The organism is Pseudomonas sp. ERMR1:02, from assembly GCF_002277815.1.
Classification (GTDB): Bacteria; Pseudomonadota; Gammaproteobacteria; order Pseudomonadales; family Pseudomonadaceae; genus Aquipseudomonas.
Map to the genome: position 1 here is coordinate 57,350 of NZ_NKJI01000011.1, position 57,003 is coordinate 114,352.

At 56.3% G+C, this 57,003-nt stretch carries 53 protein-coding genes and 6 pseudogenes (2 of these 59 only partly in view); 28 read left to right on the forward strand and 31 right to left on the reverse strand.

Annotated features, from left to right (window positions below; translation table 11 throughout):
• From mqo to CES87_RS19540, 3 genes are all read left to right on the forward strand, one after another.
• Positions 1–1,409, forward strand: the 3' portion of a protein-coding gene (gene mqo / locus CES87_RS19530) for a malate dehydrogenase (quinone) (protein ID WP_128607404.1). It extends 235 nt beyond the left edge of the window; only the last 1,409 of its 1,644 coding nucleotides appear in the window; the start codon falls outside the window, past its left edge; the stop codon is at positions 1,407–1,409.
• A gap of 945 nt (positions 1,410–2,354) precedes the next feature.
• A complete protein-coding gene (locus CES87_RS19535) occupies positions 2,355–2,666 on the forward strand; it encodes a DUF6124 family protein (RefSeq protein ID WP_128607405.1) in 312 nt (103 codons plus the stop codon).
• Between the two features lie 530 nt (positions 2,667–3,196).
• A complete protein-coding gene (locus tag CES87_RS19540) occupies positions 3,197–4,456 on the forward strand; it encodes an IS256 family transposase (protein WP_128606128.1) in 1,260 nt (419 codons plus the stop codon).
• Positions 4,457–4,548: 92 nt separating this feature from the next.
• On the opposite strand, the pseudogene CES87_RS19545 reads toward CES87_RS19540, so the two are convergent.
• Both CES87_RS19545 and CES87_RS19550 read right to left on the reverse strand, forming a co-directional pair.
• Positions 4,549–4,656 (reverse strand): annotated as a pseudogene (locus CES87_RS19545) (VOC family protein); the annotation flags it as partial.
• A 322-nt stretch (positions 4,657–4,978) separates the two neighbouring features.
• Positions 4,979–5,764: a CHAD domain-containing protein gene (locus CES87_RS19550; protein ID WP_178081453.1), complete on the reverse strand. Its 786-nt coding sequence runs from the start codon at positions 5,762–5,764 to the stop codon at positions 4,979–4,981.
• 156 nt (positions 5,765–5,920) lie between these two features.
• Here CES87_RS19550 and CES87_RS19555 point away from each other — a divergent pair, with 156 nt between their 5' ends.
• Positions 5,921–6,694: a ParA family protein gene (locus CES87_RS19555; RefSeq protein ID WP_128607407.1), complete on the forward strand. Its 774-nt coding sequence runs from the start codon at positions 5,921–5,923 to the stop codon at positions 6,692–6,694.
• 149 nt (positions 6,695–6,843) lie between these two features.
• Here the strand turns inward: CES87_RS19555 and CES87_RS19560 are convergent, their stop codons facing one another.
• Together CES87_RS19560 and CES87_RS32665 are read right to left on the reverse strand one after the other, a co-directional pair.
• On the reverse strand, positions 6,844–7,266 hold the full coding sequence (locus CES87_RS19560; protein ID WP_128607408.1) for a tautomerase family protein: 423 nt from the start codon (positions 7,264–7,266) through the stop codon (positions 6,844–6,846).
• 301 nt (positions 7,267–7,567) lie between these two features.
• A complete protein-coding gene (locus tag CES87_RS32665) occupies positions 7,568–8,011 on the reverse strand; it encodes an SDR family oxidoreductase (RefSeq protein WP_218196345.1) in 444 nt (147 codons plus the stop codon).
• 278 nt (positions 8,012–8,289) lie between these two features.
• Between CES87_RS32665 and CES87_RS19570 the strand changes: the two genes are divergently transcribed.
• Entirely contained in the window at positions 8,290–8,802 is a 513-nt protein-coding gene (locus CES87_RS19570) for a helix-turn-helix domain-containing protein (protein ID WP_128607409.1), read from the forward strand.
• Positions 8,803–8,945: 143 nt separating this feature from the next.
• On the opposite strand, the gene CES87_RS19575 is transcribed toward CES87_RS19570, so the two are convergent.
• Positions 8,946–9,788, reverse strand: coding sequence for a LysR family transcriptional regulator (locus tag CES87_RS19575; protein ID WP_256590997.1), 843 nt, complete (start codon positions 9,786–9,788; stop codon positions 8,946–8,948).
• 108 nt (positions 9,789–9,896) lie between these two features.
• Between CES87_RS19575 and CES87_RS19580 the strand changes: the two genes are divergently transcribed.
• A complete protein-coding gene (locus tag CES87_RS19580) occupies positions 9,897–10,805 on the forward strand; it encodes a DMT family transporter (protein WP_128607410.1) in 909 nt (302 codons plus the stop codon).
• A 73-nt stretch (positions 10,806–10,878) separates the two neighbouring features.
• Positions 10,879–11,271: a tautomerase family protein gene (locus CES87_RS19585; protein WP_128607503.1), complete on the forward strand. Its 393-nt coding sequence runs from the start codon at positions 10,879–10,881 to the stop codon at positions 11,269–11,271.
• Between the two features lie 69 nt (positions 11,272–11,340).
• On the opposite strand, the gene CES87_RS19590 is transcribed toward CES87_RS19585, so the two are convergent.
• Complete coding sequence (locus CES87_RS19590; RefSeq protein ID WP_256591017.1) at positions 11,341–12,156, reverse strand: sulfite exporter TauE/SafE family protein; 816 nt, start codon at positions 12,154–12,156, stop codon at positions 11,341–11,343.
• Positions 12,157–12,195: 39 nt separating this feature from the next.
• Here CES87_RS19590 and CES87_RS19595 point away from each other — a divergent pair, with 39 nt between their 5' ends.
• Positions 12,196–13,686 (forward strand): PLP-dependent aminotransferase family protein, encoded by a 1,491-nt coding sequence (locus CES87_RS19595; RefSeq protein WP_128607411.1) that lies wholly within the window; start codon positions 12,196–12,198, stop codon positions 13,684–13,686.
• A gap of 104 nt (positions 13,687–13,790) precedes the next feature.
• On the opposite strand, the gene CES87_RS19600 is transcribed toward CES87_RS19595, so the two are convergent.
• Positions 13,791–14,081 (reverse strand): hypothetical protein, encoded by a 291-nt coding sequence (locus CES87_RS19600; protein ID WP_128607412.1) that lies wholly within the window; start codon positions 14,079–14,081, stop codon positions 13,791–13,793.
• A gap of 333 nt (positions 14,082–14,414) precedes the next feature.
• On the opposite strand from CES87_RS19600, the gene CES87_RS19605 reads away from it, so the two are divergent.
• On the forward strand, positions 14,415–14,960 hold the full coding sequence (locus CES87_RS19605) for a DinB family protein (RefSeq protein ID WP_128607413.1): 546 nt from the start codon (positions 14,415–14,417) through the stop codon (positions 14,958–14,960).
• A 286-nt stretch (positions 14,961–15,246) separates the two neighbouring features.
• On the opposite strand, the gene CES87_RS19610 is transcribed toward CES87_RS19605, so the two are convergent.
• The 3 genes and pseudogenes from CES87_RS19610 to CES87_RS19615 form a co-directional block, all read right to left on the reverse strand.
• Positions 15,247–16,533 (reverse strand): methyl-accepting chemotaxis protein, encoded by a 1,287-nt coding sequence (locus CES87_RS19610; protein WP_371858234.1) that lies wholly within the window; start codon positions 16,531–16,533, stop codon positions 15,247–15,249.
• Positions 16,507–16,836, reverse strand: a pseudogene (locus tag CES87_RS34435) (PAS domain-containing protein); the annotation flags it as partial. The pseudogene CES87_RS34435 and the gene CES87_RS19610, both read right to left, overlap by 27 nt.
• Complete coding sequence (locus tag CES87_RS19615; RefSeq protein WP_256590998.1) at positions 16,833–17,336, reverse strand: EAL domain-containing protein; 504 nt, start codon at positions 17,334–17,336, stop codon at positions 16,833–16,835. The gene CES87_RS19615 and the pseudogene CES87_RS34435, both read right to left, overlap by 4 nt.
• Positions 17,337–17,451: 115 nt before the next feature.
• Here CES87_RS19615 and CES87_RS19620 point away from each other — a divergent pair, with 115 nt between their 5' ends.
• The 3 genes from CES87_RS19620 (at position 17,452) to CES87_RS19635 (ending at position 20,452) form a co-directional block, all read left to right on the forward strand.
• Positions 17,452–18,108 carry a TetR/AcrR family transcriptional regulator gene (locus tag CES87_RS19620; protein ID WP_128607415.1) on the forward strand — a complete coding sequence of 219 codons (657 nt, stop codon included), beginning with the start codon at positions 17,452–17,454 and terminating at the stop codon, positions 18,106–18,108.
• 334 nt (positions 18,109–18,442) lie between these two features.
• Positions 18,443–18,847 (forward strand): DUF6632 domain-containing protein, encoded by a 405-nt coding sequence (locus CES87_RS19630; protein ID WP_128607416.1) that lies wholly within the window; start codon positions 18,443–18,445, stop codon positions 18,845–18,847.
• A gap of 387 nt (positions 18,848–19,234) precedes the next feature.
• Positions 19,235–20,452 carry a patatin-like phospholipase family protein gene (locus CES87_RS19635; protein WP_128607417.1) on the forward strand — a complete coding sequence of 406 codons (1,218 nt, stop codon included), beginning with the start codon at positions 19,235–19,237 and terminating at the stop codon, positions 20,450–20,452.
• A gap of 29 nt (positions 20,453–20,481) precedes the next feature.
• Here CES87_RS19635 and CES87_RS19640 read toward each other — a convergent pair whose 3' ends face one another.
• Positions 20,482–20,877: a GFA family protein gene (locus CES87_RS19640; RefSeq protein ID WP_128607418.1), complete on the reverse strand. Its 396-nt coding sequence runs from the start codon at positions 20,875–20,877 to the stop codon at positions 20,482–20,484.
• 231 nt (positions 20,878–21,108) lie between these two features.
• Here CES87_RS19640 and CES87_RS19645 point away from each other — a divergent pair, with 231 nt between their 5' ends.
• Positions 21,109–21,762: a hydrolase gene (locus CES87_RS19645; RefSeq protein ID WP_128607419.1), complete on the forward strand. Its 654-nt coding sequence runs from the start codon at positions 21,109–21,111 to the stop codon at positions 21,760–21,762.
• A gap of 108 nt (positions 21,763–21,870) precedes the next feature.
• Positions 21,871–22,302, forward strand: a complete 432-nt coding sequence (locus CES87_RS19650) for a DoxX family protein (protein WP_128607420.1) — start codon at positions 21,871–21,873, stop codon at positions 22,300–22,302.
• Between the two features lie 288 nt (positions 22,303–22,590).
• Here CES87_RS19650 and CES87_RS19655 read toward each other — a convergent pair whose 3' ends face one another.
• The 8 genes from CES87_RS19655 to CES87_RS19685 all read right to left on the reverse strand — a co-directional run bounded on the left by CES87_RS19655 (position 22,591) and on the right by CES87_RS19685 (position 30,052).
• On the reverse strand, positions 22,591–22,902 hold the full coding sequence (locus CES87_RS19655) for a hypothetical protein (protein WP_128607421.1): 312 nt from the start codon (positions 22,900–22,902) through the stop codon (positions 22,591–22,593).
• 547 nt (positions 22,903–23,449) lie between these two features.
• Positions 23,450–24,496 carry a UbiD family decarboxylase domain-containing protein gene (locus CES87_RS19660; RefSeq protein WP_371858232.1) on the reverse strand — a complete coding sequence of 349 codons (1,047 nt, stop codon included), beginning with the start codon at positions 24,494–24,496 and terminating at the stop codon, positions 23,450–23,452.
• Between the two features lie 384 nt (positions 24,497–24,880).
• Entirely contained in the window at positions 24,881–25,396 is a 516-nt protein-coding gene (locus CES87_RS32670; RefSeq protein WP_218196347.1) for an MFS transporter, read from the reverse strand.
• Positions 25,354–26,130: an MFS transporter gene (locus tag CES87_RS32675; RefSeq protein ID WP_218196349.1), complete on the reverse strand. Its 777-nt coding sequence runs from the start codon at positions 26,128–26,130 to the stop codon at positions 25,354–25,356. Before CES87_RS32675 ends, CES87_RS32670 begins: the two co-directional genes overlap by 43 nt.
• A 92-nt stretch (positions 26,131–26,222) precedes the next feature.
• Complete coding sequence (locus CES87_RS32680) at positions 26,223–27,443, reverse strand: phosphoribosylanthranilate isomerase (RefSeq protein WP_128607423.1); 1,221 nt, start codon at positions 27,441–27,443, stop codon at positions 26,223–26,225.
• Complete coding sequence (gene trpD, locus CES87_RS19675) at positions 27,440–28,495, reverse strand: anthranilate phosphoribosyltransferase (RefSeq protein ID WP_128607424.1); 1,056 nt, start codon at positions 28,493–28,495, stop codon at positions 27,440–27,442. The genes CES87_RS32680 and trpD overlap by 4 nt, the downstream gene beginning before the upstream one ends.
• Positions 28,413–29,120: a cysteine hydrolase family protein gene (locus CES87_RS19680; RefSeq protein WP_218196351.1), complete on the reverse strand. Its 708-nt coding sequence runs from the start codon at positions 29,118–29,120 to the stop codon at positions 28,413–28,415. The genes trpD and CES87_RS19680 overlap by 83 nt, the downstream gene beginning before the upstream one ends.
• A 29-nt stretch (positions 29,121–29,149) precedes the next feature.
• Complete coding sequence (locus CES87_RS19685; protein WP_128607425.1) at positions 29,150–30,052, reverse strand: LLM class flavin-dependent oxidoreductase; 903 nt, start codon at positions 30,050–30,052, stop codon at positions 29,150–29,152.
• 729 nt (positions 30,053–30,781) lie between these two features.
• On the opposite strand from CES87_RS19685, the gene CES87_RS19690 reads away from it, so the two are divergent.
• Both CES87_RS19690 and CES87_RS19695 read left to right on the forward strand, forming a co-directional pair.
• Positions 30,782–31,378, forward strand: a complete 597-nt coding sequence (locus tag CES87_RS19690; RefSeq protein ID WP_256591000.1) for a nitroreductase — start codon at positions 30,782–30,784, stop codon at positions 31,376–31,378.
• Between the two features lie 110 nt (positions 31,379–31,488).
• Positions 31,489–32,048 (forward strand): annotated as a pseudogene (locus tag CES87_RS19695) (NADPH-dependent FMN reductase).
• Positions 32,049–32,087: 39 nt separating this feature from the next.
• Here the strand turns inward: CES87_RS19695 and CES87_RS19700 are convergent.
• Complete coding sequence (locus CES87_RS19700; RefSeq protein ID WP_128607426.1) at positions 32,088–33,077, reverse strand: LysR substrate-binding domain-containing protein; 990 nt, start codon at positions 33,075–33,077, stop codon at positions 32,088–32,090.
• A 187-nt stretch (positions 33,078–33,264) separates the two neighbouring features.
• Here CES87_RS19700 and CES87_RS19705 point away from each other — a divergent pair, with 187 nt between their 5' ends.
• The 5 genes from CES87_RS19705 to CES87_RS19725 all read left to right on the forward strand — a co-directional run bounded on the left by CES87_RS19705 (position 33,265) and on the right by CES87_RS19725 (position 37,567).
• A complete protein-coding gene (locus CES87_RS19705; RefSeq protein ID WP_128607427.1) occupies positions 33,265–33,795 on the forward strand; it encodes a DUF4863 family protein in 531 nt (176 codons plus the stop codon).
• Between the two features lie 4 nt (positions 33,796–33,799).
• Complete coding sequence (locus tag CES87_RS19710; RefSeq protein ID WP_128607428.1) at positions 33,800–34,348, forward strand: chorismate lyase; 549 nt, start codon at positions 33,800–33,802, stop codon at positions 34,346–34,348.
• A 54-nt stretch (positions 34,349–34,402) separates the two neighbouring features.
• Positions 34,403–35,305, forward strand: a complete 903-nt coding sequence (locus CES87_RS19715; RefSeq protein ID WP_128607429.1) for a transporter — start codon at positions 34,403–34,405, stop codon at positions 35,303–35,305.
• 108 nt (positions 35,306–35,413) lie between these two features.
• A complete protein-coding gene (locus tag CES87_RS19720; RefSeq protein WP_128607507.1) occupies positions 35,414–36,745 on the forward strand; it encodes an aromatic acid/H+ symport family MFS transporter in 1,332 nt (443 codons plus the stop codon).
• A 285-nt stretch (positions 36,746–37,030) separates the two neighbouring features.
• Positions 37,031–37,567 carry a dihydrofolate reductase family protein gene (locus CES87_RS19725; RefSeq protein WP_128607430.1) on the forward strand — a complete coding sequence of 179 codons (537 nt, stop codon included), beginning with the start codon at positions 37,031–37,033 and terminating at the stop codon, positions 37,565–37,567.
• A gap of 128 nt (positions 37,568–37,695) precedes the next feature.
• On the opposite strand, the gene CES87_RS19730 is transcribed toward CES87_RS19725, so the two are convergent.
• The 5 genes and pseudogenes from CES87_RS19730 to CES87_RS19750 form a co-directional block, all read right to left on the reverse strand.
• Positions 37,696–38,484, reverse strand: a complete 789-nt coding sequence (locus tag CES87_RS19730) for an SDR family oxidoreductase (protein ID WP_128607431.1) — start codon at positions 38,482–38,484, stop codon at positions 37,696–37,698.
• A 46-nt stretch (positions 38,485–38,530) separates the two neighbouring features.
• Positions 38,531–40,078: an amino acid ABC transporter permease/ATP-binding protein gene (locus CES87_RS19735; RefSeq protein ID WP_128607432.1), complete on the reverse strand. Its 1,548-nt coding sequence runs from the start codon at positions 40,076–40,078 to the stop codon at positions 38,531–38,533.
• Between the two features lie 63 nt (positions 40,079–40,141).
• Positions 40,142–40,936, reverse strand: a complete 795-nt coding sequence (locus CES87_RS19740) for an ABC transporter substrate-binding protein (RefSeq protein ID WP_128607508.1) — start codon at positions 40,934–40,936, stop codon at positions 40,142–40,144.
• Positions 40,937–40,982: 46 nt separating this feature from the next.
• Positions 40,983–42,053: an isopenicillin N synthase family oxygenase gene (locus tag CES87_RS19745; protein ID WP_128607433.1), complete on the reverse strand. Its 1,071-nt coding sequence runs from the start codon at positions 42,051–42,053 to the stop codon at positions 40,983–40,985.
• Positions 42,054–42,066: 13 nt separating this feature from the next.
• Positions 42,067–42,917: pseudogene (locus CES87_RS19750) on the reverse strand (sugar phosphate isomerase/epimerase family protein).
• Positions 42,918–43,347: 430 nt separating this feature from the next.
• Here CES87_RS19750 and CES87_RS19755 point away from each other — a divergent pair.
• A pseudogene (locus tag CES87_RS19755) lies at positions 43,348–46,242 on the forward strand (EAL domain-containing protein).
• 28 nt (positions 46,243–46,270) lie between these two features.
• Here CES87_RS19755 and CES87_RS19760 read toward each other — a convergent pair.
• Positions 46,271–47,107: a helix-turn-helix transcriptional regulator gene (locus CES87_RS19760; protein WP_128607434.1), complete on the reverse strand. Its 837-nt coding sequence runs from the start codon at positions 47,105–47,107 to the stop codon at positions 46,271–46,273.
• A 96-nt stretch (positions 47,108–47,203) separates the two neighbouring features.
• Here CES87_RS19760 and CES87_RS19765 point away from each other — a divergent pair, with 96 nt between their 5' ends.
• A complete protein-coding gene (locus tag CES87_RS19765) occupies positions 47,204–48,160 on the forward strand; it encodes a threonine dehydratase (RefSeq protein ID WP_128607435.1) in 957 nt (318 codons plus the stop codon).
• Between the two features lie 387 nt (positions 48,161–48,547).
• On the opposite strand, the gene CES87_RS19770 is transcribed toward CES87_RS19765, so the two are convergent.
• The 4 genes from CES87_RS19770 to CES87_RS34440 all read right to left on the reverse strand — a co-directional run bounded on the left by CES87_RS19770 (position 48,548) and on the right by CES87_RS34440 (position 50,916).
• Positions 48,548–49,018, reverse strand: coding sequence for a hypothetical protein (locus CES87_RS19770; RefSeq protein WP_128607436.1), 471 nt, complete (start codon positions 49,016–49,018; stop codon positions 48,548–48,550).
• A 731-nt stretch (positions 49,019–49,749) separates the two neighbouring features.
• On the reverse strand, positions 49,750–50,049 hold the full coding sequence (locus tag CES87_RS19780) for a hypothetical protein (protein ID WP_128607438.1): 300 nt from the start codon (positions 50,047–50,049) through the stop codon (positions 49,750–49,752).
• 10 nt (positions 50,050–50,059) lie between these two features.
• Positions 50,060–50,590 (reverse strand): hypothetical protein, encoded by a 531-nt coding sequence (locus CES87_RS19785; RefSeq protein WP_128607439.1) that lies wholly within the window; start codon positions 50,588–50,590, stop codon positions 50,060–50,062.
• Complete coding sequence (locus CES87_RS34440) at positions 50,572–50,916, reverse strand: AAA family ATPase (RefSeq protein ID WP_128607509.1); 345 nt, start codon at positions 50,914–50,916, stop codon at positions 50,572–50,574. The genes CES87_RS19785 and CES87_RS34440 overlap by 19 nt, the downstream gene beginning before the upstream one ends.
• A 1,117-nt stretch (positions 50,917–52,033) precedes the next feature.
• Here CES87_RS34440 and CES87_RS19795 point away from each other — a divergent pair.
• A pseudogene (locus tag CES87_RS19795) lies at positions 52,034–53,405 on the forward strand (transposase).
• A gap of 30 nt (positions 53,406–53,435) precedes the next feature.
• On the opposite strand, the gene CES87_RS19800 reads toward CES87_RS19795, so the two are convergent.
• Positions 53,436–53,789, reverse strand: a complete 354-nt coding sequence (locus tag CES87_RS19800; RefSeq protein WP_128607440.1) for a hypothetical protein — start codon at positions 53,787–53,789, stop codon at positions 53,436–53,438.
• Between the two features lie 75 nt (positions 53,790–53,864).
• On the opposite strand from CES87_RS19800, the gene CES87_RS19805 reads away from it, so the two are divergent.
• From CES87_RS19805 to CES87_RS19820, 4 genes are all read left to right on the forward strand, one after another.
• The gene (locus tag CES87_RS19805; RefSeq protein WP_128607441.1) at positions 53,865–54,641 is read left to right on the forward strand and encodes a transporter substrate-binding domain-containing protein; all 777 of its coding nucleotides are present in this window, start codon (positions 53,865–53,867) and stop codon (positions 54,639–54,641) included.
• 63 nt (positions 54,642–54,704) lie between these two features.
• Complete coding sequence (locus tag CES87_RS19810) at positions 54,705–55,382, forward strand: amino acid ABC transporter permease (protein ID WP_128607442.1); 678 nt, start codon at positions 54,705–54,707, stop codon at positions 55,380–55,382.
• Positions 55,379–56,113: an amino acid ABC transporter ATP-binding protein gene (locus CES87_RS19815; protein ID WP_128607443.1), complete on the forward strand. Its 735-nt coding sequence runs from the start codon at positions 55,379–55,381 to the stop codon at positions 56,111–56,113. Before CES87_RS19810 ends, CES87_RS19815 begins: the two co-directional genes overlap by 4 nt.
• Before the next feature lie 20 nt (positions 56,114–56,133).
• On the forward strand, positions 56,134–57,003 hold the 5' portion of the coding sequence (locus CES87_RS19820; RefSeq protein ID WP_128607444.1) for a cysteine desulfurase-like protein. The gene runs 366 nt beyond the window's last position; the window shows 870 of its 1,236 coding nt (coding positions 1–870); its start codon is at positions 56,134–56,136; its stop codon lies off the right edge, out of view.

A 57,003-nucleotide genomic window follows, 5' to 3' on the forward strand; every position in this document is an offset into this window, starting at 1 on the left:
GTCACTCCGCCCTCGCTGAGCTGAACTACACGCCGGAAGACGAGAACGGCAAGGTCTCGATCCCCAAAGCCGTTGAAATCAACGAAGCCTTCCAGGTCTCCCGCCAGTTCTGGGCGTGGCAGGTTCAGCAAGGCGTGCTGAAAAACCCGCGTTCGTTCATCAATTCCACTCCGCACATGAGCTTTGTGTGGGGCGATGACAACATCAAGTTCCTGAAAAAGCGCTACGAAGCCCTGCAAGCGAGCCCGCTGTTCGCCGGCATGCAGTACTCCGAAGACCCGGCTGTGATCAAGAAGTGGGTTCCGCTGATGATGGAAGGGCGTGACCCGAACCAGAAAATCGCGGCCACCTGGAGCCCGCTGGGCACCGACATGAACTTTGGCGAAATCACCCGCCAGTTCGTCGCGCACCTGCAAACCACACCGAAATTCGACTTGAAATTGTCCAGTGAAGTACAGGACATCACCAAGAACAAAGACGGCAGCTGGCGCGTCAGCTACAAAAATCTGAAAGACGGCAGCAAAACCGAGACCGACGCCAAGTTCGTGTTCATCGGCGCCGGCGGCGGTGCCCTGCATCTGCTGCAAAAATCGGGCATTCCTGAAGCGCAGGAATACGCAGGCTTCCCGGTAGGCGGCTCGTTCCTGGTGACCGATAACCCGGCCATCGCCGAGCAACACCTGGCCAAGGCCTACGGCAAAGCCTCCGTTGGTGCACCGCCAATGTCGGTTCCGCACCTGGACACCCGCGTGCTGGATGGCAAGCGCGTAATCCTGTTTGGCCCATTCGCGACCTTCAGCACCAAGTTCCTCAAGGAAGGCTCGTACTTGGACCTGCTGACCACCACCACCACGCACAACGTGTGGCCGATGACCCGAGTTGGCGTCAAGGAATACCCGCTGGTCGAGTACCTTGCCGGTCAGCTGATGCTGTCTGACGAAGACCGCCTCAACGCCCTGAAAGAATACTTCCCGAACGCCAAAGCCGAAGACTGGCGCCTGTGGCAAGCGGGCCAGCGCGTGCAGATCATCAAGCGTGATGAAGCTGCCGGTGGCGTGCTGAAACTTGGCACCGAAATCGTCGCTTCTGCGGACGGCACCATCGCCGGCCTGCTGGGCGCATCGCCTGGTGCTTCGACCGCGGCACCGATCATGCTTTCCGTGATCCAGAAGGTGTTCAAGGACAAGGTTGCAACGCCTGCCTGGCAAGAGAAGCTGCACCAGATCGTGCCGAGCTACGGCACCCAGCTGAACAATGATCCGGTGAAAGTGGCTGAAGAGTGGGCCTACACCGCCAAGGTGCTGGAACTGCCTGCGCCGCCGGTGATTGGTCAGGTTGTGGCTCCGGCTGCTCCGGCTGAAAAAGCCAAGCCTGTGAAAGAGAATGCTGCGGCTGATATGGCGTTGTGATTTGGGTGTCTCACCGTTGAGGTGAGGTGCTCGGGTTAGCTGATCCGCAGAAAAGAAAGCCCGCTGAACCGGTGACGGTTGAGTGGGCTTTTTCGTTGGTGGGGTATATGAATTTCATGAGATCACCGGCGCCTGTAGGAGCTGGCTTGCCAGCGAAGGCGGCCTCATAGCCGACCTGAATTCTTTTGACCGAGTACATATCCATTCCTGCGGTAACGGCCACTGGCGGTTTCGCCCTTACGGCGACTCACTTTTTTTCAAACGCCAAAAAAAAGTAAGCAAAAAAGGCTCGCCCCGAGCGTCCGGCCCCTCGCCAAGGCTCGGCGTTCCTTCGCTCCGGTATCCATCCGGGGGCATCGCCCTCCGGTTGGCTTCGCTGGCACCTACATGCGATGTGTTCGACTGCGTCGAACGGCGCTGCGCGCCAGTCCCCGGATGAACACCTCCACTCAGCCTACCGAAGGGGCGGGTGGATCAAAATCAAAAGCGGCAGGCGAGCTAACGCTCGGCCTGTTGAGTGGTGAGGAGCGGGTGTACACCATCCTCTGTAAGGTCGCTTACCTGTGGGAGCGGGCTTGCTCGCGAAGGCGGCCTCATAGCCGACCAATTTCTTACTGATGTACCTCAATCCAATTGTAGGAGCGAGCCTGCTCGCGATGGACGTCAACGATAACGCGCACCCTCCGGGCTTGCGCTTGGCGGGCCCTCTCGCTAACCTTCCCGCCGTCGCTGCCAATTCAGCGATCGGGTGTGGTAGCCCGGCTTTTTCACAGACCCAGAACGCCGCAGGGCGTTTTTTTGCTGGCTGCTTTGTGGCGGCTGTGCATGGGAGGCTTCGGCCTGCCGGGTTGTTCTGTGACCGGTCTACCACCCCGTGTACAGTCGTCTCCCTATTTTGCGTGGTAGCGAAAAGGGAGATGCTCACTTCACAGACGGAGCTTCACAATGTTCAAGGTCACTCCGAATCCCCCGGACGCAGACGGCAATACCGATAACGATCCAATATCCCCACCTCCGAAACCGGCCACAGCCGAACGCCGCCCCAACCCCATCTTCACCATCGCCCCCGACGTCAACAACGAAACCCTCCTGGTCCACGCCTGTGAAACCCTAGCCTCGGCCAGTGTCATGGCCAGTGAGCTGGCGTTTATTCTCGAAGGTCCGAAATGCAATCTGGCCTTGGGTATTCAGCAGATGATTGCGCTCGCGGAGTTGTCGGTGAATCGCGTGCTGGATCACGTAGATCCACAGGAATAGGCGAGGGCGTTGATTCAACGTCCTGCGTAACAAGAGGCCCGCTGAACCGTTATCGGTCAGCGGGCTTTTTCATGCTCAGTTTTTCATCTGATCCGTATTTTTCATCGCTTTCTGCCTCTGTAATGCACTCAGTTTGCGCCGCACAATAACGGCAAGTTCCGCGGCCATGGCAGCGGTGCACCGCAAACTCAATATGCAGGGGGCCTTATGGGCAAGATGGCGATTTTTCTGGGTGGCTTTCTGGTGCTGACTATTTTGATTGGTGTGCTGGCGACGATTTCGCCGGTGTGAGGTGAAGGGGCAGAGGCAGTGGGTTGAAAGCCTTCCTTCGTGCAGCGGGATCTTTGGGGCAGTTTATTAACGATGCGGTCTGATCCGGATTTTTTGTTGACTGGTAGGGCCTCTTCGCGGGCAAGCCTCGCTCCTACAGATCCGCGTCGTTTCACCTACCCTGTAGGAGCGAGGCTTGCCCGCGAAGGAGACTGTCAGAAATTTTGTGTTCGGGCATAACATGTTGAAAAGGAGCATGTATGCCGACCAAGAAGAAAACGGCCTCGGAGGCCAAACCCGAGCTTCCTTCGATCCCGAAGGAGCTGATTGATCAGTTCGTCAAAGGTCCAATGAGCGCCGAGGCGATTCAGGACGCCGCGATGGCGTTCAAAAAGGCGCTGATTGAACGAGCCCTTGGCGCCGAACTGGGTCACCACCTTGGCTATCTTCAGGGCGCACAGCGCCCTGAAGAGACGAGTAACCAGCGCAACGGCACAAGCGGCAAGACCGTGTTGACCGACGATGGCCCGCTGCGGCTGGACATCCCGAGGGATCGCGACGGCAGCTTTGCGCCGATCCTGATTCCCAAACACGAGCGTCGTTTTACGGGTTTCGATGACAAGATCATTGCCATGTACGCCCGTGGCATGACCGTTCGCGAGATCCGGGCATTCCTTTCGGAGCAGTACGGGACTGACGTTTCCCATGATTTCATCAGCTCGGTCACCGACGCGGTCTTAGAGGAAGTTGCTGCCTGGCAGCAACGCCCACTTGAGCCGATGTATCCGGTGATTTTCTTCGATGCTCTGCGGGTCAAAATCCGTGAGGAAGGGCTGGTTCGCAACAAGGCCATTTACCTGGCGTTAGGGGTACTGCCAGACGGCACCCGAGATATCTTGGGCATTTGGATTGAGAACACTGAGGGGGCCAAGTTCTGGATGAAGGTCTTCAACGACCTCAAAACCCGAGGCGTCGAAGATGTGCTAATCGCGGTGACCGATGGCCTCAAAGGCATGCCAGAAGCCTTGAGCGCGGTGTATCCGACAGCGACCTTGCAGACCTGCATTGTGCATCTGATCCGCAACAGTCTTGATTACGCCGCCTGGGACAAGCGCCGTGAATTGGCCAAAGCCCTCAAGCCGATTTACCAAGCGCTTAATGTAGAAGCTGCCGAGCAAGCGCTGGACGCATTCGAAACCGGGCCTTGGGGCAAGCAGTACCCCACAGTCGTAGCCGCTTGGAGACGCGCCTGGGATCGAGTCATCCCGTTTTTCGTCTTCCCGCCTGGCATCAGAAAAGTGATCTACACCACCAATGCCATCGAGAGCATCAATGCTCAGCTGCGCAAGATCATCAAGACAAGAGGCCACTTCCCGACTGACGATGCGGCAACAAAGCTGATTTGGCTGGCACTGCAAAACATCACTGCCAATTGGGGCAGCGCGGCGCACGACTGGAAGACAGCCATGAATCAATTTGCGATTCTTTATGGAGATCGATTTACCAGGTCAAACTGGTGAAATGAGGGCTTGCCTGACGGCAGGCCGTTACCGGCCCGCACACAAAATATCTGACACTCCCCCGCGAAGGCGACCTTCCAGCCGCCACAGTTTCAATGCTTTTGAGCAATCTGGATCAGATTGCCGCAGGAGTCGTCGAATACCGCCGTGGTGACTCGACCCATGGATGTCGGCGGCTGGGTGAAGCACTCGCCGGGGGCCTAAGCAGACTGACCTCAAGGGCTACCTCTGAACGAGCAGCCTATCTAACCTGCGAATTGCCAGCTTCCTCGGCAAATGTATGCGAGGCCGCCTCTATCCGCTCTTCGAGCTGGGCAATGTAGGCTTTAGCGTCGTCCAGGTTAGGGAACGAAATAGCAGTTTCGCCAAGCCAGACCTTGCAACCGTTTCCTTGCTCATTTGCTTCAATTTGATCTTCATCTGCAAACCCTTTGCTCTTGATGCGGCGGAGGGTATCGCACTTTTCAGTTGATTTAAAATGTATCGGAGGCTCTAAAACAGGCCTTTCAAGGCTATTTAATGTCAGCCTTTAAACTTCGCCATGTCCTTCTCCAGGTGATATAGCAGCGATGCCAATTTCAGCTCGGCGTCGGCCAGCGCCTGCTCCGACGCGACTTGCCAGTAGGGTGCGATTTCGAGCAGATCACGTTCAGACTCGACCCGCAGGCACCATTGATGATGATCGTGCCATGAGCCGAGAGAGGCCTGTACCGACTTCAGTTCAGCTCTGGATTTATTCTTGAGTGGTGACGAGGCTGGAAAAGCATCGGTGAGATATCGCGCATTTTTCACGCTGATCCTCAGCTCGTGCCGGTCAAAATGCTTGTCCCGAAGCCCGGCAATCAGTTGATTGATTCTTTTCTTCAGGGCTTTCTGAATCTGTCTTTTGACATCAGTCAGCTCGCCGGCTCTCTCGGCAGTCCTGAACAACTCTGGCCATCGATCCAGTTCGCCAAACAGTTTGTCGAGCACTGGGCTAACGGCGATCTTCCGATACTGTTCTGTCAGGGTTGCGTTTCGGCTCATCGCCTGGCGCGGATAGCCCGTTTTCTGCAGTTCATCAATGATGACCTCCAGATCTCTCGTTGGGGTAGTCAGTCTGCCGACTTCAGATGCTGCCTGATTCAACGCTGCAACCTCAGGCATGTTGCGCAGCGGACGCAAAAGGCTTCGAATTTTGCGAACCGCGATCCCCAGATCATGCAGGGCTTCGCTGTCGCTATTGGCTTGAAGCCGAGCGCGGGAGTGATAGAGGGAGACTTCCAGGGAGATGATCTTGGCCACGAAATCGTCGACAAAAGACATCATCGTCCTCGCTTGTGAGTGGGGTTTGCAGAGGGTAGCAGAGCTTTTGTTCGCTGTAGCCATTGCACACGGGTAGTGCAATATAAAATCATCAAGTTGCCGCAATGGATTCGCAGGAAATCGATACACTGAAATCTTTTGCCACAGGAAGGGCATTGAATGCGTCGTGTTGTTTTCAATCAAAAAGGTGGAGTAGGCAAGTCGAGCATTGTGTGCAATCTGGCTGCTGTAAGCGCGATGGAAGGCTACCGGACGCTCGTTGTCGATCTGGATGCCCAAGCCAATTCCACTTACTACCTCACAGGCCTGACCGGGGATAATATCCCGGTGGGCATTGCGGATTTTTTCAAGCAGACGCTGTCTTCAGGGCCGGCCGCCAAAAAAAGCCGCGCTCAGATCGTTGAGACCCCCTACGACAATCTTCACCTCATCACTGCCAGCGGCGAGCTTGCCGACCTGCAGCCCAAGCTGGAAGCGAAGTTCAAGATAAACAAGCTGCGTAGGCTGCTGGACGACATTTCCCAGGACTACGACCGGATTTACATCGATACGCCTCCGGCAATGAATTTCTATGCGTTCAGTGCGCTGATTGCCGCCGACGCGGTTTTGATTCCATTTGATTGCGACACTTTCGCTCGGCAGGCGTTGTACCAGGTTCTGGCACAGGTGGCAGAGCTTCAGGCTGACCATAATGAGTCATTGGTCGTTGAAGGGATCGTCATCAATCAGTACTTGAGCACCACTGGCTTCCACCGCAATCTGGTCGAGGAACTTATCGAGGAAGGATTGCCGATCCTTCCGGTGTATCTCGGCAGCTCGGTCAAGATGCGTGAATCTCATGAGCGCTGCCAACCTTTGATTCACCTCGACAGGCATCACAAGCTGACAGGCCAGTTCGTTGATCTTTTGCACGTGCTTGAGCAAGCATGCTGAATGCCGTGAACAGACCAATGCCGCGGCTTGTGCTCAGCCAGATCTGCGAGCAAGCCTTGAGCGGCGGCAGCCGTTGTTCGGACTGCTAGCGGGGCATGGTCGGTAATGCCACCGACCCACGGATTTTCTGTGTGGGTCGGTGGCATGGCTCAGGACTGCAAGGGTGATGGCCGATTCTCGCTGCGCCAGCGGATCTCATCAGGAGTCCCCGGCAGCGGCGGGCGATACCCTCCAACCGTCCACAGACTGAACGGCGTTTCGTCTACGTGCATCTCCCACCGCAGTCCACGTTCAGCGATGAAGGGTGCCAGCAGTTTTGCAACCGCATTGAGGAATCGTTGCTTGATCTCTTCGTCGTTGAACTGGCGAGCGATGTGGTCCACCGAGATTCGGACAAAATCGTCAGCGGGTTCGCCGCCGATGTAGAACGACGACTTCGGTATTGCCTCGAAGACGACCCCGACATAAAACGGCGGCAGCATATGATAGATGCTTGTGATGCGCTGAGAGATGGCTTGTTTGTCCTCGGACGAGAACGCTTCCTCAGGGTGATAGACCTTCCAGAGCGGCATGATTCTTCTCCTTTTTTATTTTCTGAATCCCGACGCGAAACGCCAGGTGGTTCATGCGGTTGATTATCTGGTGTAACGCTCGGCAGGTGTGCCGTGCTGGCTGAGCGCTTTGACGAGACCGCCCCGAGCCATCTCAGCGTTCTGCCAGACAGAGATATCGTGGAGCGTCGGGAAGCACACGACTTCCCTTGGTCGAGCGCGTTCAAAGCGGCATCAACCAGCGCTTGCGCAGAGATAAACAGTTGCTCCGGGAACGGTGCTGGCTTGTCACCGAAGAACTCGGATCGCACGGGGCCAGGCATCACCACCTGAACTGTGACATTGCTCTGAGCGAGTTCTGCCTGGAGTGACCTGGAGAAGTTGAGAACATAGGCTTCGAACCGCTATATCCGCCCGCACCCGGGACAGGCATGAAGGCGACGACCGATCCGATGTTAATGATTGTTCCTTCTTTCGCTGGAGCGAAACGCCGTGCGGCTGCCAGCGAAAGGCGAGTCAGCGCCACGACGTTGACCTTGAGCATGTTGTCCACCATCGCTGGATCAATGCTGGTGGTCATGCCCAGTGCACCCAGGCCTGCGCAATTGACCAGTACGCGCAGATCAGTGGCGCTGCCGACCAGGGCTTCGACTTGAGACACGTCCTGCTCGTTTGCGAGGTCGGCAGTGACGACCTGAACAGTTCGGCCGTAGTCGTTGCGCAGTTGCACGGCCAGCTCTTCGAGACGCTCAAGCCGGCGGGCCACGAGGATCAGATCGTGGCCACGCTCGGCAAGTCGAGCGGCATAAACAGCCCAATACCTGACGATGCGCCGGTCACCAGCGCAGTCCCCTTCGATGTGCTCATGCGGAATTCCTCTTGTTGTGGGTGACTATCCAGCTAACTCTGATAACTGGAGTCACAACCGTAACTCTAGTAATTAGAGTAAGCAAGGCCTATTATTTGCCCCAGGCTTGTCCCTTGGTCAGGCACTGTCCGCAGGGTTATTCTGCGCACAAACGTTTTCGAAATAGGCTGATTTCAATGCGATCCAAAGGCTTTGACGGCATGGCGTGTTCAATCGCCAGCGTGCTGGGTGCCATCGGCGACCGCTGGGGGGCACTGATTTTGCGGGACGTGCTCTTGGGGCTCAGGCGCTACGATGATCTGCGCCACTCCACGGGCATTACCAACGCTACGCTGTCAGATCGATTGAAGGCGCTGGAGCAAAATGAGCTGATCGAGCGGCGGCAGTACCAATCGCGCCCGGATCGCTATGAATACGTGTTGACATCGCGGGGGACAGACACGGCTCTGGTACTTATGGCTCTGGCACAAGTCGGCGACAAATGGGATCTGGGAGATCTGGGGGGACCACCGCTGAGATTTATCAATGCGAACACAGGTCATGGGGTCAAACTCGCTCTGATCGACGAAGCGACGGGCGAGAAGGTTGGCTTGCGAGACGTTCGGATGGAAGAGGGCCCGGCAGCAGATGAACTGGTTCGCTGGCGATTGGCAAAACGTGAGGAACACGCAGACACGCGGGAAGGGTGATGACCCAGTGAGAAACGAGGTACATGAATGAGGCATTGAGCGACAGCGCCACCGGCGCGGTCGCCACACCCGTCATACCAAGCTGTTTGCTCAGCTCGATTGGCCGAATTCCTCCTTGCCAGCCCTGTCAATCAACCACTCCTTCAAAGCCGCAGCTGCCGGACGTAACCCGGTATGACGATGGTGTACAAGGTAGTACCCCTCGACACCGGCAGGCGCATCTCAAAGGGTTCGCACAGCGAGCCATTTTGCACCTCGACCTGCGTCAGGATGGCGCTGCTCAGTACAACGCCTTGTCCATGTCGTGCTGTTTCTATCGCAAGAATGGACTGATCGAAATGTTGGCAGGGGATTGCAGCCACCTGTGTATCAGTCAGTTGGCTGAACCGTTTGAACCAAGGCGTCCAATGGGGAAGCAGCGTGGTGTGAAGGAGGGTGGCCCGCACCAGGTCCTCGGGACGCTTCAACTTGAGTTTTCTGGCATACCCCGGCGAACAATAAAGACGAGCCTCATCGCGATACAGCAGCGTCGAGTCCAACAACGGATCATCACCGTCAAAGTAGCGAATCGCGAGATCGACGCGGTCACGCTCGAAGTCGATCAGTGCCGTCGATGCACTCAGGTGCAAGGTGATGTCTGGCCTGAAGCTCAAAAAATCGGACATCCGTGAAGCAAACCATTTCGCGGCCAGGGTCGGCGGCATGGACAACCAGACTTCGCTCACATGGCTCAGGCGTAACTCGTTGCTGGCCTGCTGGATTCGTAGAAGCGCGGGCTGTACTGCCGCCCAGTAGTTCAACGCTGCCTGAGTCGGGCGGACCTGCCGCACTGACCTGATGAATAGCGGCGTGCCCAACCACTCTTCCAGCTTTTGAATCTGCTGTCCTACGGCACCTGGAGTGACATGAAGCTCAACTGCCGCCGCGGTAAAGCTGCTGTGTTTCATCGCAGCATCGAACGCTAGCAGGGCCTTGATGGGGGGCATGCGATTCATACTGAAGTTTTTCTACTCCATGCGGGTTTTTTAATCGTTTGTCCCGCTCAGTCTTTACCAAGTAATTTCGAGCATCAACCCCCCGTGCAGAGACTCATCATGAACAAACTGGTCTATCCGGCTTTTGCCTTGCTCGGGCTGATATGGGGCAGCAATTTCATTTTCATGAAGTGGGCTGCCGAGGTGATTTCTCCCCTGCAGATCGTTCTGTTGCGAGTGCTCTTGGGCTTCGTTCCTGTTCTTGTCCTGGCGCTGTCGTGCCGTGCGTTGCGATGGGCTCACTTGCGGTACATCCACCATTTCCTGGTCATGTCGTTGCTGGCCACGACACTGTATTACCTTGCCTTTGCCAAGGGGGCAGCGCTGCTTCCTTCCGGGATTGCCGGGATGCTCAGCGGGGCGATTCCACTCTTCGCCTTTTTGACGGCTTTTGCTTTTTTACGGCAGGAGCCGATCAATCGCTTGACGGTGATGGGCTTGATGCTCGGATTCGCGGGCGTACTGTTGATTGCCCGCCCGTGGAGCAGCACTGGCGACGGCATTGAAATCAATGGCGTGCTTTACATGGTAGGGGGATCACTGAGCCTGGGCTGTTCATTCGTCTACGCCAGACGCTTTCTTGTGAACAAGGATCTATCGCCTCTGGCCTTGTCGACGTACCAGCTCGGACTTGCGCTGTTGGTGCTTTTATTGACCACTGACCTTGACGGGATCGAGCGGATTGCAAATGAACCTGTTGCCTTGAGTGGGCTGGTGTTCGGGCTCGGGATCCTGGGAACCGGGGTGGCGTACGTCTTGTACTACTTTCTGGTGCAGCATCTCGGGGCGCTCAAGGCTGCGGGTGTCACTTACATTCCGCCTGTCGTGGCACTGGGCATCGGAGCATTACTGATTCACGAACCCTTGCATGCTCAGGATCTGTTGGCACTGATGTGCATCATCGTCGGAGTCTATGTATTGCAGCTTGGTAAGGCTGCGCCGCGACCTGTTTCCACCGCGTCGTCTTGAAGTCGATGCCCCTATGCAAAGCCCCTATGAAAAATCTTGCCCAATCAGCAATCAACCCCAGCAGGAACCCGTCATGCCTTTAGCCAGAATCGATGTCGCCGCTGATACCTCCGAAGAAACCGTCGCTGCAATCAGTGATGTGGTTTACGACGCCATGATCACTACGGCCAATGTTCCCGAACATGACAAGTTTCAGATCATCAATCGCCACAGCAAGGATGAGCTTGTCTACCCGGCCGCCGGATACCTGGGTATTTCCTACACCCCGAAAATCGTGTTCATTCAAGTGACCTGGAATGCGGGTCGAACCGTTGAAGTCAAGAAGGCCTTTTACAAGGCTATTGCAGAGGGCATTCATGCAAGAACAGGTCTGCGCAGAGAGGATGTCTGGATCAGCCTGCTTGATGTGAAGCGAGAGGACTGGTCATTCGGGAACGGAGAGATGCAATACGCCCCGACAGAGTGATGCAGCGCTGGTACGGGGTTTCCGTTCCCCCGCACATTGTCGATGTGCGGGGGAAGGGCGACCACGTTCTCAGGCGATATAACCGCAGACCCCGTCCCAAAGTAGCTTCAAAGCCGTAACAACCAGCAAACCGTAACAGGCGCGGTACATCTGGCGCTGGTCCAGTTTTGCGTGCAACCGCCAGCCAAGCCAGACACCGCTGGGAACGGCGAGCAGACAGATGGCCGTCAGGCTTAGCACGTTGCCTGTCGGTTTGGCCAGGAGCAGCCAAGGCGCAGCCTTGAGCAGATTGCCCACGGTGAAAAACATGCTGGTCGTTCCGGCATAGACCTGTTTGCTCAGGCCCAGCGGCAGCAGGTAGATCGCCAGCGGTGGACCGCCGGAGTGCGCCACCATCGTCGTGATGCCCGATGTGAGGCCCGCGGCAACCGCCTTGGGCTTTGAGCGTGGCCGAACCGTGACTTCTCCGCCAGCCTTGAACCAGAGGCCGACAAAAGTCAGCGTGACCGCTGCCATCACAAGGGCGACTGCGCGGTGGTCCATCACGCGAAAGAGCAGGTAGCCGACGCCGATGCCAACGACAAGTCCTGGCACCAGCAATTTCAGGTCCGGTTTTGACCAGGTGGACGGCTTCCAGTAGCGCAAGCCGAACAGGTCCATGGCAATGAACAACGGCGCGAGCAGGCCGCCAGCGGTGATCGGGTCCATCACCAGCGACAGCAGCGGGATACCGACAATGGCAAAGCCGCCGCCGAACGCGCCTTTCATGAAACAGATCAGAAAGACGCCGGCGAAGGTGACAAGGAGGGTGGTGACAGTCAGTTCCAAGGTGGTGTCTCCCTGGGGATTCATTCCGGATGGATGCGAGCCCATAATCTCGACCATGACCTGCACAAGAAAAAGTGCCAGTTTCGAGGTTTCTCCATGGGCCAGTTTTCAACCGAGTCAAATGCATCCTCCCGCGGAGCCGAACGTCGTATCTATGCCAGGCTGCGGGTGCAGATAGAAGACGGCACGCTGGCCGCAGGCACCAAGCTTGTCTCGACGCGGGCACTGGCGGCCGAGCTCGGCGTGTCGCGAACCACCGTGACGGCGGCCTACGAGCAACTGGCCGCCGAGGGCTTTGTCGTGACATCCGCGGGAAAAACCGCCCGGGTAGCGCGCGGGATGAGTACCCCATCCGGGGTTGCCAAGGCGGACTCGGCGCAGCGCGAGAAACAGCCGCCCGCGCTTTCTCTCTATGGCCAACGTGTTGCCGCCCTGAAGCCGTATAGCATGGCTTCCCCACTGGCTCGCATCGATTTCAAATATGGCTCGGTGGCCTCGCGGGATTTCCCGGCCTTGGGGTGGCAGCGCGCTTACCGCACCGAATTGGTCAAGCGTCAGCCGAACCTCTATTACGGCCAGCCCGAAGGGGAAGATCGCTTGCGCAGCGCGCTGCAAGGTTATCTGCGGCGCGCCCGGGGTCTGGCGTGCGACGTGGAGCAGATTCTCGTGGTGCATGGCTCGCAACAGGGCGTGGACCTGTGTGCCAGGCTCCTGCTGAACCCGGGCGATGCATTCGTTTTCGAGGAACCGGGCTACCGTATGGCCCGATACAGCTTCGAGGCCACGGGCGCGACGGCGTTGCCCACACCCGTCGACGCCGCTGGACTGGATACCAGCAATCTGCCAGACGATGATCGCGTACGGCTGGCCTTTGTGACGCCGTCGCACCAGTTTCCGATGGGCGCGGTGCTGTCCATCGCACGCCGCCAGGAGCTGTTGGGGTGGGCGAGCCGCCATCGCGCGTGGATCATCGAGGATGATTACGGCGGCGAATTTCGTTATGGCCAGCGCCCCATCGATGCCTTGCAATCCATGGACACCGATGCTCGCGTGATCTATGTCGGAACCTTCTCCAAGGCCCTCTCACCGCAGCTCAGGTTGGGCTATCTGGTGCTTCCCCACGAGTTGATTCACGTGTTCCGCGAAGCCAAGCGGATGACGGATCGTCACTCGGCGCGCTGGGAGCAAAATGTGCTCGCCTCGTTGATCGAAAGTGGCACCTATGAGCGCCACGTTCGCCGCCTGCGCCGGGAGAACGAACGGCGGCGAAAAGCGCTGCTGGAGGCCATTGACCAGCATCTGGGGGAGCAGGGACAACTGGTCGGCATGGCGGCGGGGCTGCATGGGGTGTTGTTGCTGCCGGCACTTCGTGCGGTGGATGAGCCCAGGTTGCAGGCGATTTCGCTTGAGCGCGGGGTCGGGGTTTACCCGCTCTCGCCGCTGTTCTCCGGCCTTGTGTCGGCTGCATGCGAGCGACCTGCGGGGCTCATTCTGGGCTATGCCGGCCTGACGACGCAGGAGATTGATGAGGGGGTTTGTATTCTTGCTGAAGTAATACGCGATCTTGTTGATAAGCGTGGTGAATGACTGCTGCCGGGCCGATTTCGGCCTGTTGAGACAGGCTGAAAAGGACCCGGAGCCGTTGTTCGCTTGCACCGCAATAGTGTTTTGAGATCAATCGCAAGGGCGCGCTATTTGATCTGCACAATAACCGGACCTTCCGTGACGATCGGCGGGTTCGCGTGGATGTTTGATGTATTTTTCTGAATCCAGTCACGTGCGACTTTCAAACTCGCATCGCTGCCGGCCTTGTCCGTGCAAACAGTCACCGACGTACCACCATCACCCGTATTGAGCAGTGTGTAGCTTACGAGGCCAGGCACTGTCTTCAGTAAAGCTTCGACGTCGGTTTTGCGCTCTTCTAAAACCTCGAAAAGCTGCTTTGCTCCAGCACCCAGGTAGGTTCTTATAACCGCATACATATTCGTCTCCTTTGGGAGCATTGTCTTGGTGCCAATCCAGGTCCGCTGATGGCTGCCATCATCCGAGTTTCAATTCTCTCCGATTTACTAAGCTTAGCCACACGCCGGCGACAAGCGAAATGCAACGACCATCGGCAGCTTTTGGCCGGTATGCTGCCCGTGGCAACAGGCAGCAATCGGTCAAATGAAGGATATTTGCCGAGCTACATGCAAGCACCAAGCAAGAGCGGTCCCTCTCCCTGTTGCACCCCAAAACAACAAAGCCCAGCACTAGACTGGGTTTCAAGATGAGCGTGGATCGCTTATCCAGTATTCATTGAAAGGATGAGCACGATGAACCGCACCAACCATATCTGCCTAATGGCGACCTATAACGAGTGGATGAACGCAAAGATTTATGAGGCAGCCAGAAGCCTGCCAGATGAAGAGCTCTCAGTGGATAGGAAAGCATTCTTTGGTTCAATTCTCGGGACGTTGAACCACCTGGTGGCCGGCGACATTATCTGGCTAAAGCGATTCGCCAAGCACCCAGCGAACCCCTTGGCTCTGGGACCGATTCAGCAGCTTCCAGCCCTCAAAAGTCTCGACCAGTTGCTGTGCTCAAATATCCGAGAACTTTCAGCACATCGAGTGTGGCTCGATCAGAAAATTGTCGAGTGGTCTCGCTCCATTGCCGAGTCGGATCTAGATCACACCCTTCATTACACAAGCATGAAGGGAGTACCCGCTGACAGGAGCTTTTATGGTTTGGTCATGCATTTCTTCAACCATCAGACGCATCACCGCGGACAAGTTACTACCTTGCTTTCACAAGCCGGTGTCGACATAGGAGATACGGATCTGGTCGTCCTCATACCATCCGAGCCCTGCACGAAGTAGAAAAGCCCAGCGCTAGACCGGGTTTTGTCCCATCTGATCGGGTCGGTGAAACAGCGCAGCCATCCGGGCTGGTTGTCGATCCCGAGTGACGGCAAACGGCCGATTCTGTTGAAAAAGTAGCTCCCCTGGCCGACCTCCGGCAAAATCTCTTCATTGGCCGGAGGGGGATCACACAGCATGATGGGACAGTTATCGAGTGGGCAGGAGCGACTGTTTTACTGCATAAACTCAGCCAAGTACGCCGGTCCTAGTATCCAGCCGGCTCAAAGTTGTCGGCTCCATCCCGTCAATTATTGCGTTGACGGCCCCAGAATTGCGCCGATAGCAGTTGAAGGCGCTCGGCGAGTTTGGCGACATGGGCAGCAGTCGTGCGGCTCTGGCTGCTGGCAAGCACGTTACTGTGGGTGGCTTGACTGATACCATTCAGGTTGCACTGGATACTGTCGCCCACCGCGCTCTGCTCCTCCACGGCGGCGGCTATTTGCACACTCATATCGCTTATCTCACCGACTCGCTGGGTGATCTCATCTAGCGCCCGGGCGGCGAACAGTGCCTGTTCTACACTGGCTTCGGCCTTACTGTGGCTTCGTTGCATCGCGACCACGGCATCAGCAGTGGAGCGCCGTAACGTATCGATGGTTCCCTGGATTTCCGTGGTGGATTGCTGGGTGCGCGAAGCTAGCCCGCGCACCTCGTCGGCGACCACTGCGAAACCGCGTCCTGCCTCGCCTGCGCGAGCTGCCTCGATGGCGGCGTTGAGGGCGAGCAGGTTTGTCTGTTCGGCGATGCTCTGGATTACTTCGAGTACGCGGTTGATTTCTTGACCATGCTGCTCCAAGTGGTGAATCACCGTACTGGTCTGTTGCACCTCGCTGGCGAGGCTGTCGATGTACTGGCGGGTTTGCTCGACCAATTGTCGACCTCGATCGGTTTCTTGATCGGCCAAGCTCGCAGCGCTGGCGGTGAGCTGAGCGTTGCGCGCCACTTCCTGCACACTGGCGGCCATCTGGGTTATGGCGCTGGCCACCTGGGCAGTTTCCCCTTGCTGTTGTAGGGTCGCGCAGTTGTTGTTGTCCACTGCGGCGACTAGTTCTTCGGCTTCTTTGTTCAACTGACGGGCCGAGTCGGCAATGCGGCCGACGACTGCCCTCGTCTCGGCTTCGAGCATTTGCAGGGTGAAATCGATCTGTCCAAATTGGTCGCGGCGGCCGCTGTATAGCATTTGGCTCAGCGGGTTATCGGCGATGTTTTTAGCCTTTCGTGCAAGGGCGTCGAGGGGGCGCAAGCTGTAGTAGAGCAGGCCGCCGAGCAACAGGCTGAATAGCGGCGCAACGATGGCCGCATGGCTCCAAGAGAGGGCGCCAACCAAGCCTAAGGCGGTAAAGCCAAGCAGGTTCAGCCCGGTGCTAACGAGTGCTAAGCGCATGCCGACGGACAGTCGTGACGGACGCAGGCAATGTGTTTTTTTACCGCTGCGCAACTGTGCATAGAGATGTTCGGCGGCCTCTACCAGTGCTTTCGGTGGGCGCGTGCGAACCGATTGGTACTCCACTATTTCACCATTGCGTTGCATCGGCGTGGCGTAGGCGCTGACCCAATAGTGGTCACCGTTCTTACAGCGATTTTTTACAAGACCCATCCACGAGCGTCCGGCCTTGAGGGTCTGCCACAGGTGTGCGAACGCTTCTGGCGGCATATCCGGGTGACGCACGATGTTGTGATTGACGCCGAGCAACTCAGCCTCTCTGAAACCGCTGATGTTGATGAAGTCCGGATTGACGTATGTGATGGCGCCCTTGGGGTTGGTTGTTGAAAGAATGTTCGCATTGGCGCTGAACTCGACAGCACGACCACTGACCGGAAAATTGCTTTTCATTGTATGCCTCCTGAGCTGATGGATAACCGCTGGGTGCCTACCGTGCTTATAGCAATGGGCACCAAAGCCGCTCGAAACAGTCTTCTCCACTGAACGACCGTTGCATCTGGCAGGTCGTGGCCGGCTAAACCAGTAGCCTTGGGCGTAGTGGCAACCTTCACTGACCACCAAGTCGAGTTGTGCTGGGCTCTCGATGCCTCGGCCACTACTTCCAGGCCAAGGCTACGCCCGAGGCCGATGATCGCCTGGCTGATCGCGCTCTGTTTGTTGTCGTACGGGATGCTGCCGATGAACCTTTTATCCAGCTTGAGGATGTGCAGCGCAAAGCTTGTGAGATAACCAAACGAGGAGTAAACGGTGCCAAAATCGTCCAGCGCCAACAACACGCCAAGGCTGGCCAATTCGTTCAGACAGGCCAATGTGTCCAGGTCGTCATGCATTAGTTGGCTTTCAGTAATCTCCAGGATCAGGCTGGCTGGTGGAAGGCCGCTTTCTCGCAAGACTCTTGTGTGTTCATGGTTCCAAATTCTGAAGGACAGGAGGCGCGTTGTGTTTTCACGCTTCAAATCGTAAGTTAAAGCTTACATTTTAAAAACTCATGTTCTGGGGCCTTCTTTGAGCAAAAGCCGATCGACCGTCAACCCCAGGAAAATCCCGGCCCAGGCGCGCTCCCGTGCGACGGTCGATGCGATTATTCAAGCGGCGACTTACATTTTGACCAAGGGGGGCTGGGAGAGCCTGACGACCAACGCAATTGCAGAGCGTGCGGGCGTCAACATTGGTTCGCTGTACCAGTTCTTCCCGAACAAGGAGGCCGTGATTGCTGAGTTACAGCGCCGCCACGCCGTGGCAACGCGTGCCGATCTGCTTAAAGCGTTAGAGGTCTTGCCGCAACAGCCCTCTCTTCGAGAAGCGCTGACTCTGATCGTAGAGATGATCGTCAATGAACATCGCGTTGCGCCGGCGGTACACAAAGCCATTCACGAAGAGTTACCGCGCACGGTAAGGCACATGCCGGAGAACAATGATCAGCTTCGCAGGCGGTTCTCGGATGTACTCAAACCGTTCATGAAGAACGTACCTGACTCCGATCTTTCGATCTATCTGATGAGCATTGCTGCGCATGAGATCATCCACACCGTTACTGCGGATCAGCCAAAGCTGCTTGAAAATCCTATTTTTGTTCTAGAGGTCGTCATCCTGCTGGAAAACTATCTCTGCCGGAGACAGCTGCAAGACGAAACACAAACACTCGAGGAACTGGCAGACTGAATCCGGTGCGCGCGCAACGTTTGCATCCAGGTCTGACCGACCGCTTTGATAGCTGCCAGGCGCGAAAGACTGAAATCGGCCGATTCTGTTGAAGAAGTCGGCCATGCTTTCTGGAGCAGAAAAGTACGCGTCTGAGATTGAAATCTTTACTTTCGACAGAGGTTTCTGGACTCGGATTTCACGTGGCAGCGTGCTAAAAGGGCGCTTTCACCGATCGGTCTTTTGGTCGTTTCAGAAAACCGACTTTTTCAACAGAATCGGCCAGAAGCAGCCGGTGGACGCAGCGATAGCAAATGAGTAGCTATGCTTGATCTACTGCAAAGAGGAGTCCGCCATGACCGTAGACGATCGCCTCAGGTATTTGCGCGTCGTTCTAGTTTTGGCTGGCCTGGCGTGCCTTGCTCTCTATCCACTTATGTTGTTCTGGCCGTCCGGCTGGGCCTGGCACGTCGGTCACTCGGACTACCCGATGATGATCGTTGGCATCTACGCCACACTTGGCGTGTTCTTGATCCTGGCCGCACGTGATCCAGCAGCCAATCTGAGCCTAATCTGGTTCACCGTGTGTTCTAGCGCCGTACACGGAGGAATCATGGCCGTCCAGGCGGTCACCCAGCCGGGGCAAATGGGGCACTTGGCAGGTGACGTGCCGGCGCTCTTCATCGTGGCGGTTGCCTTGGCCATCTTGACGCCCCGCTCGCAATTGGCCGCTCGGCCCCGGACACACAATGGGGCCTAAGAGCAGGTGACTATCAGGATCGAGACGAAAATCGCGTTTCTACGCAAATTTTGGTCTGCTGATCAACCAACGCCGACAGATTTTACGTAGCAATGCAGTCTTCAAGACTGTGCCCGTGTTTTTTCACAGCCTGGGGCGTTTTCTGCCTGTCACGACTGACCGGTTTGGGGTCGGAAGCGGCATCTCACGAAGGGCAACTGTCGGCCAATCCGGGGCGCGCGGCCAATGAGTTTTTTATCATGTAATGGAGCGCAAAATGAGCTACCTGGCGTTCCAGTGACGTGTCGCAGTCGGCTGGCGTGTAGTCATCTCGGGCACCATGGGTAGGAACTCTCTCGGGTACGATGAGCGCGCTTGCAGTCGACTGCAGGGGCCGGAGGAGGCGTTTTGAAACCATTCCCGCTCAGGCCTGGCGCCTCACTGGACATGTTTCTTCAAGCGTGCCTGCCACGCCGTGACGCGGTTCCGCCAACCTTGACGGACAAAGCTGTCATCCCAGGCATTCCCGATGCTCGCTACAGGCTGGACCACGGTGTGACTCCGTTCATTCAGGATGCAGTTCAGGCCAACAAACGTGAGAGCGAGGTTCTCGCAAGGGCTGGGAAGCCGAACAATATCCTGCCGCTGGCACATATGCTGGCAGTTTCGGGCGGCGGCGATGCAGGCGCATTCGCAGCTGGACTGATTGCTGGATGGACCACGCATGGGACTCGACCCATGTTCAAGGTGGTCACGGGCATAAGCGCGGGTGCCCTGGTCGCCCCGTTCGCTTACCTGGGGCCTGAGTACGACGGCGTGATTCGCTATGTCTCCAACGCAATCGGCCCAAAAGACATTTTTCATTCGCGAAACGTGCTAACCCGTTTTGCCAGCGACGGTATAGCGGACAGCAAGCCACTGTCACGGCTCATCGCAAAATACGTCACTGCGCAGATTCTTGCGGCAATCGCATCGGAATACGCCAAGGGACGAATTCTGCTGATCGGCACAACTGACCTTGATTCAGGGCGGCCAGTCACCTGGAACATGGGCGCCATTGCCGCAAGCCAGGCACCGGGAGCGCTCGACCTCTTTCGCAACATCATGCTCGCGTCGATGAGTATTCCCGGTGCAGTCTCACCCGTCATGATCGATGTGGACGTTGACGGCAAACAGTTCCAGGAAATGCACGTGGACGGAGGGGTCATCACTCAAGTGTTTCTTTACCCACCCAGCACCGTGATGGCGCTGAGCAAAGCCACCGGAGCACCTTTGCGACTCGAACGTCATTTCTATGTCATTCGTAATGGGACACTGGAGCCGCAGTGGTCCGGGACGAAGCGCCGTACATTGAGCATCGGCGGTCGAGCCATCAGTGCATTGATTCAAACTCAGGGGATCAGCGACCTGGAGCGAATCTACCGTATGGCGCAGCAGGATGGAGCGGATTTCAATCTTGCGTACATTGGCTCCGACTTTTCCTTTGCGCACAATAAGAAATTCGATGGCGAGTACATGAAGCGTTTATTCGATTACGCCTTTCAACTCAGCGCGAAGGGCTATCCGTGGCATAAATCGCCGCCTTCGGAAAACACTAAACTACAAACGCTGGCAGATTTTACGTAGCAACGCAGACCTCAAAACGGTGCGTGCGCTTATCGATCAGGCTGCCATTGTGAGTAATTCGGGAGACCTTCCCCATCCAGCCACGCTACGTCCTGCTCCGTCCAGATGTGATATTGGGGCCGGGAGCCAGGCTCCTCGTCTAACGTAGCTACGCGCACGATCATTGCGGCTGAGCCGTTACGCTCAGCTGCAAGGTGCGATCCGCAGTGGGAGCAGAAGTGTCGGATCTTCCCGGGAGATGACTCGAAAGCCTTCAATGCGTCCAGGCCTTGAGTCCATCTGAAATGCTCTCTCAGCACTCCAGCCGTGGAGACATAGGCAGCCGCATGAGTCTTGCGGCAGGTAATGCAGTGACAATGGCTGATTGGCATATCAATGTTGTCGATCTCATAGCCTACAGCCCCACAAGCGCAGCTTCCTTTCATTCATTCCTCCGATTTCGTCACAGTGCGAAGATTTCCAGGCGGTAAATGACTCGGAAAACATCCGGGATAGCATAAAAAAGGCGTATATCCAGACATTCTGGTCTGCCACTACTCCGACCCGAACAACAGCAATTATCTCAGCACAAATCTTCCAGATCCGCACATCCATACAATCGCCCGCTCCAGTACACCATGAGAATGCACACTCTCAAACGAATCTGGAGAAGTGTCATGGCAACTGCAAAAGCAGCACCCGGTAAAGGCCTGTTGGATCCTTCCAACCACGCTCTGATCCTGATCGACTTCCAGTCTCAGATGTCATTTGCCACCAAATCCATAGATGCCGTCACCCTTCGAAACAACGCTGCACTGATCTCGAAAGCAGCAAGGGAATTTGGTGTTCCAGCCATTCTTACCACGGTCGCTGAAAAAAGTTTTTCGGGCCCCATGTTTGAAGAAATCACCTCGACCTTTCCTGATCAGAAGCTCATTGATCGAACCAGCATGAACACCTGGGAAGATGAACGGATCGCCGTTGAAGTGAACAGGATCGGTCGCAGTAGAATCGTTCTTGCCGGTCTCTGGACGTCGGTCTGCATCGTGGGCCCGGCGATCTCTGCGCTTGAGCAAGGATTCGAGGTCTACGTCATATGTGATGCCTGCGGCGACGTTTCAGATGAGGCTCATGAACGCGCCATTACCCGTATGGTCCAGGCAGGCGCACGTCCAATGACTTCGCTCCAGTACCTTCTTGAATTGCAACGCGACTGGGCCCGCAGTGACACCTACAACGAGACTGTGAAGACCTCCATTGCTCATGGTGGCGCTTATGGTCTTGGTTTGATTTACGCCAAATCGATGTTCAACGCCTCTGAAAGTCACTGATCTGCTTTACGCCTCATTCCGATGGGGATGGGCGCATTCATGCGAGTCTCGCAGATGAGGACGGGGTATTGGAAACCCGATGCGATCAATCGAATGGGGCCACGTAGCATGACTACGACGGATGTTGATACGCCAACGACAGCCGCCGATGTCGCGCTGTGCTGGCTACGAATGACCGGGTGTCTGTTGCTGTTGTCAGTGCATGGCATCCCAAAGCTTCTGCATTTTCACCATGAATTGGGATTGATCGAAGACCCGTTTGGCATGGGCAGTTTCTTGACGTTGTCGCTGGCAGTTTTCGCCGAAGTGCTGTGCCCGGTATTCATTGTGTTGGGCGTCCTGACGCGCCTTGCGACCTTGCCGGTTCTATTTTTGCTCGCGGTATCGGTGATCTGGGTGCATCCGGAGTGGAGCCTGGGCGAGGGGCAATTCGCATGGCTGTTACTGATCGTATTTTCGACGATCCTTATCGCAGGCCCCGGGCGGTTGGCATTGGGAACTGGCTTGTCGCGACGTTGGCCGTTTTTGCGCGAACTATAGTCGACCGCCGGCCTCGATCCGGCCTTCAGCCTTTTACTTCAGCGACGGCCCTGGAGGGGGCTGCATACGCGCTGATGTGAAGGTGAAAATTGCGAAGGAGTAAACAGGTCTTTGGTGTTGTCGATTGAGATAGCGAGCAAAGGTGCGGTGCGGTGCTTTGTACTGTCCGCCCTCGTGCCGCAACCCCATTGAGCTTGAGAGGTGAAAATCATGAACAACATCATCTACATCGTCGGTTTAGTTGTGGTCGTCGTGGTTGTCCTGTCATTTCTCGGACTTGCCTAGCGTTCAATTTTTGCACTCCGCCAACACCACTTTGCAGGTATCGGGCGTGCCTCCGGATCGGCCGGCATAGCGTATGCAATTATCCAAGGACTTTTTGCGAGCCATGCTCAAGGTGTCGCCCCAGGCCAGGCCGCCCTCGCCGGCAGTGGGTAACGCTTTTGCATAGCAACTGGAGCCAGTACTGGAGCCAGTGGTTGAGGCCGTATAGCGGGCCGTGGCAGGTTTGCCTGCACAGGCCGCTGTCAGCGACAGGCTGATGGCGAGCAGGGAGGGCAGGATCCATGACGAGCATTGGCGCGCTGTTTTTACGGTCATGCCGTTTCCCCTGTAGCAAGAGGTGTAAGGCGAATTTGTGATGCTGCCTTAGTCAGATTAGACCGGGTTGTGCTTGCCCTTGGGGCCGTTCAGCGGACTGATTGGCTTGCTCAAGCGCAGCTATGGGTGCAGTCAATACGTACTGCGTGCTACAGAGAGTGCGTGGTTGCTGAAATGGCTTAACCGACCGGCGACACGTTTTCCATTTTTCAAGAGTATTTATAACGGCGTGCCGGGATACCTGTCTGCGTAGCGCTAAACGGTGCCGCGCGTGCAGAAAGGTTATACGGGTTCACCAGGTCGGCACGGATCGTTTTGAACTGAGGCCATGGGTTACGGAAATTTTCGATGCGAGGGCATCGAGACGGTCCTGCCGTCGGCCACCAGGTTCAAGTCGTATCCACGGTAGGCCAGCCGGTCGGCATAAACCGCATCCTGGACGCACTGCAGTCCTCCAGCCGTAGCAGATACTGGCAGGGGCAGGTTTGGGGACTCGCTCGCCGCAATAGTGCATAGGCCAGGGACCACTCCAGTGTGCAAAAACCAGTCAGGCAAACGCCCGACGAAACCGTGAACGCAAGGCGAACGGTACTGTGCAATCGAAGATGCTTTTGGGCGCGACGCCATTGTGCTGTCCCGTGCGGTAAAGACTCGACAGGGTCGGGTCAAGCGGCGTGCCGGGCAACGGTCGAGTATTGTAAATATCCATTTCCGCCCGAAAGCGAGTGGACATTGCCCACAACACTTCCTCGGCCGAACAGGGATTGACGTCTTCGTCCAGCAACAGGATGTTCTTGGTACTGGAGATATTTTCGAGCAGTCTCTGTGCGAGTTGCCTTACCCGCTGATCATCCGCTTCGCATGACTTTAGTACCTGCAACACAGTAAACAGGTGGCCGCCACCGGCGGGTTGGGCCACGATATCCTTGACCAACGCGTTCATCCCCCAATCACTGAGCAGGCGCAAAATCGAAGCTTCCTGGGCGCCGCCCAATAATTCGGACTGTTCCCTGCCAGGCCCCGAGAGCGCCTGGTAGATGGCATCCGGGCGATGGCTCAAGGTACTCACGCGTAGCGTCGATACCTGGCCGCACGGTGAGTAGTATCCAAGGTACTCAGGCATGGAGTGTGCGTCGCCGACCTCGGATTCGGCTTCCATTTCGTAACCCAAGGTCGCCTCCAGGACAATCTCGGCGTGTTCGACAAAACGCCCGGTGTTGGAAAAACAGGGGGCAAGCTCGACCCCGGTCCCCCGGACCGCCCCCACGACCCCCAGCTCGTCATCACCAAATCCGAGTGCGGGTTTGCTCAAGGCTGCGGCGATGTAGATTACCGGGTCCATGCCGATGCTGACTGAAACCGGCAAACGCTCGCCACGTTCGGCATGGATATCGATCAGACGTTGCAGATCCCCTCCCGGATAGATCGCGATAACGACCGAAGAAGGCTTGATCGTGATGCGGTGAACCGAGCAATTGGTGGCACCACTGCGTTCATCGCGGGCATAGACCATACCCAGCGTAATGGTCGGCCCCGGATCGCCGGCCGAACACGTGAGCGCGGGCAACAGAGCCTGCAAGTCGGGATTTTCCACGACCACCCGATCCACCGATCTGTGCACCATGACGGGCGCAATCGGAGCTGTGATCGCCCGATACAACAATGCAGCATTGGAGACATCCGTGGCCTGCCTGCCTTGGGGATCCAGAAAGATCCGGCAATTGGCTCGACTGCCCAATACTCCCAGCAACACCGGAAACACCCCGTCAGCGGCTTACGGTACAACCTCAGAGGTTGCTCCGCGCTCATCGCCGAGTTGGCCGCTGTTCGGTAGGCGCCCAGATAGTCACTCAGCAAGTCCAGGTTCGGATCAATGGGTGTATCGATGTATTCCAGGGCTTGCCCGTGACACTCAAGCACGCTAAGAGCGGAACGAAGATCATGAATATCAAGATTGTCAGTCATACCCGCCCCTCGTTCAGGAACCTGCCGAGGGTGCCGGGATAGCGACCTGAGGCAACTGTCGGCCGGCAATCAGGATAAACACCACTGATAGCAGCGCACAGAGCGCACCCAGCATGATCGAAACCGCGTAATTCTGATAAAGGTCGAACAGTAGCCCTGCGATGCTCCCTCCGATCAGGGCCGCCAACCCGACCGAAATGTACAGGGCGCCCAGAATTGCTCCCAGGTTCGCCGTGCCGAACCAACTGGCAGCCACCGATGGGTAGAGGGATATGCAGCCACCATTGGCCACGCCGAAACAAGCAGCGAACAGCGCCAGCGTGACGAATGTATGGGCGCCAAGCCACAGTAGATTGAGCAGCACCAGCGCGAAGGTCAAAACGATCAGAAGGCGACGAGCCCCCATCCGGTCACCGATGCTGCCCAGGAACAACCTGCCGGCCACGTTGCCAACGCCGATAAGCCCAATTAACAAGTTGGCTTGGGTTACGGAAATACCAAACTGGCGAGCGTAGGGGTTGATGTGCACAAGCGCGAGAAACAGCCCGACCGAGCCAAAGAAAATCGCCCCGAAGTACCACCAGAATCGGCCCGTACTCGCGGCTTCGGCCAAGCGCATGCCGCTGGGTGCCACATGACGCCCGGCGCCCGAAGAAGAGGGGCGAGGCCATCTGGTAAAAGGCCAAGCTCCTGCGGATTGCTCCTGACCAGCGATGCCACCAGCAGACCAACCACAAGAATGGCCACGGCGAAGATCTGCATGGTCGATTCCCAGGAAAAATGCTGCATCAGCAGCCCTGCCGCTGACGGTCCGACAAAAGTCCCGACACCGGTTCCTGCCAGCGCAATACCTGAAGCCATGCTGCGGTTCTTGACGAACCAGCGCTGGACCGCAGTCACCGTCGGCACATACACCAGACCGACCCCCAACCCGACAAGGGAACAGAAGCACACCAGGAACAACTGCAACGAGCCGGAGGCAAGACTGCTGAGGAAAAATCCCAGCGCCAGCAAGATTATGCCGGCGCAGACTACGACCCGGGTCGAGATGCGGTCCGCCAGAGAACCTGAAAAAACCCCTACCGCGTAATAGATAAAGGCCGTCAGTGAAAACACCGATGCCACGGAAAAACGCCCCACCTCGAAGTTGGACTGGATCTGCGAAAAAAACGCTCCAAAGGAGTAGGCGCCGCCAAAGATCAGTGCCAGCAGCAGATGCGCCGCGAACACCACGTACCACCCTGGAAATATGTTGGTTTTCATAACGGTTTGCTCTCGGATCTTGCTTACGGTTGAACCACAAAAGTGGCTATTTTCCACTCCTGGAAAGGGGGCGCGAGAAGCGCCCGCTGGCGTTAATAGGCAACATCGACCACGCTCGACGTTGTCCCTGATACCCGCACGCGAACGAGGGTCTTGACCTCCAGACCGGTGACGTTGCGCACCCGCTCGACCCCGGCATAGTCCAGCTTCTCGGCCACGCAGATAATTTGCTCGACATGGGCACCAGCACGACGTACTGCCTCTATCAGCCCGATGAGCGTGCCACCGGTGCTGATCAGATCGTCAACAATGACCACCCGGTCACCGGGCTCGACACCGTTCAAGTACAGTTCGCCCGAAATGTACTCGCAGTCGAAGCCCACCTTGACCTGCCCTTCGAGCCCCGACGGATACCAGCGCGCGATGCCGAATGGCAGGCCGCTGAGCAAGGACACCGCGGCAAGCAGGACGCCGCCCTTGTCCTCCTCACCCACCAGTTTCAACCCAAGGGAAAGATCTGCGGCCTCGCACACCCGTTGCGCCGCCACGTGCAACAACCGCGCGGACGTTGCGGGTACCTGCTCGGTCAGCGAGTTGATCAGAAACTGCTTGCCGTGGACCTCCACCAGCGGCCGGTCATGGAATGCTTCGCGCAGGATATCGATCTTGCCGAATTCGATCTTTACCAGACCATGCTCCTGCCCGGCTTTTTCAACCGCCGAGACAAAGGCGCGCATCTTGTTGCTGTCCTTGGTGCTGGCGGTTGCCGAGACTCCGCTGCTGACATCCACGCCATCAGGGTTCAGGGCTTCCACCAGATGCCGGACGTTGTTCGCATTCAAGCCTCCGGCGACTATCACTGGGCGAGAAAAACGACTGCGCCGGAGCAGTTCCCAGTCAAAGCGCTGGCCCGTACCACCGTCCCGACCCTCAACGTAGGTATCGAACAGGTAGGCACTCACCTGATAGCTATTGATCAGGTCAACATCCACTTCAGTGGCGACACGAAAGCCCTTGATCACGGGCTTATCGATCTGCTGGCAGTATTCATTGCTCTCATTGCCCTGCAGTTGGACCATCGAAATGCCCGAGCGCTTGATCGCGTCCAGCACCATGGACAACGGCTCATTGACAAACACACCGACAGTGCTGATAAACGGCGGCAGCTGTTCGACGATCCCGCGCACCACCTCAGCACTGACCTGACGTGGGCTTGGCGAGAAGACAAAACCCAGTGCATCGACACCGGCATTCACTGCCGCCAATGCATCCTCCAGCGTGGTGATGCCGCAAATCTTTACGGTTGTTTTCATAATCCGTGCCCCAAAAATCTTTGAAAAACCTGATAGGCCTTGCCGCTGTCAATCGCCGCGCGGGCCATGCTTGCACCTTCCAGAAAACTCTCGGCCTTGGCGCTCAACACCAACAGCGCGCTTGCAGCGATGACCACGGCATCGCTGCGCGGCCCCCGCTCGCCTTCAATGATGGCGGTGCACAGTTGCGCATTGCGTAGCGGGTCACCACCCGCCAGGTCCTCCATACGGCAAGCTTCAACGCCGAAGTCACGCGGGTGTACGCTGAACGTCTCGACAGTGCCGTGACGAACATGGGCAACCAGGGTCTCGCCGACGCAACTGACTTCATCAAGCCCATCGACGCCGTGCACGACAAAGGCTTCTTCGCGGCCCAGCCTGAGCAGCGCATCGGCGATTAGTCCAAGCTGAGAGGGTCGTGCAACGCCTATCAGCTGACGCTTGATTGCCGCCGGATGAACCAGCGGGCCTGCAAGGTTGAAAAGGCTGCGTACTCCGATCTCACGCCTGATTTCACCGATACGCGGAGCAAAACGGTGAAAGCTGGAGGTGGCGACAAAAGCGAAGTTGTACGCGGCGAGATCCGCCCGAATCTGCTGCGCACTGCTGCGTCGCTCAACATCCACGCCCAGCACGGCAATCATGTCGCTGCTGCCGCAACGGCTGGTAACGCTGCGGTTGCCATGTTTCACAACCGGTACCCCCACCGCCGCAGCCACAAACGCCGCCGTCGTGGAAATATTGAAGGTTCCCGCGCGATCGCCGCCGGTTCCACCGATATCGACCGCGTTGTCGAAACCGGTCTGCAGCGGCGAACTGCGGCTCAAAATGGCGTCGACCGCCCCCGCGACCTCGTCCGCCGTTTCACCTTTGCGACTGAGCGCAACCAGCGTCGCAGCGATCTGTAGATCGCTGAACTGGCGATTGAGAATGGCCTCGACCACCTGTCTCGTTTCCAGCCTGGACAAATCAGCCCGCTCTTCGACCAACTGACGAATCACCTGGTGGTAATCGGCACAAGGCAGCTGTCTGGCTTCCTGCACTGTGCTCATGCCTGTACCACACAGCTGTCACGCATATGTTGCATGACCGAGTCCATAGGTAGGACCCGCCGAGGACATAGCCGATATTTTCGAGCGCAGCCAGATGGCGCGCCTCGTTGGTACCAGCCACGCATTCGCGCGGCACCCAGACGCGGTAATCCAACTGCAAGGCATCCTGAGCCGTGGCACGCACGCAAACATCAGTGGCCACACCCGTCAACACCAGCGTATCGACCCCCAGCCCCTTGAGCAGCAAATCCAGGTCGGTCGCAAAGAAGCCGCTGTAACGGCGTTTCACTAGGACATAATCGCTCTCATGGGGGCGCAGTTCATCGATAATTTCGACACCTGGCGTGCCCTCGACACAATGCTCGGTTTCCCCATATTCAAGCTCCAGCCCGAAATCGACTTTTTGCTTGCGGTGCGACTCGCGGGTATAGATGACCGGGATCCCCAGGGTCCGCGCCAACCCGGCCACTTCGTGGATCAGCGCAACGATGGTGCTGGCGCCCTTGCAGGCGATGGGTGCGTCATCATCGACAAAGTCGTGTTGCATATCGATCACCACCAGCGCGATGTTGTGCGGGGCTTTGACCGTTGTGAAAGGTGATTGCATCGTGCTCTTCCATTCCATTGAGATGAGTCAGGCGAAATCGGTAGCGACTATCCGGGCCAGGGCGGCATACTGTCTCGGGTAGCTGCCAGATCATCCAGGTGGTCGAAGCACATGATGTGCAATACGCCAAAGCCGCCGGACTGTTCCTGCATGTCCTCAATTTGCTGCCTGACCGTTTCAGCTGAGCCCACGATCCAGCAATGCTGCGCGACATACTCGACCGTGACATCGCTGTCCGGCACATCGGGATGATGCTTGAGCAATCCCAGGGCGCTGTTCCCCGCCAGCATCGGCAGATAGTCCTCGCGAAAATAGCGGCCCATCTCACCGCCCACCGAACGTCTCCATGCCTCTTTATCGGTATCTGCGACAAAGAAGGGGCGGCTCACCCGCCACATGTCTCTTGAAGGCGCAACGCGTCCGGCCTCAAGGGCTCCGCGCTCCACCGCAGCCCAATGGGTATGCAGGTACTGAGGGGTGAAGCAAAAACTGATGGGAATCCATCCATTGGCACCGGCAATCCCCAAGGTGGCTGACGAGGCCGAAAGACCGGTAACGCCAATCGGTGGGTACGGCTGCTGGAACGGCTTGAGGTGGTAACCCGAACATTTGTCCATCTGGTCGGCAGGCCGCCGTACCGTCCAGTACTTGCCGCGATACTCGAATGGACCTTCGCTTTCCCAGAAGCGGGTCATGATAGCGATCGACTCGGCGGTCATCTCGCGATGCGCGCCGGACTTGTGATCGATGTTGAACATTTCCAGATCGAGGTTGGTGCCACTGGCACCGATTCCGACCATGAGCCGGCCTTCGGAAACATGGTCGAGCAAACAGATGCGATGAGCCAGTTCCGCGGGGTGGTGGAAAGGCAACATGAAGGCTCCGGGGGCCAGTTTGATGCGCTTGGTTTGAGAAAGGCTTGTGCGATCAGAAGATCGGGTGAAGGGCATGGCTCTGACGGCATCATGTAATGCTCGCCAATCCAGGCTTCTTCGAAACCAATGTGGTCCAGGTATTCCAGTGTATCCAGATCGTGGAAATGACCGTCGCGGATAGATCTATGGCGCGGATGCGCCGGCATCATGAATGCTCCCAACTTCATCAGGTGTTCCCCCCCCTTAAGCGCCGTCCATGGCTGTCGTATAGACTTGTACATATACGTAAGCAATTTTTCAGCCAGCCTTCTCCGTCCGTCATTGTTCAGGCGTACCAAAAACACCAAAAGCCCGCACAACTAATTGGATCCAATATAAAAAGGGCGAAAAAAAATAAATGCCCCAGGCCTTCGGCCCGGTAAGTCTGGAGGTTCTTTTTTTTCACCGGAGCGATACGTTGGGTAACAAGCTGTTGGGAAAAGTGCGGGGCGATGACAGCTGAAGAGTGCGTTGGAAAATGGCAAGAAGCCAGGCCAGTCCCGTCTGCCATCCATGTCCCCCATAGGCTTGCTGGTTTCTATAGTGAATCCGATGCGCGACGAGTCTGCTGTTGCACCACCTGCATTTCCAAGCTGCATACACTTCACTGCTCTTCCAATAAGTGCTGTGTGACACTTTGCGGACTAATTACAAGACCGTTGAAGTTGTGGAGTTTGGTATGAGTTCGCTCGCTGATGATTTTGATGCTGTGGTTGCTTCGCGCAGGGCTGTGCGGGCTTTTTACCGACGCCGGTCCCCAGGAAGTTGATCAGCGAAGTCATCGACATCGCTCGTTTAGCTCCGAGCAATTCGAATATACAGCCCTGGTCGGTTCATGTAGTGACCGGGGAACCGAAGCGCGCCTTGAGCGCGTTGCTGGCCACTGCTCACACCGACCCGACCGCCGAGCCGCTGATGCATTTGCCGGACAATCTTGCGCAGAAGTACCGCGAGCGCCAGGAGCATTTCGGCACTTTGTTCTATGGCCTTCATCAGGTGGACAAGTGCGACATCGATGGAAGGACTCGAGTGAGCGGGCTTAATTTCGAGTTCTTTGGTGCGCCGGTGGGGTTGATTTTTACCATCGAGTCGAACTTGAAAAAATACAGTTGGCTCGACTACGGACTGTTCCTGCAAACCCTGATGCTCGCTGCGCGGACACGGGGTTTGGCCACGTGCCCGCAGGTTGCATTCGCCCGGTTCCAGGCATTGATCTCGGACTTTTTGCACCTGGATAACGGCCAGGAAATTGTCTGCGGCATGTCGCTGGGTTATGCGGATGAAACCGCACCGTTGAACTCCCTGCGCATGCCCCGTGAGGCAACGCAAGTTTTCACGCACTTCATGGGCTTCGATCAGTAGTCCATTTCCCGGGTCGTCACTCTATGTTGGGCATTGGGCCCATCGGGTAATTGGCGTCCCACACACGGCAACACGAGGTGTATATCAAGATGGCAGTAAGAGTTCTGGCCATGTCTGGCAGTGCCCGAAAGGGTTCCTTGAATCAAAAACTCCTGAATGTCGCTGTGCAGGGCGCATTGGCGGCAGGCGCCGAAGTCACCGTGGTTTCGTTGAGCGATTATCCGCTGCCTTTTTTGACAGTGACCTTGAGAAAGAGCAGGGCGTTCCTGCCCACGCCGTGCAGTTGCAGAAGTTGTTCAGTGAGCATGATGCGTTGCTGGTGGCCTCTCCGGACTACAACGGCGGTTACACGGCAATGTTGAAAAACGCTATCGACTGGATGAGCCGGCCTATCCCTGAAAAAGTCTCCGGGCTGGCCTTGTTTGCCAACAAGGCCACCGCCGTGATCTCCGCATCGCCGGGCCCCATGGGCGGCATTCGTTCCATGTTGGCCATGCGTGGTGTTCTGGAGAAACTCGGGGCCGTGCTGATCCCTCAAACCTTTACCCTGGGGCTTGCGCACCAGGCATTTATCGAGGATGGCCAGCTCGGCAATTCGGTGGTGGAAGGTGAAGTGAAGGCGGTCGGTGCCGCCCTGGTCAGGTTCTGCGGCGCGCTTCGCGCAGCCTGACCCGAACCTGAGCAAGGACGTTGCCACGAACGGCCTTGCTCAGTCCTGTATTCGAGAAATTTCATCGGCTGCGGCGCTGATCTGGCCATGTAGCCAGCGCTGGGCCGGGTCATTGTCATTACTGCAATGCCAGATCATATCCAGCTGTTGGCGGGCAACAGGGTAGGGCAGTGGTTTGATCATGAACCCCAGTGTCCGGGCAAATGTCCTGGCCAAGGGTTGCGGCATGATCGCCAGTAACTCGCTGTCTTCCAGCAGCATCGGCAACGCCAGAAAATGCGGAAGCACGATTTGTCGCCGCACCGATAATCCCGCCTGCGCCAATGCCTGCTCCAGGGCGTTGCGATCATACATCTGCGCCTGTCGAGCCAACCCTCTCTCAAGTATGTAACCGCTCAGCACGCCTTCACCTTCGCCTCCCAGGGATACCACGGCCAGCGGATACCTCACCAGATCCTCAAGTTGCAGCGCTGCGGCACCTATCGGGTGTTCACCGCTACAGACGAAGACCTCGTCCTGAAACAGCACGGGCTTTGTGCGAAAGCGTTCGGGAACACTACGAAAAGTGCCTATTGCAACGTCGATACGTCCCAGATCGATCTGCTCCGCCAGATCCAGGCGAGTCGCGGGAGTGATCATCAGATCGATACCCGGAGCGGCAGTCGATAGTTGATGGTTGAGTCGCGGCAGCAGCGTCGCCGAAATGTAGTCGTTCGCAGCGATAACAAATGAGCGGCTCACACTCTGCGGTTCAAATGGCGAAGCAGCCTGTGTCAGCGTTTTGCTCATGCTGTGCAACGCGGCTCGAAGTGGTCCGCTGATCTCGATGGCGTAGCTGGTGGGGGTCATGCCCTTTCCGGTACGCACAAAAATTTCCTGATCCAGACCTTCTCGCAATCGCGATAACGCATGACTGACCGCCGATTGACTCAAATGCAGTCGTTGGCTGGCCCGAAGCACACTGCGTTCTTCCATGACGGCATCGAAGACTCTAATTAAGTTCAGATCCAGCTTGTCGAAAGACATCATGGCGGACTATTCCGGATATGGCGCACGTTAGTCGTTAATTTGAGTCCATAAATCAAGCGTTTGCAAGCTTGCATCGAAGTCGGTTACGAATGAATGTCATGCATTTGGATTCTGCAGAAAGTTCTCTTTTTGCGGGGGTGCAAGTATGGGAAAGTGCAAAAAATTTCAAAGCAATGAGTAACTGCAAATGCAAAAGCGTGATGAGCTGATTAATCTGTGTATTGAATTTCTTTCCGGCATCAAAGATAAAACTGCCGGTGCCAATATAGAACAATGGCTGAACGAAACTTACGGACCCGACAGCGAGACCTATCAGCGAATCGCCGACCTGGTGATTGAAGGCGTGGCGCAAGGATGGGCGGCTAACACTGAAATCAGTGGCCCGCACTATCGTCGCAGCCGCTTGTGCGAGCCGTGCGCTGAAACTTTCTACTTCAGCATCACGGCCGTCTATATGGACAGCAAGGGGCACGAACTGGATAACCCCCAGCGTACCTTCCGTGGTGATTATCACTGCCATCCTTACGGTGAACTGAACATGGTCATTCCGCTGGACGAGGGCGCCGTACTGGCCGGTCCACGGGGCTGGCAAGGCGCCGGATGGACCGCACCAGCCCCCGGCAGCCATCACTTTCCAGAAGTGAAGGGCGGTGCATTGATTGCGTTTTTCTTCCTGCCTGCCGGCCGAATCTCCTATGACTTTCAGGCCCAAGGCTAATTGAATGCAGGTGGTGTATCGATTTTCGGAACCTGCATTGAAGTGGAGTTCAATCGGCCACTGGCGTTCCTCGATGGCCTCGACTTGCAGAGACTGGTTATTTGACAGGGAATCGCTGACTCGTCGCTTGAAGGCATTGTCCGACGATGAGTTCAAGGTCATTCCCTTGCGAGAAGAGCCAGGCCCGATTCTGCCCGAAGAATGCCGGTTGTTGGGGCTGCAACCAGAACGCACAGGTTGGATACGTGAGGTCTACCTGGCCGGATTCGGTCGACCGTGGATTTACGCAAGGTCGGTGATTGACCATCGTGATCCTGATGACAGTGATTTAGCGTTATTTCAACTAGGCAATATTCCGCTCGGCAGCCTTTTGTTTGGCGACAAGCCCTTTGAGCGAAGTGAAATAGAAGTTTGTCGATATCGGGAGGCCTGTAATGCAAGTAGTCGCGCCGCTTATCCTTTATGGGCCAGGCGCTCTGTCTTCAGCCGTGGGCAGACACGTGTTCTGGTCCATGAAATGTTCTTGCCAGCACTATGGGAGGAGTTGAGTTAAAAGAAATCCAGCAAAACTGAACACCAATTTTAATAAAAACAAATAGGTATCCAGATGAGCGCTTATGAATATGCGCGCGGACTTTTTCTGCGCGTCACGTTTGCTGTTTCCGTATCCGCGTTGAGTATTTATTCCGGTTGCGTCAATGCTGTCGATGCCTCACCGGGCGCCTATATACCCATCCCGGCAGGCAGCAATCTGGCCATGTTGTATCTGGGAGGCAGCAAAGCAGGCGAGTTCCAGCCGGTCCATGGAAAAGCGATCAGCAAAGATACCGAATTGAAGACAAAAACCGGGCTCATACGTCTGTTCCATATGTTCGAGGTGGCCGAACACCGGGTACAACTTCAGTTTGGCCTGCCGTTTGGCAGCCAGGACCTGACACTCAACGGAAAGAAAATCGGCCATGAAAGCGGTTTGTCCGACCCTTATATGGCGGTCTCGGTCTGGCCTATCGACGACCCGGCACATCAACGCTATCTGGCGGTTACGGCCTATATGCTGTTTCCGACCGGTTCCTACGACAACAACAACTCCCTGAACATGGGCAACAACCGTTACGCGCACGCGATCCAGGTCGGTTATGCGCAGACCTGGGGTTCATGGCGGCTGGAACTCAATCAGGATGTGACCTGGTATGGCGACAACGATCGATACGGTCCCGCCAACCGTACTCTCAAACAGGATCCCAGCTACAACTTTCAGCCGTGGCTGAGCTACACCTTTGCCAACAAGGTCACGACCTCGTTCGGGGTAGCGCGAACCTGGGGTGGTGAATCAAGCGTTGAAGGCACACCGACTGGCCGTCGCACCGATTATTTGCGAGCGCGTGCAGGTGTCGGGTACTGGCTGAAGAAGGACATTCAACTCTATTCGGAGTTTGGTCGCGATATCGAGGTGCGCGGCGGCTACAAGTTCGACTACACCGGCTTCGTGCGTGTGGCTTATTTGTTTTAAAGCGATGCACGCCACTTAAAACGTTATTCCTGGACGCAATCTCCGCCGCCGCCTTCCTCGGCGCGTGGTGTGAGCACTGCTGGGTTCAGAACAACAAGAGATCATTACATGGCTACTCAAGACGCACTCGAAGTTGCTGCAACTGCGCCCATGAACCGCTTCCACTTCGGATTGCTGTTCTGGTGTTCCTTCATCATGTTGTTCGATGGATACGATCTGGTCATATACGGCTCAGTGGTGCCGCATCTGATGGAACAGTGGCAACTGCCAGCCGTGCAGGCGGGCTGGATGGGTAGCGCGGCACTGTTTGGCATGATGTTCGGTGCCTTGACACTAGGACCGCTGGCCGACCGGTTCGGTCGCAGGCGGGTGATTCTGGCGGCGATTGCGCTGGGCAGTCTGACGGCTTTCGCCAACGCCTTCGCCTGGGATGCATGGAGCTTTGCGACCTTTCGGTTCATCACGGGGATTGGCCTGGGAGGCACCATTCCCAATATCGTCGCGCTGATCAACGACATGGCGCCCAAGGCTCGGCGTAACATCATGACCACGATCATGCTCGGCTGTTACTCGTTGGGCGCCTTGCTGTCGGCGGTCGTGGCCCTGATGGTGCTTTCGCGTTTTGGCTGGGAGTCCACCTTTGTCATCGCCGGGCTGCCACTGTTGACGCTGCCATGGATGTACCGTTTTTTGCCGGAGTCGCTGCCTTACTTGGTCGTGCGGGACAAAGTCGCGGCGACCGCTTTGTTGCGCCGTATCCAGCCCAAACTTGTGATTGAACAACTGCACTGGCCTTCCCTCGACACACAACGGATTTCGGCGCCGGTCTCCGGTTTGTTTACCGAGGGCCGCGGGGTGCGCACCATAGCGCTGTGGGTCGGGTTCGGCATGTGCTTGCTGATGGTTTACGGCCTCAATACCTGGTTACCAAAGATCATGGTGGCAGGCGGTTATCCGATGGTGTCCGGCTTGATGTTTCTGGTCACGATGAACCTTGGTTCCATCATGGGTGCATTAGGCGCCGGCTGGCTCGCCGATCGCTGGGGCAGCAAGCCGACGCTGATGATGTCACTGACGCTGGCGGTTGTTTCACTCAGTATTCTGGGTATCAAACCCGGACCGGTGCTGTTAAACGTCATGCTGATACTTGCCGGTGCGGCCACGATTGGCAGCCTTTCGGTGATCCATGCGTTTGCCGCGCAACAATATCCCTCAGACATCCGCGCAACCGGTATTAGCTGGTGTTCAGCGGTAGGGCGGTTGGGAGGAATAGCCGGGCCAGCCCTTGGCGGATTGATGTTAAGCCTGAACCTGAGCATGCAATTGAATTTCATCCTGTGCGCCGTGCCGGGCGTGATTGCACTGCTCGCGATCGCCTTGGTTACTCAGCGCGAAGCCAGAGCCGCGTCCCCGGTTCAGTTACACGACATTAATATTTGACCGGGATGGCGGTGTAGTAGGCACTTTCCTGTTGACTGGACTGCCGTCTTCGCCAGCAAGCCGGCTTCTATAGGAGAACCAGTAAATCCGCGAAATCAGGTCGGTTGTCAGGCCACCCTGATCGGGAGCTCGTGCATATTTCCCTGTAGGAGCTTGCTGGCGAAGACGGCAGTCCAGTCAACCATGCAGTGCCTGATACACCGCCTTCGCCGGCAAGCCGGCTCCTACAGGTTGATCTGCCCCGTCGTCTTAAGTGAACAGCCTTACCTTAATAAGGAGATTTTGATGGCCACTGCACATGTTTTCATCGCCACCAGTCTGGATGGCTACATCGCCAGGCTCGATGGTGACATCGACTGGCTTTTGCAGCGCGATGATCAAACCGAGGATCATGGTTACTCGGATTTCATCGCCGACAAGGATGTGATCGTGATGGGACGGGGAAGCTATGAGAAGGTACTGACCTTCGACACATGGTTCTACGACCGGCCCGTAGTGGTGCTGTCTGAACAGCTGGCCGATTCGCCGGTTCCCGAGGCGCTGAAGGGCAAGCTGCGTTTTTCCAACCTTGCCCCCGGGGACGTGATGGAGGAGCTGGCGCGCCAAGGCGTGCGTCGGGTCTATGTCGATGGCGGGCAGCTGGTGCAATCATTCCTGCGCGATGGGTTGGTCGCCAACATGGTGATTACCACTGTTCCCGTGCTGATCGGGTCGGGAAGGCCATTGTTCGGGGCCCTTGGGCAGGACATTGAATTGAAACTGGTATCCAGCCGCTGCTTTCCTTCGGGTTTGGTGCAGTCCACCTATCGGCGGGTCCCATGACCCGCCCGCGTGAACGTCCGGTCCAGGGCAAGGGGGGCGCGAGATGACATCTGCATCGCCTCCCATCGCCTGAGTTGAGGACCTGGCAAAAGCATCCATGCCACCCGCTCCAGTGGTGCCTGCCGTCCTTATTGGCTGGAGCGAATGGCGCCTCCATCAATCAACAGGTTCTGCCCGGTTATGTAGCCCGCATGACGGCTGCAAACGAAGGCGCAAAGAGCACCGAACTCCTCGGGTGAGCCGAAGCGTTTAGCAGGAATTTCGTTACGGCATTCGGCGAGGAATGCCTCACTGTCTAGCCCTGACTCTTCGGCAGCGGCGACCAGAGTGTCACGCAGTCGATCGGTGTCGAAAGAACCCGGTTGCAGGTTGTTGATCGTCACATTACGACTGGCAATGTGTTCTTGCCGGGCAAGCCCTGCGATAAACCCGGTCAGACCGCTGCGGGCGCCATTGGATAGACCCAGGCTTTCAATCGGGGACTTCACGGCACTCGACGTGATGTTGATGATTCGGCCAAATCCACGTGTCGCCATACCGTCTACCGTTGCCTTGATCAACTCGATAGGGGTGAGCATGTTGGCATCCAGCGCCTTGAGCCAGGCGTCGCGGTTCCATTCGCGGAAATCCCCGGGAGGAGGGCCTCCAGCGTTGTTGATCAAAATATCGAAATGCTCATGGGCCATGAGCGCTGCCGCCCGACCCTCAGGCGTCGAAATGTCTCCGGCTACGGCGATGACAGTCACTTCAGGATTTATCGCTCTGAGCTGACGGGCTGTTTCATTCAGCGTCTGTTCGCCACGTGCGGTGATCACCACGTTCACGCCTTCGTTGACGAGTGCCTGTGCGCAGGCTTTACCCAGCCCTTTGCTGGCAGCGCACACCAGCGCCCAACGTCCTGCTATTCCAAGATTCATGCGTGTTTTCCTGAAAGACCGAAGCTCAAAGAAAGTGGTTGCCTATTCATGCATGATCCACCGTAGCAGACAGATTTGGTGATCGAGCAGCGATTCCCATGAAGCGCCGCACTCTCTCTCCTTCGGCATCGCACAGTATGGTTTCAGGTGCGGCATCGAGTTGAATATTGCCGTTCTCCATGAAGACGACCCTGTCGGATATCGACATGGCAAAGTCCATTTCGTGGGTGACAATAACCATTGTCATGCCTTCACTGGCAAGGTCGCGTATGACGTTCAGCACATCGCCTACCAGCTCAGGGTCGAGCGCTGACGTAGGCTCATCGAAGAGCATGATATCCGGCTCCATGGCCAACGCCCGAGCGATCGCCACGCGCTGTTGCTGGCCGCCAGAGAGCTGGTGCGGGTACTTGTGGGCATGGGCCAGCAGGCCGACCTTGTCCAGTAGCGCATACGCACGATGTTCACTCAGTTCGCCCGGACGGCCGTGGTAGCGCGGCGCCAGAGTGATGTTGTCAAGAATGGTGCGGTGTGGGAACAAGTTGAAGTTCTGGAACACCATGCCAATGTGCCGCACGCCTTTGCGCAGGCGGGAGCTGTTGGGTTTGTCCGAAGCTTCGATGAATTTTTCACCGAACAACAGAATGTCGCCCGTATCGATACTTTCCAGGCCGTTGACGGTGCGGATCAGTGAAGTTTTGCCGGAACCGGATGGGCCAATGATCGAGATTACCTGGCCGTATTCGACATTCAGGTCGATGCCCAGCAGCACCTTGTGCGTGCCATAGCTCTTTTGGATATTCTTGAGTTGCAGGATTGGCGTCGCGTTGTTGCCCGCTGCCTTGCGCGCACTGTCGGGCAAGGCCTCGGCGCAGGCCTTGAGCTTGGCCACGGCGGCCGCGTCGAGTGTTTGCGGCTTGCGAAAGTTCAGGTCCAGGTAGCGCTCCAGACGCTGCAGGAAATAGCCAAACACGGTGACGATCAGCACGTAGTACACCCCAACCGCAGCCAGGGTTTCCATGACCAGGAAGTTGGTGGCATAGAGGCGTTGGCCGACCGTGAGGATTTCGGTCAGGGAGATGACCGAGACCAGCGACGTCAGCTTGACCACAGTGATGTATTCATTGATCAACGTCGGCAGCGAGATACGGAAAGCCTGGGGGATTACGATCAAGCGCTGCATACCGAACAGGCCGACACCCAGCGCACGCCCGGCTTCCTTCTGGCCCTTGGCTACGGAGATCAGACCGCCACGATGAATTTCCGCCATGTAAGCCGCTTCCGTCACCACCAGGGCCAATAAGCCGGAGTAGAAGGGGTTGGACAGAATCGGTCCGCTACCGGGAAACAGTTGCGGCAAGTTGTAGACGAAGACCACCAGCACCAACAACGGGATGCTGCGGAAGAACCAGATATAGGCCGCCGCGGGAAATCGCAGCAAGGGCGACTGGGACAGCTTGGCCGTGGCCAGGACAAAGCCCAGCAGCATGCCGATGAACCAGGCCAGGGCACTGAGCTGGACTACCGTGACACAAGCCTTCCAGAAGTCCGGCAGGGAGAACAGTGAGAAGAAATACGACCAATCGAATTGCATAGGGCACCTCGATCTGCCACCCCGGTGCAGGGCGGCAGATGACCAGACTACAAGGACACGTTCTTAGTTGGCAGTCGGTTCTTCCAAGCCATACTTCTTAAGAATAGCGGCGTACTCACCGCTCTTTTTGCTCTCCTCGAAAGCTTTTTGCACGGCCTGGAAAGTTTCCTCGTTACCTTTCTTGACGAAGATACCCAGGGTTTGCTGATAGATCGGGTGTTCGGTGGTGATCACTACCCGGCCATTGGTCTTTTCCGCGATCATTTTTGCGGCGCCAGCGATTTCAACCTGGGCTTGAATGTTCTTGGACAACAGGGCCTGGGTCACTTCGGGCGCAGAGGGGTACTCGCTGACGGTGATCGCGCCTTTGTTGTTCGGCACGCAGTAGTCATCGGAGAGCTTCTTGAATTCCTTGACCCAGGTGGTGCCCTGTTCCAGGCCCAGTTTCAAACCGCACAGGTCTTCAGGCGTCTTGGCATTGATCTCGCTGCCCTTGGGCACCATGACCGCGGCACCGGTATTGGCATAGGCGATGGTTTGGGCCTGAGTCTGGCGCTCCGGCGTGATGTACATGCCGGAAATGATCGCGTCATATTTGCCGGAGTTCAGACCCAGGATCAGGCTTGGGAACTTGGTATCGACGAACTCCACCTTGGCGTTCATGTGCTTGGCCAGGATCGTTGCCAGTTCCGGGTCCGACCCCACCACGTTTTTGTCCTTGTCATAGGACTCGAAGGGAGGGTAGGTGATTTCCATGCCGACCTTGAACGTGTCTGTCGCGGCCATGCTCACCGAGGCACCGAGCATACCGGCTGCCAATACAGCCAGGCTCACAAGGTTTTTTTTATTGTTTTTCATCATTTACTGACTCCGGCGTAGGTAAGGGTTTAGCTGAAAACTTCAATCAGGACGGTTGAGCCTGATTTTTCAAATGTCCGAAACTGGCGGGCTTGCGTGCCTTGCCTGGCAGTTGAACTTCCCCATTGGCCACCCTCTGGCGCAGATACTGATAGGTCTGCAGCGCCTGGCCATACATGTGTTCGCCGATCGTGATTTCTTCATAGTCGTTGCCTGCCTGGGCGAACCCCGGAAGCGGTTTGATCTGGGTGTGATAGTCGCAGGCATAGAACAGTGGAAAGGAATAGCGCTCCTCTTTCACGCTTCGCACCCGGTGCGCAGTGGCAACAAATGCGCCTGCCGTCATCACTTCCAGCATGTCGCCGATGTTGACCACAAAGGCATCGGCAATCGGTGGTGCATCGATCCATTGGCCAAGACTGTTCATCACCTCAAGGCCTGGTTTGTCGGCCAAAAGGATGGTGAAGCACTCGTAATCAGTATGGGCTCCAAGCCCCGGCGCGTCATGGGCGGCACCGTCGAAGGGGTAGTGGATCAGGCGCAGCTTGGACGGCGGACGGGTGACCAGGCTGTCGAAATAGTTTTCTTCCAGGCCCAGGGTCAGGGCGAAGCCTGCGAACAGGCGCCGGCCCAAGGCGAAGATCGCTTCATAGTACGCCTGCACCGACGCCTTGAAACCTGACAGCTGCGGCCAATCGTTGGGCCCCAGCAATGGGGTATTGGCCAGTACCAGCGGGTCATCGGCCGGGACTTCGAAGCCGACGTCAAAGGCTTCCTTGTGGTCCGGCTTGCCTTTGGAATAGACCTCTTCGCCTTCGGGTACAAAACCCTTGTGGGTTTGCGAGGTGCCGATGTAGTGCTGCATCTTGGTGTCGAAGGGCTGGTCGAAAAAGTCTTTGGCAGCCTTGCGCAGGTTGGCGATCAGTTGCGGGTCGATACCGTGATCGGTGATATAGAGGAACCCGACTTCGCTGGCGGCGCGCCCCAATTGTTCGGCCACGGCCAGGCGATGTTCCAGTTCAAAGCTGAACAGTCCGGCGATATTGACCACCGGGATGCTGTTGAAGTTGGCTTTGTGTGTGTCAGTGCTGGCGCTGTTGTTTTTATTGTCAGGCATGACGCATCGGCTCCTAAGAATTGCTTGAGTGGTGGAAACGCTCGAAGTGTTCGCGCTCGGTCTTGCCCATCCACACGTTCAATGACCACAGATCGGCGACCGGTACATTGGTGAAAGGCAATGATGCAGGTAGCCGTCGGCGCCGAATTCCGGGGTCAGGGTACTGACCTGGTAGCCGCGGGCTTGCTGCGAGCGCCAGATGCTTTCCCAGTGCTGCTGATGGAAGGCCAGTTCTTTTGCATATTCGGGAGCCGCCGGGTGCGGAACCTGCGGGCCCTGGTCATAACCGACCCTGGCCTGTATATGGTGAACCCGTTCAATGAAGGCGCTCAGATCATCTGCCGGGTCATTTAACAGGCGCTCGCAGGTCACTATCCAATGGCTGATGTCACTGGTGAATAACAGATCGGGCAGTTGCCGGATCAACTCCAGGGTCACCCAAGGGTTGAACAGCGACCGCGAGCGGTGGGTTTCGAAACTGCAGACTTGACCGTGCTTGCGCGCCAGTTCCAGTGCCTCACCGAAGAACTCCACTTGCTGTGGCAAGGGCCAGCGATCATTGCCCGCCAGCACGTTGACGAAGCGCGGGCTGAGCTCGGCGGCCCAGGCGAGTTTCTGATCGAGGTCATTGAGGTGAACGGCAGGGGATGCCGACTGGTCCGGCAGTACATCGTACGCGGTGAAGACTGTGCTGATGTAGCCCAGGCGATTGGCGCGGAGAAAGGCTGCGAACTCAGCCCGTTCACGGGCCTCCAGTGGCAGGCGTGCTTCCATTCCATCAAAGCCCGCGTGCAGCAGCTCTTCAAGCGCCTGGGCCTTGCTGGCGGTGTAACCCCACAGCGTGCGGAAAATTTCCAGCTTCATCGGTGATCCTCTTTTCGGCCCAGTGCGCTGTGGAGTCGATGTTAGGCATAGGCGGCGGCGTGAAAGAATCTGAAAGTTCAAATCAATACTTCAGACTTTCATCAACAAATAGCTAGCTACTCATCCCGCTTTCCAAGAGGGATTTTATGGTGGAGTAATTGTCTGTGTTGGCTGTTAACGAGAGGTGCCATTGTTCCGGCATCATTTTGAAGAGTCCCAAGCGACACCGGGCCGCTGCTGTACACCGCCGATCAAACACATCGCCCTGGAAATGGTGATCCTGGATAACAAATAGCGAATTACGCGTTGTCCGTCCGTTAGCTGGCACTAAAGCGAATAAAACCATTGTAAAAAACCTCTACAAGCTTTAAATGGCACATTGCTAGCAATCAATAAGTGATATCGCCAGATTTTGGCTCAGGGAGCGCTGATGAGTTTTCGTCCATTGACCGACTTGCCGCGGCAATCGAACGATTGCGACGTTGTCGCATCTCAGCCAAAAGGGAACTCGGCTACTGTCGACATGGCCTACGCTGGCAACGGGGACGCGATCGAACAGTTGTTGGACTCAGCACGCAGCTGGGCCCATAGCACTGCGTGGGCTGTTTATCGCGCCGGTGAACAAATGCATTTGGTCGGGCAGGGCGACCCACGGGGCAGTGGCCATCAAGCGTTGCGAATGAAGAGTTTGAAGCCTTTTGCCTGCCCCGGCGCTTGCACCGCTGGCCGACCGGTAGAGGCGAAAGTGTACTGGGTTGGCTACTCGCGCCAGTCAACGATGCCGGGGAACCGGCGCTCGCCGAGTTTGCACGTGGCCTGGGCATTGAGGTACAGACCAATACCCTTGCCCGTGCGCAGATTACTCAGCGTGTGCTGTATGAAATTACCTACCTGGCCAGTTCGACCCGTGACCGGTCCGTGTTTCTGGTGGGGGTTCACCGGCTGCTGGCTAGCCTGATCGATGCCGAGAACTTCTATCTTGCGCTGTATGACCCGCGCAGTGGCAAGATTGACTACCCCTACTACGTCGACATTATCGACGTTGATGCACTGGAGTCCGAGAACTACGAATACCTTGACCCCTCGCACCTGTCTTTGACCGGCCAGGTGTTGACCAGTGGCCAGCCGTTGCTGATCGACGCTGCCGGCATTCTCGCGGCGCAGGCCGAGGGCCGTTTCTACTGCATAGGTGATCGCCCCGAGTTCTGGATGGGCGCACCGTTGAAAAATGCCTCGGATGACGTGTTCGGTATGCTTGCGATGCAGGTCTACGACGTTTCTCGCACCTACAGCGCTGAAGACCGCGCGCTGTTTCTGGTGGTGGCCCGCCACGTGGCCATGGCGCTGGACCGGATTCTGCACCGGGAGGACCTGGAAGAGACGGTGATGCGACGCACCCTGGAGCTTTCGGCACTCAACGACGCATTGAGGCAGGAAGTGGCAGACCGGGAGCGCGCCGAACATCTGCAGAGCGCGCTGTTCCAGATTGCTGAACTGTCGAGCCAGCCTGGCGACATGGCTGAATTGTTTCAAACCTTGCATGGAATCGTCGGTGATTTGCTGTTCGCGCAGAACTTCTACATTGCGCTGTTCGACGACGCGACCGGTGAAGTGACCTTTCCGTACTATATCGATGAGCGGCAGACCACTCGCCCGATGGCACGGCGTGGGCGACGGGGCCTGACCGAGTACGTTATCCGTCAGCGTCGACCTTGCCTGATTGACCCCGCCGAGGCTGACCGATTGTCTGCGCACGGTGAAATCGAAATGGTCCATGAATCTGTCCTGCCCCACTCCTGGCTGGGCATTCCATTGTTCGATGGCGATGTGGTGCGTGGCGTGCTTGCGGTGCAAAGCTATACCTCGCAGGTGCGCTATACCCTGCGTGACCAGGAACTGCTGACGTTCGTATCGCGGCACATCGACACAGCGTTGTCGCGACGCACGGCCGCCGAAGCGATCCATGCCGCCAATCTCAAGCTGGAAACCCGGGTGCAGGACCGCACCCGCGAGCTCGATCACGCCAACGCCAAGTTGCTACACGAAAACTCCCACGATGCGCTGACCGGGCTACCGAATCGTACCTACCTGCAACAGCGCCTCAATCTGGCCTGGTCGCGGTTCGGCCGCGACGGCGGGCACCTGGCGGTGATGTTTATCGACCTCGACCGATTCAAGATGGTCAACGACAGCCTCGGCCACCATTTTGGCGACCTGCTGTTGATGCAGGCCGCCCACCGTTTACGCGGTTGTCTGCGCGAAACCGACATGCTGGCGCGCCTGGGGGGCGATGAGTTTTCGGTGCTCGCTCCCGAGGCGCCGCTGGAAGTGTTGATCGAAATCGCAGAACGGATTCTGGTGGCCTTTGACCTGCCGTTTTTCATCAATGGTCATGAAGTTTTCTCGTCCTGCAGTATCGGTATCGTCAGCGCCGACAGTCAGTTCCATCACGAGCCAGCAGACTTGCTGCGCGATGCCGATGCAGCGATGTACCGGGTCAAGAGTGCCGGGCGCGACAGCTACGCGGTGTTCAACCAGGAAGTGCGCCGCGAAGTCTCGGATCAGGTCGAGCGTGAAGGGGCCTTGCGCAACGCACTCAAACGTACCGACGAACTGCTGCCGTATTTCCAGCCGGTTGTCAGCGTCGAAACCGGCGAACTGTTGGCCCTTGAAGCGCTGATCCGCTGGCATCCGCCGGGCGGTCGGGTAATCGCGCCGGGCGAGTTTTTGCCGGATGTCGAGGGTTTGCGCCTGATCGGTCGACTGGACCTGTACATGCTTACCAGCATTGCAGTGATCCTTGCAAAGCCCCAGCACGCCAATTGGCCCCGGTGCACGTCAATTGCTCCAGCTACAGCATGACGCGCCCGGACTTCGCCAGTGATGTGCTTGCACTGTTGGCGCGGCACGGCGTCTCGCCTGCGCGGATTTGCCTGGAGCTGACCGAAGGAGCGCTGGTGGCTGAGCCGGCGATTGCCCGACGGACCATGCAGCAATTGGCCGACAACGGCATGTCAGTGGTGCTTGATGACTTCGGTGCAGGGTTTTCATCCCTTAGCTATGTGCATCAATACCGTTTCAGCGGTTTGAAGATCGACAAGTCGTTCATCCTCGAACTGACCACCAGTTCGCGCAGTCGCGCGATCGTCCGGGCGATTGTGCGGATGGCCGAATCGCTGGACCTCAGCGTGGTGGCCGAAGGTGTCGAGGATGAAGCGACGCTGGAGTTGCTGCGCGAAATGGGCGCAGGGCAGGCCCAGGGTTATTATTTGCCAAGCCGATGGGGTTGGAGGCGTTGTTGGCGAGTTCGCTGGTCGGTCGCTAGGGTTTGTTGACGGAGCCAATGACTGCTTTCAATCGCTCTTGGCCGAATATCCACGCAGCTGGACCGGACTCAATCCAAGGCGTTGCCTGAAAGTGGTTGCCATGTGCGCCTGGGAGTTAAAGCCACAGGTGTGGGCGATCTCTGCCAGGCTTGCTGTCGAATCGCGTATCAGCGCGCGTGCCTTGGCGAGGCGTCGGTCGATCAGGTAACTGTGCGGGCTCCTGCCTGTCGCGTTCTTGAACGCCCGTATGAAATATCCTTCGGACAATCCAAGTAGTCCCGCCATTGCCGGTATGCCCAGCGGCCCGTCGAGGCCAGCGTCAATAAATTCATCGAGCAGACGCATTCGGCTGCCGGTGATAGAGCCTTGGGGCGCAGGCGACATCGCTTGATCGCCCGTCGCCCGCTCAGCCAATGCAAGTGTCCAAACCTCCCAATCAGCCTCCCAATCGTCCTCCACTGAGGCTTGCAACAATGCGCCGCGCATTCGCAGGGCGAGGGTAATGGCCTGGTGATCAATGCGATTGTTGAATGCACGATCCCCCGCCAACGCAATACCGTCGGTGCGCATGACCCGCAGGTATTCACCGCCCATGGGGGACTCGGACAACACGTCACAACCGGCGGGGACGAAGGCCAATCCATTGGGCATGGCATCGAACGGCAGCACCCGGTCGCTGCCAATGGCGTGCAGGCCTCGCTGGCTGTCGAAGGCAAAGCCAATCGCTGCCTGGGGCGCTACATACCGGGTCGCGTAGGCGGCACCGGGTAGCAATTCAATCGCCCAGGGCCCGGCCTCGACACGGCGGACCGGTTCGGGGCAGGGCGTTGGCTGAAGGCGGTTTCGATGGCTCATGAACAGCATAGTAGTGAAGCGGGCGCACAAAAGTCAGGTCAGTTTTTTGAAAGCCTGTGTGATGCGCCCGTGTCTAAACTGGGCAAAACCTCAGGGAGACGACTCATGCACAGACTGACTCGCGACGATATCGAACAAGCTGCCCGCCACGTGTACCAGGTCATGCCCGCTACCGCTCAATACTCTTGGCCTTTGTTGGCAGAGCGCTTGGGTTGCACTGTGTGGGTCAAGCACGAAAACCACACGCCTACAGGTGCTTTCAAGGTGCGTGGTGGCATTACCTTCATGCACTGGCTCAAACGCGAGCACCCAGGCATCAAGGGGATTGTCAGTGCCACCCGCGGCAACCATGGCCAGAGTCTGGCGCTGGCGGCTGGCGCGCTGGGTTTGAGGGCGCTGATAGTGGTGCCGGAAGGTAACTCGGTAGAAAAGAACAATGCCATGCGCGCCTTTGGCGGCGAAGTGGTCGAGTGTGGCCGCGATTTCGATGAAGCTCGTGAAGAGGCCGCGCGCCTGGCGCAAGCGCATGGCCTCTATCTGGTTCCGCCGTTCCATCCCGAGTTGGTCAAAGGCGTGGCCACTTACGCGCTTGAGCTGTTCAAGGCTGCGCCGGATCTGGATACCGTCTACGTGCCGATTGGCTGCGGGTCGGGGATTTGCGGGGTGATCGCCGCCCGCGATGCACTGGGTCTGAAAACCCGGGTGGTGGGTGTGGTTTCCACAGAGGCTGCGGCCGCAAAGTTGTCGTTCGACACCGGAGAAATATGCGATACCGCCTCGGCCAATACCTTTGCTGACGGCCTTGCCGTGCGTAAGCCAATACCCGAAGCCTTTGCCGTCTACGCGGCAGGTGCGCAGCGGATCGTATCGGTCAGCGAGGAGCAGATTGCCGAGGCCATGCGCGTGTATTACACCGATACCCACAACCTCGCTGAAGGAGCCGGTGCGGCGGCCCTGGCGGCGCTCATTCAGGAGCGTGAAACAATGGTGGGAAGAAGGGTGGGTGTGATTTTGTCCGGCGGGAATGTTGACCGATCGGTGTATGCGAGAGTGATTGCTTGAAATAAGTCGATGGAGTCAATGACCGGTTTTGGCCGATTCTGTTGAAAAAGTCCGAGTGGGGAGACTCAACCCGCGCTGGACTTGGAAAACATCCATTCTGCACGCTGCTACGCAAAATCTGATCCGATTAGCGCCTGGCTCCACGTCCAGATTTCAATCTCAGATGGACATTTTTGGTTGTCGGAACCGTAGGTGACTTTTTCAACAGTATCGGCCAGTAGCAGACCTCCACGAAGGCCTGATTTTGGAAGTCTGCGAAACCAGGGACGATTCATAGCGGCGGTTCGATTCCCTTCACCCGCTCCACTTTCCAAACGAAAAAGCCCTGTTTGTACAGGGCTTTTTATTTCCGTTTCTGGAAGCTGTCGAAACGTTTAGAGAGCGGGATCAGGAAAGCTGACGCACACGCCCTTCAAGCATGCTTCTTCCTAGAGAAAAGAACCAGCACTGTGCCAACAATGCGAATCCCCAGACGATAAAGAAGCTGGCGTTCGATAGCTGAAATGTTTCGGGCTCATACCACCACCAAAGAACCGCGATTGCAAAGAAAAGCCCTGTCAACACACGCCACAGAGAGTGGAATGCCGTTCCGACTTCTGTCCAGGTGGAGCGCCAGAAAGCAGAACGAGCTTTCATCAGCTCGGTTTTCTTCCAAACAAAGCGGTCAAAGAGAACCGCTATGAGATAAGGGGCCGGCAAGGTGACCAGGTACCAGAGTACTTTCTCAGGCGGCAGCTGAGCCTTAACCGCAGCGTCCAGCAGCTCAACTCCACCTGACCAGTAGGCGATGAAGGTAGGGACGCTTCCCAAAGCAAAAGCAATGAAAAGCTCTTGATACAGCCTCTTGCGCTTATCCATAACCACCATAAAGTCAATTTTAAAGCGCCATCATAAAGGCATTGCGCCACTATAAGCCAGCGACCCGAGCCTGATTGCATCATGCAGATGCTCCGGTGCCAGATGCGCATACCTCATCGTCGTGCCGACGTCTCCCTCGCCACAGTGAGCGCACTGAGAAGGCTTAAGCGGTAGCTGGTAGCCCCGGCAGCCTCCTCTACTGCTCCGAAGAAATAAATCGCCCTTGGTTTTCGTAGTCACTTGATGACCGTTTTTGGCCGATCTCAGCCCGTCGCCACCGTTGGTTTTGGGGCGATCGCAGTCCTTCGTGACAGACAAACATCGGCCAGAAGCGGGCGTTCGGTAATGGCTACTTTCGACCAAAGCGTTCATGACGGGTAAATAGCCACTAACGACCCAGCAGTGTAAAAACGCAGGCACTATTTGGAAGTCTGCGTTGCTAGAAAATCTGTTAGCAATTGGCTAGTCCGCTGACCTGAAATTTGCGTAGGAGCGCGATTTTCACCTGACTCTGACACTCAAATTTGCTCTCGAACGTTTTCACACAGCCTGGACCCAAAGCTGGCGTCTGTGCGAGGTAACTATCGGCCAGACTAGAATGCTTGCTCGCCAGCCACCTATATACCCGTTGAGATAAACGCTGCTAGTGTGTAGGGAGCGGGTAAGGTGGAGATTGCTGGGACTAAACTATCACACCCCTTCGATAGAGTGTCAGCAGCAATCTCCACATACTATATCGAACTCATGCTAACCAGCATCTTCGCACTTTCGTATTCTTCAATCTGAGAAATTCTTTCAAATATCGAGCCGAAATTTGAGAAATCAAAATCTTTTGCGAATTCTAAATTTCCCTCAACCAAATCTGCAAACCTTGCCTTTGAATGCGCTCCGGCCAACTCAGAAACATTACTGTCGAAAATTTTCTTTATAGACTCCTCGGCTCCGTCGGGCCTCTCTCTGAGCTGAGGTACAGGCTTGCCTCTATTGGCGGAGGCAGATTGAAAGTAAAAAATTTCATTGTCGAAATGCAAGCGCTTTCCATCATGAGTTTTTTAAGCTCATCATCTGTATAAAAAAATTCAATAGAAATATTCGAATATGTCTCTCGGCCAGGAGGTACGGGCAAGCAAAGACCATAAACATTGTTACCATAATTTTGAACGTTCTGCCATCTACTTCAATACCAGCAACGATTTTTTCTACGTCTCGATCAAATACCCCAATAACTGTGCAGCGTTGTTTAAGTTTAGATAGTTGCTCCAAGAGTCTTTCAAGCTTCGAATCCCCCCAGTCTGCGGGCACATCGAAGTAATTTAGTGAGCCTCCACACCCTAAAGACTTAGCCGCCGCCCTTAAATGTTGGATGTCAGTTTTACCTTCCGTTACTATTAGAGTTTTCTCGCTTTCCTCGCTCGTCGCTTTCAGCTTTAGGAATTGCTCTCGAAAACCTAGGCTATCACCAATCATCATATCGTAAACTTCGGTATAAAGATCGCTATTATAAGGATTCTTTGTGATGCCGAAGTTATCCAGGTCAATAATTTTGGTGCGGTTTATCGCTTCGTCGGCCAACCCATTGCCATAAATGGCGAGTGTGAACTCGTTATAAACTGTACGTTTGGAAAAAGCGAAAACAATTTTGGCATAACTTCTTTTTGAAGTCGAATATGGAGATGTTTATCTGCTTCGTCAATGAGCACTATACCGGACACGGTCGATATTGGGTTTTCACCAACAATAACATCCGCCTGCCGTATGATTTCTCCGGCCAAGCACAACGCTGAAGCCTCGCCTGCGGAAATATGAAATATCGCCGGATAAAGGCATTCGTTGGTATCAGAATTTATTATTTGAATTCGCGTATTACCAATCCTCGCGGACCAACGCCGAAACGAAATTTAGCTGGAATTTTCCTTGTAAGATTAATGTGATTACTTGATCGAGCAATAACTTTATATTAGCTACGCCAGATTGTTGATACTGCATATCCAACACAATATCCATCAACCAGTTTGAAAAAGTTCGCAGTCCAGAAACCACCTCCAGTGGGTTGGGGAGTCTCCCTTGAAATTGTTTTCCTTCCGGAAGGATAAATTTACCTCGTAAGGCTGATTGATATACCCAGGGGTTTCGTATCTGTATGAAGGGAAGTATGTGATGAGGTTCGATTCGAAGATTGATAGCGCCTGAGTTTTTTCAATCTTCCAGTGCTTGATTTGATTGTTCTCACTAAGGCTATGAGACAACGCGTCGAAGTTTATTTTGTTCTCATCATTAATTCTTGATATTCTGCCTCTCTTATGGCTCCAATAATATCTACATAATCAATTGTTTCACCATTCATATTTAAGCGCATATAAAATATGGAGGGGCGACTCTGGTCTAGATTATTCAATCCCGATGTTACTCGGTAGAATTTATTTTCCTTTCCTTCAAAGGAGCCAGGAAACCAAATTTTTGCCAATTCGTGAAAAGCGTCTGCTATATGGGAAATTATAGTGGTTTTACCACGACCATTTGCTGCGGCCAGTACCGCAATTTCGTTTCTGATAAGCTAACATCTAGGTAGTCAAACGGTGATCTATTTTGAAATAATAGCTTTTCTATAAATACTTTCATCGGCCCATTCCCTTAGTAGGTTGATATTGGTTTTAGCTTTCTGTTTACTGTCATCTGCTTAAGCTTTCCAGTAAATCCCCTAGGCCCTAAGTCCGAACTGTCGTCTTGGAAACCAGTAGTAGGACAGTTCTCAGGCTCTCCTCAGATACCAGCGGAAAAATACTAGATAGAGCGGCCACTGGCCATCCTCTATATCACAGGTCTCGCATCCATCGCAGAATTCGAGCCGGTTCGCAGTGACCCACGAAGGCTGGAAACGAACGTGAATGGCAGAACTGGATAAAAACAGGTAGGGAGCTTGTGAGCGTCCGTTTCTGGCCGATTCTGTTGAAAAAGTAGCTCCCTTGTCTGTCCTGCGGCAAAATCTCTTCATTGGCCGGCGGGGGATCACACAGCATGATGGGACAGTTATCGAGTGGGCAGGAGCGACTGTTTTACTCGTTCAACCTTGAAGACCACATCCCAGCCAATCACCTTCTGCGCAGCATTGATCAGTGTCTCGATCTGAGCGACCTGCGCCATTACCTCGCCGATTTCTATAGCCCGATTGGGCGTCCTTCGATTGATCCTGAGCTGATGATCCGCATGCTGATCGTCGGCTATTGCTACGGCATTCGCTCAGAGCGGCGGCTGTGCGAAGAGACCCATTTGAACCTGGCGTATCGCTGGTTCTGCCGGTTAAGCCTTGAAGATGAAGTCCCCAATCACTCGACCTTTTCCAAAAATCGACACGGCCGTTTTCGGGGCAGCGATCTCTTTCGCTGGCTGTTCAATGAAGTGCTGCGTCGTTGCATGGACGCAGGTTTGGTCAAAGGTGAAGGCTTTGCCGTGGACGCCAGCATCATCAAAGCGGATGCCAGCCGGCAGCGCGGTGTACCGGGCGATGAACAGGTCAACTGGAGCGATCCGGCCCTGAGCACCCGTGCCGTGCGTGAGTATCTTGAGGCACTCGATGAAGAGGCTCTGGCCGAAACGCTACCGAAGCGCCTATCGCTGACTGATCCTCAAGCCCGCTGGTCCGCAGCTCCAGGTGGCCCAGCGTTCTACGCTTACTCCACGAATTATCTGATCGATACCGAGCACGGTGTCATCGTGGATGTGGAACCCACACCGGCTCATCGCACGGCCGAGGTCGAGAGCACCAAGATCATGATCGACCGGGTCGAGGCGCAGTTCGACATCAAGCCGGAACGCCTTATTGGCGACACCGCTTACGGAACCGCCGATGCTGGCCTGGATGGTGGAGGAAAAAGACATCGAGCCGCATGTGCCGGTATGGGACAAAACCGAGCGCAAGAACGACAGTTTATCGAGCAACGATTTCCACTGGAATGAGGAGACTGAGGAATACCGCTGCCCAGCCGGCAATGCCTTGCGCAGCGAATGGCGCGCCTTCAAGAATGAGCGTTCGCACGTCACCAAAGCCAACACCATCATCTTCCGATCCCGGCAGACCGACTGCGTTTCCTGTCCGATGAAAGCCAAGTGCTGCCCGAACACGGCGTTCCGCAAGATCGCTCGCAGCGTCCATGAAGCCGCTCGTGATGTGGCTCGGCGCATTGCAGCAACGCCGGCGTATCAGCGCTCTCGCCACGAACGTAAAAAGGTCGAAATGTTGTTTGTCCACCTCAAGCGCATCCTGAAATTGGATCGCTTGCGGCTACGTGGCATGAGTGGCGCGACCGATGAGTTCACGCTGGCGGCTGCGGTACAGAACCTGCGTCGACTGGCCAAACTTACATCTCAAGGGCCACCTGCCACGGGATAGGTGCGCCTGCACGAAGCAAAAAACCTCAAATTAACCCAATAACAGAGCAGCAAAGGTCAACGAAGGGCCGAGAAACCACTCAATGTGGTGAGTAGGTTCTCCGGTGGTAGCCGTGCCTGAGTTCAGGCGAACTGAAAATCCGACTTTTTCAACAGAATCGGCCGATTTCCGCCTGTCACGACTGGCCGAAATCGACCCTTTATAGCGGCCGGTGGGGACGTGCAGAAACTGGCCGTTTTCTGCCTGCCGCGAAGTTTGCTGCGCGCGGCCACCTTGCTCGGTTCTGACCTTAACTAGCCCTTTGGACGTGACGCTTAAGGAAAACTGAAGACGACAGCGGAGCAAAAAATTCATAGACAAGTGGTGTTGAAATAAATAATCCATTGATTTACTCTCGATCCCACGTTGTACGAGATCAACCGCTGTTAGCACCTAAAAAACAAACAATCGGGAGCAAACATGAAAGCGAAAGTGATGTTGGGATTGTTCATGACCGCCGCAGTTGTACTGCCAGCATGGTCAGCTGACTGGACTGTAGGTGCTAACGTTGGCAACGTACCGTGGGAGTTTCAGGATTCCAAAGGTGAGTTCGTCGGCTTTGAGGTCGATGTCGTAAAAGAGGTGGCCAAGCGGGCCGGCAAAAGCGTCGAGTTCGTCAATATTCCATTCAACGGCCTGTTCAGTGCCGTGCAATCCAAACGTGTCGAGATCGCGATCTCATCGATCACTATCACCCCCAAGCGCCTGGAGTCAGTGGCTTTCGCACAGCCTTACTTCGACAGCGACCAGTCACTAACCGCGCTGACCACCTCCAAGGTCAAAGGCCTGGCCGATATGGCCGACAAAGTGGTCGGCGTCGACACAGGGTCGACGGGCGACATGTGGGTCGGCCAGCACAAGGACGAGTACAAATTCGCTGATGTTTCGCGTTATGAAGGGCTATCGCCGGCAATGCTCGATCTGGCGAACGGGCGAATCGATGGCTACCTCAGTGATATCCCGGCGGTGCTCTACTACATCAAGGACAAGCCGCAATACACCATCGTTGCGCGAGTTCCCACCGGCGAGCGTTACTCGCTGATGCACGCCAAGGGCTGGGCGATGAGCGATCAGGTCAATGACATCATCAGCAAAATGAAAGAAGACGGCACACTCGGAAAGATCCACAAGCAGTGGTTCGGCGCTGAAGCCGACAAAGATTCGAGCACCATGAAGGTAACTGCTGTCCTCAAATGACCCTTGCTGATTGTGGGTAAAAGTGGCGACGCCAGTCGTCACTTGTATTGACCGAGGTATTCCATGGATCTTTTGCAGACTTTTTTCAACTGGAACGTGCTCGTCGACTCGCTTCCGCTGATGATGCGTGGTCTGGGCGTGACCATCTTACTGGGGGTGGTGAGTATTGCCCTGGGCCTGGTGGGCGGGCTTTTCCTGGCTTTGCTCCGATTGTACTCCTACGCACCTGTTCGAGCGCTTGCGCGTATCTACATCGATATCATGCGCTCGATTCCATTACTGGTTCTGTTGGTTCTCATTTATTACGCGCTGCCATTTGTCGGCATTCGGTTGTCATCTTTTGCGGCCGCTGCCAGCGCGCTTTCACTTGTTTCATGTGCCTACAGTGCCGAGATCTTCCGTTCGGGCATCGAGGCCATTCCCCGTGGCCAGTTCGAGGCATCGTCCTCTCAGGGCATGAGCTTTTTCAACACGATGCGCGATGTGATTTTGCCGCAGGCCGTGCGCATCGTCATGCCGCCCATGACCAGCAATTGCATCAACGTGATGAAAGATACGGCGCTTGCCTCGGTGGTTGCGATGCCGGACTTGCTGAAACAGGCGACCCAGGCGCAGGCACTGGCGGCCAACCCGACGCCGCTGGTAGGGGCTGCCTTGCTGTACCTGTTGTTGCTGTTGCCGCTGGTGCAAATGGTCAGCTGGGTTGAGCGCCGGAACGCCACTGGAGGAAAAACTGCATGAGCACGTTGATAGACATCGAAAAACTCGACAAGTACTACGGCAATTTCCAAGCGTTGAGCGATATCAACCTGCAGGTTGAAGAAGGCGAGGTGGTGGTCATTCTTGGGCCGTCCGGTTCGGGGAAATCGACCTTGATCCGCTGCATCAATCTTCTGGAAGACTACCAAAAAGGCCATATCCGCGTAGCCGGCGAACGGGTCGAAAACGGTCCGCGACTGGCGGCGATTCGCAGTGAAGTGGGCATGGTGTTCCAGAGCTTCAATCTCTATCCGCACCTCAGTGTCCTGGACAACGTGTCACTGGCGCCGATCCGCGTGCGCGGGCTGAGTCGACGTGATGCACATGCCAGGGCCAAGGAGCTATTGGTGAAGGTCGGCATGGGTGATCACGCGCACAAATACCCGAGTCAGTTGTCTGGCGGCCAACAGCAGCGTGTTGCCATTGCCCGCACCATGGCCATGGAGCCTCGCGCGATTCTGTTCGACGAGCCGACTTCGGCGCTGGACCCGGAAATGGTTGGCGAAGTACTGGATGTCATGCAGAACCTTGCTCGCTCCGGCGTCACGATGGTCGTGGTCACCCACGAAATGGGCTTTGCCCGTCGGGTCGCCGACCGTGTGATCTTCATGGAAAGCGGGCGCATCGTAGAGGAGAACATTCCTGAACCGTTTTTTACCGCACCTCGGGAACTACGCACAAAAGCGTTCCTGCAAGCCATCTTGCACCATTGAATCCGGCTGGAGAAAGTAGAGTGAATCCTCTCGATATCGATTACGTTCGCAAGCAATTTCCAGGTCTGGCCGGTGGCTATGCCTACATGGATAACGCCGGTGGTTCGATGGTGCTGAGCGCCGTTGCCGAGCGTGTCAGCGATTACCTGCTCAACAGCAGCGTGCAACTGGGCGCTTCCTACCAGCCTTCCGTCGACGCTGGCGAACGCGTGATGCAGGCGCGTCACTCGGTGATGCAGTTGATCAACGCCGGGCATCCGGAAGAAGTAATCATGGGTGGCTCGACCACCCACTTGCTGCAAATACTGTGTCGCGCGATAGCCCCGTCAATCGTTCCCGGCGATGAAATCATCGTCACCAATTGCGATCACGAGGCGAACATCGGTCCGTGGGTCAAGCTCTGCGAAAGCCGCGGTGCGACCCTGCGCGTGTGGCAGGTCAACCCTGGTAGTTGCGAACTTGAGCTGGATGACCTGCAGGTCTTGCTCAACCCCAATACCCGATATGTGGCCATGACCCACACCTCCAATATTCTCGGTTCGATCAATCCAGTGGCCGAAGTTGCGCGGCGGGTTCATGCCGTGGGTGCCAAGCTGTGCGTGGACGCGGTTGCTTATGCGCCGCACCGCCTGGTGGATGTGCAGGCCAGCGGCGCGGATTTCTACGTGTACAGCTTCTACAAAACCTTCGGCCCGCATTTTGCCGTGCTCTGGGGACGTCGTTACCTGTTACTGGAACTGCCGAGCCTGAACCACTTCTTTATCGGCCAGGACGTAGTGCCTTATAAATTGCAGCCGGGCAACGTCAATTATGAGCTGTCCTTCGGTTGCATCGGCATCACCGATTACCTGCTCGACGTCAGCGCGAAACTGGGCGCCCAAGGCAGTGAG

Excerpts from the sequence above, each read along its gene's own strand:
- CES87_RS19550 (WP_178081453.1), bottom strand. The coding sequence starts at position 5,764 with ATGATGTCTTTTGTCGACGATTTCGTGGCCAAGATCATCTCCCTGGAA.
- CES87_RS19745 (WP_128607433.1), bottom strand. The coding sequence starts at position 42,053 with ATGCCTGACAATAAAAACAACAGCGCCAGCACTGACACACACAAAGCC.
- CES87_RS19715 (WP_128607429.1), top strand. The coding sequence starts at position 34,403 with ATGAGCGCTTATGAATATGCGCGCGGACTTTTTCTGCGCGTCACGTTT.
- CES87_RS19640 (WP_128607418.1), bottom strand. The coding sequence starts at position 20,877 with ATGAAAGGAAGCTGCGCTTGTGGGGCTGTAGGCTATGAGATCGACAAC.
- CES87_RS19655 (WP_128607421.1), bottom strand. The coding sequence starts at position 22,902 with ATGACCGTAAAAACAGCGCGCCAATGCTCGTCATGGATCCTGCCCTCC.
- CES87_RS19650 (WP_128607420.1), top strand. The coding sequence starts at position 21,871 with ATGACTACGACGGATGTTGATACGCCAACGACAGCCGCCGATGTCGCG.
- CES87_RS19535 (WP_128607405.1), top strand. The coding sequence starts at position 2,355 with ATGTTCAAGGTCACTCCGAATCCCCCGGACGCAGACGGCAATACCGAT.
- CES87_RS19815 (WP_128607443.1), top strand. The coding sequence starts at position 55,379 with ATGAGCACGTTGATAGACATCGAAAAACTCGACAAGTACTACGGCAAT.
- CES87_RS19590 (WP_256591017.1), bottom strand. The coding sequence starts at position 12,156 with ATGGTCGAGATTATGGGCTCGCATCCATCCGGAATGAATCCCCAGGGA.
- CES87_RS19735 (WP_128607432.1), bottom strand. The coding sequence starts at position 40,078 with ATGCAATTCGATTGGTCGTATTTCTTCTCACTGTTCTCCCTGCCGGAC.
- CES87_RS19800 (WP_128607440.1), bottom strand. The coding sequence starts at position 53,789 with ATGGATTATTTATTTCAACACCACTTGTCTATGAATTTTTTGCTCCGC.
- CES87_RS19730 (WP_128607431.1), bottom strand. The coding sequence starts at position 38,484 with ATGAATCTTGGAATAGCAGGACGTTGGGCGCTGGTGTGCGCTGCCAGC.
- CES87_RS19720 (WP_128607507.1), top strand. The coding sequence starts at position 35,414 with ATGGCTACTCAAGACGCACTCGAAGTTGCTGCAACTGCGCCCATGAAC.
- CES87_RS19540 (WP_128606128.1), top strand. The coding sequence starts at position 3,197 with ATGCCGACCAAGAAGAAAACGGCCTCGGAGGCCAAACCCGAGCTTCCT.
- CES87_RS19580 (WP_128607410.1), top strand. The coding sequence starts at position 9,897 with ATGAACAAACTGGTCTATCCGGCTTTTGCCTTGCTCGGGCTGATATGG.
- CES87_RS19725 (WP_128607430.1), top strand. The coding sequence starts at position 37,031 with ATGGCCACTGCACATGTTTTCATCGCCACCAGTCTGGATGGCTACATC.
- CES87_RS19560 (WP_128607408.1), bottom strand. The coding sequence starts at position 7,266 with ATGCCGCTCTGGAAGGTCTATCACCCTGAGGAAGCGTTCTCGTCCGAG.
- CES87_RS19685 (WP_128607425.1), bottom strand. The coding sequence starts at position 30,052 with ATGCCCTTCACCCGATCTTCTGATCGCACAAGCCTTTCTCAAACCAAG.
- CES87_RS19740 (WP_128607508.1), bottom strand. The coding sequence starts at position 40,936 with ATGAAAAACAATAAAAAAAACCTTGTGAGCCTGGCTGTATTGGCAGCC.
- CES87_RS19600 (WP_128607412.1), bottom strand. The coding sequence starts at position 14,081 with ATGTATGCGGTTATAAGAACCTACCTGGGTGCTGGAGCAAAGCAGCTT.
- CES87_RS19595 (WP_128607411.1), top strand. The coding sequence starts at position 12,196 with ATGGGCCAGTTTTCAACCGAGTCAAATGCATCCTCCCGCGGAGCCGAA.
- CES87_RS19575 (WP_256590997.1), bottom strand. The coding sequence starts at position 9,788 with ATGCCCCCCATCAAGGCCCTGCTAGCGTTCGATGCTGCGATGAAACAC.
- CES87_RS19810 (WP_128607442.1), top strand. The coding sequence starts at position 54,705 with ATGGATCTTTTGCAGACTTTTTTCAACTGGAACGTGCTCGTCGACTCG.
- CES87_RS19805 (WP_128607441.1), top strand. The coding sequence starts at position 53,865 with ATGAAAGCGAAAGTGATGTTGGGATTGTTCATGACCGCCGCAGTTGTA.
- CES87_RS19710 (WP_128607428.1), top strand. The coding sequence starts at position 33,800 with ATGCAGGTGGTGTATCGATTTTCGGAACCTGCATTGAAGTGGAGTTCA.
- CES87_RS19630 (WP_128607416.1), top strand. The coding sequence starts at position 18,443 with ATGACCGTAGACGATCGCCTCAGGTATTTGCGCGTCGTTCTAGTTTTG.
- CES87_RS32680 (WP_128607423.1), bottom strand. The coding sequence starts at position 27,443 with ATGAAAACAACCGTAAAGATTTGCGGCATCACCACGCTGGAGGATGCA.
- CES87_RS19570 (WP_128607409.1), top strand. The coding sequence starts at position 8,290 with ATGCGATCCAAAGGCTTTGACGGCATGGCGTGTTCAATCGCCAGCGTG.
- CES87_RS19585 (WP_128607503.1), top strand. The coding sequence starts at position 10,879 with ATGCCTTTAGCCAGAATCGATGTCGCCGCTGATACCTCCGAAGAAACC.
- CES87_RS19765 (WP_128607435.1), top strand. The coding sequence starts at position 47,204 with ATGCACAGACTGACTCGCGACGATATCGAACAAGCTGCCCGCCACGTG.
- CES87_RS19705 (WP_128607427.1), top strand. The coding sequence starts at position 33,265 with ATGCAAAAGCGTGATGAGCTGATTAATCTGTGTATTGAATTTCTTTCC.
- CES87_RS19770 (WP_128607436.1), bottom strand. The coding sequence starts at position 49,018 with ATGGATAAGCGCAAGAGGCTGTATCAAGAGCTTTTCATTGCTTTTGCT.
- CES87_RS32675 (WP_218196349.1), bottom strand. The coding sequence starts at position 26,130 with ATGAAAACCAACATATTTCCAGGGTGGTACGTGGTGTTCGCGGCGCAT.
- CES87_RS19760 (WP_128607434.1), bottom strand. The coding sequence starts at position 47,107 with ATGCTGTTCATGAGCCATCGAAACCGCCTTCAGCCAACGCCCTGCCCC.
- CES87_RS19645 (WP_128607419.1), top strand. The coding sequence starts at position 21,109 with ATGGCAACTGCAAAAGCAGCACCCGGTAAAGGCCTGTTGGATCCTTCC.
- CES87_RS19610 (WP_371858234.1), bottom strand. The coding sequence starts at position 16,533 with ATGCAACGCAATGGTGAAATAGTGGAGTACCAATCGGTTCGCACGCGC.
- trpD (WP_128607424.1), bottom strand. The coding sequence starts at position 28,495 with ATGAGCACAGTGCAGGAAGCCAGACAGCTGCCTTGTGCCGATTACCAC.
- CES87_RS19555 (WP_128607407.1), top strand. The coding sequence starts at position 5,921 with ATGCGTCGTGTTGTTTTCAATCAAAAAGGTGGAGTAGGCAAGTCGAGC.
- CES87_RS19680 (WP_218196351.1), bottom strand. The coding sequence starts at position 29,120 with ATGGAATGGAAGAGCACGATGCAATCACCTTTCACAACGGTCAAAGCC.
- CES87_RS19700 (WP_128607426.1), bottom strand. The coding sequence starts at position 33,077 with ATGATGTCTTTCGACAAGCTGGATCTGAACTTAATTAGAGTCTTCGAT.
- CES87_RS19605 (WP_128607413.1), top strand. The coding sequence starts at position 14,415 with ATGAACCGCACCAACCATATCTGCCTAATGGCGACCTATAACGAGTGG.